The sequence below is a fragment of the Neolewinella litorea genome (genome assembly GCF_004803465.1).
Lineage (GTDB): Bacteria > Bacteroidota > Bacteroidia > Chitinophagales > Saprospiraceae > Neolewinella > Neolewinella litorea.
The window spans coordinates 1-57671 of sequence record NZ_SRSF01000012.1 but is presented as its reverse complement, the minus strand read 5'-3'; the positions used below and the strand labels follow the sequence as shown (position 1 = coordinate 57671).

General features: G+C 61.8%; 50 protein-coding genes, 1 other RNA gene and 1 riboswitch (1 of these 52 running past the window's edge). Of the genes, 23 read left to right on the top strand and 28 right to left on the bottom strand.

The window, feature by feature from the left end:
- The 3 genes in view from E4021_RS16465 to E4021_RS16455 are tightly spaced (at most 15 nt apart) and all read left to right on the top strand, a layout consistent with a single transcriptional unit that may run on beyond the window.
- Positions 1–1908 carry the 3' portion of an efflux RND transporter permease subunit gene (locus E4021_RS16465; protein ID WP_136460478.1) on the top strand. Its footprint begins 1281 nt before the window's first position, so the window shows 1908 of its 3189 coding nt (coding positions 1282–3189); the start codon falls outside the window, past its left edge; its stop codon occupies positions 1906–1908.
- Between the two features lie 15 nt (positions 1909–1923).
- Positions 1924–2472 (top strand): 5' nucleotidase, NT5C type, encoded by a 549-nt coding sequence (locus E4021_RS16460; RefSeq protein ID WP_136460477.1) that lies wholly within the window; start codon positions 1924–1926, stop codon positions 2470–2472.
- Positions 2469–2873 (top strand): GtrA family protein, encoded by a 405-nt coding sequence (locus E4021_RS16455; RefSeq protein WP_136460476.1) that lies wholly within the window; start codon positions 2469–2471, stop codon positions 2871–2873. The genes E4021_RS16460 and E4021_RS16455 overlap by 4 nt, the downstream gene beginning before the upstream one ends.
- A gap of 287 nt (positions 2874–3160) precedes the next feature.
- Here E4021_RS16455 and thrS read toward each other — a convergent pair whose 3' ends face one another.
- The gene (thrS, locus tag E4021_RS16450; protein ID WP_136460475.1) at positions 3161–5083 is read right to left on the bottom strand and encodes a threonine--tRNA ligase; all 1923 of its coding nucleotides are present in this window, start codon (positions 5081–5083) and stop codon (positions 3161–3163) included.
- A 105-nt stretch (positions 5084–5188) separates the two neighbouring features.
- Between thrS and E4021_RS16445 the strand changes: the two genes are divergently transcribed.
- Positions 5189–5623, top strand: coding sequence for a TonB-dependent receptor plug domain-containing protein (locus E4021_RS16445; protein ID WP_136460474.1), 435 nt, complete (start codon positions 5189–5191; stop codon positions 5621–5623).
- Positions 5624–5635: 12 nt separating this feature from the next.
- Here E4021_RS16445 and E4021_RS16440 read toward each other — a convergent pair whose 3' ends face one another.
- The 3 genes from E4021_RS16440 to E4021_RS16430 all read right to left on the bottom strand — a co-directional run bounded on the left by E4021_RS16440 (position 5636) and on the right by E4021_RS16430 (position 8271).
- Entirely contained in the window at positions 5636–6265 is a 630-nt protein-coding gene (locus E4021_RS16440) for a DUF4230 domain-containing protein (protein WP_136460473.1), read from the bottom strand.
- A 156-nt stretch (positions 6266–6421) separates the two neighbouring features.
- A complete protein-coding gene (locus tag E4021_RS16435; protein WP_136460472.1) occupies positions 6422–7297 on the bottom strand; it encodes a DUF3108 domain-containing protein in 876 nt (291 codons plus the stop codon).
- On the bottom strand, positions 7294–8271 hold the full coding sequence (locus tag E4021_RS16430; protein ID WP_136460471.1) for a lysylphosphatidylglycerol synthase domain-containing protein: 978 nt from the start codon (positions 8269–8271) through the stop codon (positions 7294–7296). The genes E4021_RS16435 and E4021_RS16430 overlap by 4 nt, the downstream gene beginning before the upstream one ends.
- Positions 8272–8470: 199 nt before the next feature.
- Here E4021_RS16430 and ruvC point away from each other — a divergent pair, with 199 nt between their 5' ends.
- The gene (gene ruvC, locus E4021_RS16425) at positions 8471–9049 is read left to right on the top strand and encodes a crossover junction endodeoxyribonuclease RuvC (RefSeq protein WP_136460470.1); all 579 of its coding nucleotides are present in this window, start codon (positions 8471–8473) and stop codon (positions 9047–9049) included.
- Here the strand turns inward: ruvC and E4021_RS16420 are convergent.
- Both E4021_RS16420 and bcp read right to left on the bottom strand, forming a co-directional pair.
- Positions 9046–9672: a LysE family translocator gene (locus E4021_RS16420; RefSeq protein WP_136460469.1), complete on the bottom strand. Its 627-nt coding sequence runs from the start codon at positions 9670–9672 to the stop codon at positions 9046–9048. The genes ruvC and E4021_RS16420 overlap by 4 nt on opposite strands.
- Positions 9673–10131 (bottom strand): thioredoxin-dependent thiol peroxidase, encoded by a 459-nt coding sequence (bcp, locus tag E4021_RS16415; RefSeq protein WP_136460468.1) that lies wholly within the window; start codon positions 10129–10131, stop codon positions 9673–9675.
- 54 nt (positions 10132–10185) lie between these two features.
- On the opposite strand from bcp, the gene E4021_RS16410 reads away from it, so the two are divergent.
- The 3 genes from E4021_RS16410 to E4021_RS16400 all read left to right on the top strand — a co-directional run bounded on the left by E4021_RS16410 (position 10186) and on the right by E4021_RS16400 (position 11986).
- Positions 10186–10470, top strand: a complete 285-nt coding sequence (locus tag E4021_RS16410; protein ID WP_136460467.1) for a hypothetical protein — start codon at positions 10186–10188, stop codon at positions 10468–10470.
- Positions 10467–11357 carry an ROK family protein gene (locus E4021_RS16405; protein WP_136460466.1) on the top strand — a complete coding sequence of 297 codons (891 nt, stop codon included), beginning with the start codon at positions 10467–10469 and terminating at the stop codon, positions 11355–11357. Before E4021_RS16410 ends, E4021_RS16405 begins: the two co-directional genes overlap by 4 nt.
- Positions 11358–11536: 179 nt before the next feature.
- Positions 11537–11986, top strand: coding sequence for a cupin domain-containing protein (locus tag E4021_RS16400; protein WP_136460465.1), 450 nt, complete (start codon positions 11537–11539; stop codon positions 11984–11986).
- Positions 11987–11995: 9 nt separating this feature from the next.
- Here E4021_RS16400 and E4021_RS16395 read toward each other — a convergent pair whose 3' ends face one another.
- Both E4021_RS16395 and rnpB read right to left on the bottom strand, forming a co-directional pair.
- On the bottom strand, positions 11996–13570 hold the full coding sequence (locus E4021_RS16395; protein WP_136460464.1) for a sulfatase: 1575 nt from the start codon (positions 13568–13570) through the stop codon (positions 11996–11998).
- Between the two features lie 199 nt (positions 13571–13769).
- An RNA gene (gene rnpB, locus E4021_RS16390) (RNase P RNA component class A) lies at positions 13770–14187 on the bottom strand.
- A 40-nt stretch (positions 14188–14227) separates the two neighbouring features.
- Here rnpB and crtD point away from each other — a divergent pair.
- The 3 genes from crtD (at position 14228) to E4021_RS16375 (ending at position 16897) form a co-directional block, all read left to right on the top strand.
- Positions 14228–15706, top strand: coding sequence for a 1-hydroxycarotenoid 3,4-desaturase CrtD (crtD, locus tag E4021_RS16385; RefSeq protein ID WP_136460463.1), 1479 nt, complete (start codon positions 14228–14230; stop codon positions 15704–15706).
- 69 nt (positions 15707–15775) lie between these two features.
- Positions 15776–16456: an OmpA family protein gene (locus E4021_RS16380; protein ID WP_136460462.1), complete on the top strand. Its 681-nt coding sequence runs from the start codon at positions 15776–15778 to the stop codon at positions 16454–16456.
- A 66-nt stretch (positions 16457–16522) separates the two neighbouring features.
- Positions 16523–16897: a VOC family protein gene (locus tag E4021_RS16375; protein WP_136460461.1), complete on the top strand. Its 375-nt coding sequence runs from the start codon at positions 16523–16525 to the stop codon at positions 16895–16897.
- On the opposite strand, the gene gatA is transcribed toward E4021_RS16375, so the two are convergent.
- Both gatA and E4021_RS16365 read right to left on the bottom strand, forming a co-directional pair.
- Positions 16848–18293 carry an Asp-tRNA(Asn)/Glu-tRNA(Gln) amidotransferase subunit GatA gene (gene gatA, locus E4021_RS16370; RefSeq protein ID WP_136460460.1) on the bottom strand — a complete coding sequence of 482 codons (1446 nt, stop codon included), beginning with the start codon at positions 18291–18293 and terminating at the stop codon, positions 16848–16850. The two genes, E4021_RS16375 and gatA, sit on opposite strands and share 50 nt — an antisense overlap.
- Positions 18294–18343: 50 nt before the next feature.
- Positions 18344–19723 (bottom strand): MATE family efflux transporter, encoded by a 1380-nt coding sequence (locus tag E4021_RS16365; RefSeq protein ID WP_246050318.1) that lies wholly within the window; start codon positions 19721–19723, stop codon positions 18344–18346.
- A 281-nt stretch (positions 19724–20004) separates the two neighbouring features.
- Between E4021_RS16365 and E4021_RS16360 the strand changes: the two genes are divergently transcribed.
- Both E4021_RS16360 and E4021_RS16355 read left to right on the top strand, forming a co-directional pair.
- Positions 20005–20574, top strand: coding sequence for a hypothetical protein (locus tag E4021_RS16360; RefSeq protein ID WP_136460459.1), 570 nt, complete (start codon positions 20005–20007; stop codon positions 20572–20574).
- A gap of 75 nt (positions 20575–20649) precedes the next feature.
- On the top strand, positions 20650–21414 hold the full coding sequence (locus tag E4021_RS16355; RefSeq protein ID WP_136460458.1) for a glycoside hydrolase family 25 protein: 765 nt from the start codon (positions 20650–20652) through the stop codon (positions 21412–21414).
- On the opposite strand, the gene E4021_RS16350 is transcribed toward E4021_RS16355, so the two are convergent.
- The 4 genes from E4021_RS16350 to E4021_RS16335 form a co-directional block, all read right to left on the bottom strand.
- Positions 21371–22471: a homoserine O-acetyltransferase family protein gene (locus E4021_RS16350; RefSeq protein ID WP_136460457.1), complete on the bottom strand. Its 1101-nt coding sequence runs from the start codon at positions 22469–22471 to the stop codon at positions 21371–21373. The two genes, E4021_RS16355 and E4021_RS16350, sit on opposite strands and share 44 nt — an antisense overlap.
- An 11-nt stretch (positions 22472–22482) precedes the next feature.
- Complete coding sequence (locus E4021_RS16345) at positions 22483–22962, bottom strand: DinB family protein (RefSeq protein WP_136460456.1); 480 nt, start codon at positions 22960–22962, stop codon at positions 22483–22485.
- Between the two features lie 69 nt (positions 22963–23031).
- A complete protein-coding gene (locus E4021_RS16340) occupies positions 23032–24318 on the bottom strand; it encodes an O-acetylhomoserine aminocarboxypropyltransferase/cysteine synthase family protein (RefSeq protein ID WP_136460455.1) in 1287 nt (428 codons plus the stop codon).
- 62 nt (positions 24319–24380) lie between these two features.
- On the bottom strand, positions 24381–25922 hold the full coding sequence (locus tag E4021_RS16335) for a pyridoxal phosphate-dependent decarboxylase family protein (RefSeq protein ID WP_136460454.1): 1542 nt from the start codon (positions 25920–25922) through the stop codon (positions 24381–24383).
- Positions 25923–25931: 9 nt separating this feature from the next.
- Positions 25932–26046: riboswitch (SAM riboswitch) on the bottom strand.
- 209 nt (positions 26047–26255) lie between these two features.
- Between E4021_RS16335 and E4021_RS16330 the strand changes: the two genes are divergently transcribed.
- Together E4021_RS16330 and E4021_RS16325 are read left to right on the top strand one after the other, a co-directional pair.
- On the top strand, positions 26256–28319 hold the full coding sequence (locus tag E4021_RS16330; protein ID WP_136460453.1) for an alkaline phosphatase D family protein: 2064 nt from the start codon (positions 26256–26258) through the stop codon (positions 28317–28319).
- Between the two features lie 177 nt (positions 28320–28496).
- On the top strand, positions 28497–30758 hold the full coding sequence (locus tag E4021_RS16325) for a sodium-translocating pyrophosphatase (RefSeq protein WP_136460452.1): 2262 nt from the start codon (positions 28497–28499) through the stop codon (positions 30756–30758).
- 1159 nt (positions 30759–31917) lie between these two features.
- Here E4021_RS16325 and E4021_RS16320 read toward each other — a convergent pair.
- A complete protein-coding gene (locus E4021_RS16320) occupies positions 31918–32514 on the bottom strand; it encodes a Uma2 family endonuclease (protein ID WP_136460451.1) in 597 nt (198 codons plus the stop codon).
- A gap of 754 nt (positions 32515–33268) precedes the next feature.
- Here E4021_RS16320 and E4021_RS16315 point away from each other — a divergent pair.
- Entirely contained in the window at positions 33269–34420 is a 1152-nt protein-coding gene (locus tag E4021_RS16315; protein WP_136460450.1) for a 5-(carboxyamino)imidazole ribonucleotide synthase, read from the top strand.
- On the opposite strand, the gene E4021_RS18200 is transcribed toward E4021_RS16315, so the two are convergent.
- A complete protein-coding gene (locus E4021_RS18200; protein ID WP_168797660.1) occupies positions 34421–34663 on the bottom strand; it encodes a YdeI/OmpD-associated family protein in 243 nt (80 codons plus the stop codon).
- Between the two features lie 1079 nt (positions 34664–35742).
- Between E4021_RS18200 and E4021_RS16305 the strand changes: the two genes are divergently transcribed.
- The 4 genes from E4021_RS16305 to E4021_RS16290 all read left to right on the top strand — a co-directional run bounded on the left by E4021_RS16305 (position 35743) and on the right by E4021_RS16290 (position 41783).
- A complete protein-coding gene (locus E4021_RS16305; RefSeq protein ID WP_136460448.1) occupies positions 35743–36276 on the top strand; it encodes a phage tail protein in 534 nt (177 codons plus the stop codon).
- Between the two features lie 9 nt (positions 36277–36285).
- On the top strand, positions 36286–36909 hold the full coding sequence (locus tag E4021_RS16300) for a leucine-rich repeat domain-containing protein (protein ID WP_136460447.1): 624 nt from the start codon (positions 36286–36288) through the stop codon (positions 36907–36909).
- Between the two features lie 58 nt (positions 36910–36967).
- On the top strand, positions 36968–37501 hold the full coding sequence (locus tag E4021_RS16295; protein WP_136460446.1) for a phage tail protein: 534 nt from the start codon (positions 36968–36970) through the stop codon (positions 37499–37501).
- 91 nt (positions 37502–37592) lie between these two features.
- On the top strand, positions 37593–41783 hold the full coding sequence (locus E4021_RS16290) for an HYR domain-containing protein (RefSeq protein ID WP_136460445.1): 4191 nt from the start codon (positions 37593–37595) through the stop codon (positions 41781–41783).
- A gap of 229 nt (positions 41784–42012) precedes the next feature.
- Here E4021_RS16290 and E4021_RS16285 read toward each other — a convergent pair whose 3' ends face one another.
- From E4021_RS16285 to E4021_RS16235, 11 genes are all read right to left on the bottom strand, one after another.
- Positions 42013–43185, bottom strand: coding sequence for a hypothetical protein (locus E4021_RS16285; protein ID WP_211097053.1), 1173 nt, complete (start codon positions 43183–43185; stop codon positions 42013–42015).
- Between the two features lie 34 nt (positions 43186–43219).
- A complete protein-coding gene (locus E4021_RS16280; RefSeq protein ID WP_136460444.1) occupies positions 43220–43828 on the bottom strand; it encodes a YceI family protein in 609 nt (202 codons plus the stop codon).
- 133 nt (positions 43829–43961) lie between these two features.
- A complete protein-coding gene (locus tag E4021_RS16275) occupies positions 43962–44981 on the bottom strand; it encodes an inorganic phosphate transporter (protein WP_136460443.1) in 1020 nt (339 codons plus the stop codon).
- Positions 44982–44991: 10 nt separating this feature from the next.
- The gene (locus E4021_RS16270; protein ID WP_136460442.1) at positions 44992–45717 is read right to left on the bottom strand and encodes a DUF2490 domain-containing protein; all 726 of its coding nucleotides are present in this window, start codon (positions 45715–45717) and stop codon (positions 44992–44994) included.
- A 54-nt stretch (positions 45718–45771) separates the two neighbouring features.
- A complete protein-coding gene (gene nhaD / locus E4021_RS16265) occupies positions 45772–47094 on the bottom strand; it encodes a sodium:proton antiporter NhaD (protein ID WP_136460441.1) in 1323 nt (440 codons plus the stop codon).
- Positions 47095–47377: 283 nt separating this feature from the next.
- Complete coding sequence (gene ahr, locus E4021_RS16260; protein ID WP_136460440.1) at positions 47378–48397, bottom strand: NADPH-dependent aldehyde reductase Ahr; 1020 nt, start codon at positions 48395–48397, stop codon at positions 47378–47380.
- 59 nt (positions 48398–48456) lie between these two features.
- Entirely contained in the window at positions 48457–48837 is a 381-nt protein-coding gene (locus tag E4021_RS16255; protein ID WP_136460439.1) for a DUF2200 domain-containing protein, read from the bottom strand.
- A gap of 393 nt (positions 48838–49230) precedes the next feature.
- Positions 49231–50511 (bottom strand): hypothetical protein, encoded by a 1281-nt coding sequence (locus E4021_RS16250; RefSeq protein WP_136460438.1) that lies wholly within the window; start codon positions 50509–50511, stop codon positions 49231–49233.
- A 36-nt stretch (positions 50512–50547) separates the two neighbouring features.
- Positions 50548–51135, bottom strand: a complete 588-nt coding sequence (locus E4021_RS16245) for a YceI family protein (RefSeq protein WP_168797659.1) — start codon at positions 51133–51135, stop codon at positions 50548–50550.
- Positions 51136–51396: 261 nt separating this feature from the next.
- On the bottom strand, positions 51397–52590 hold the full coding sequence (locus E4021_RS16240) for a DUF3500 domain-containing protein (protein ID WP_211097052.1): 1194 nt from the start codon (positions 52588–52590) through the stop codon (positions 51397–51399).
- Positions 52591–53163: 573 nt separating this feature from the next.
- Positions 53164–54036, bottom strand: a complete 873-nt coding sequence (locus E4021_RS16235) for an amidohydrolase family protein (protein ID WP_168797658.1) — start codon at positions 54034–54036, stop codon at positions 53164–53166.
- Positions 54037–54273: 237 nt separating this feature from the next.
- Here E4021_RS16235 and E4021_RS16230 point away from each other — a divergent pair, with 237 nt between their 5' ends.
- Both E4021_RS16230 and E4021_RS16225 read left to right on the top strand, forming a co-directional pair.
- The gene (locus E4021_RS16230; RefSeq protein ID WP_136460434.1) at positions 54274–55521 is read left to right on the top strand and encodes an NAD(P)/FAD-dependent oxidoreductase; all 1248 of its coding nucleotides are present in this window, start codon (positions 54274–54276) and stop codon (positions 55519–55521) included.
- Between the two features lie 155 nt (positions 55522–55676).
- On the top strand, positions 55677–55973 hold the full coding sequence (locus E4021_RS16225; RefSeq protein WP_136460433.1) for a rhodanese-like domain-containing protein: 297 nt from the start codon (positions 55677–55679) through the stop codon (positions 55971–55973).
- 59 nt (positions 55974–56032) lie between these two features.
- On the opposite strand, the gene E4021_RS16220 is transcribed toward E4021_RS16225, so the two are convergent.
- Positions 56033–56914 carry an NmrA/HSCARG family protein gene (locus tag E4021_RS16220; RefSeq protein ID WP_136460432.1) on the bottom strand — a complete coding sequence of 294 codons (882 nt, stop codon included), beginning with the start codon at positions 56912–56914 and terminating at the stop codon, positions 56033–56035.
- 545 nt (positions 56915–57459) lie between these two features.
- Here E4021_RS16220 and tnpA point away from each other — a divergent pair.
- The coding region (tnpA, locus tag E4021_RS18630) for an IS66 family insertion sequence element accessory protein TnpA (protein ID WP_406603364.1) at positions 57460–57671 on the top strand (212 nt) is incomplete at its 3' end.

Here is a 57671-nt window from a genome sequence, read left to right as displayed (position 1 = left end):
CTCGGCGCGGTATTCGCCGCCATCATCACCACCGTCATCGCCTTTTCCAGCTTCTTCTTCCTGGACGGCAGCCTGGGTGATTTCTTCCTGGAGATGGCAATAGTGGTCATTTTCTCTCTGATCTTCTCCCTGGTGGAGGGGGCCGTCATATTGCCTACCCACATCGCGCATTCCCGGGCACTCGACAAGGATAATAAGCCCAACTGGCTGCAGCGGCGGTTCGACGGGCTGATGAACCTGCTGCGCGACCGGATGTACGCGCCGGTCCTGAACTGGACCATGCGCTTCAAATTTCTTACGCTGGCGATCTGCGTGGCCGTGCTCTTTCTGAGCGTCGGTTTGGTTGGTGGCGGCTTCGTTAAGACCACCTTCTTTCCCATTATCGAGAGCGACGACGTAGCCGTGACCCTGCAGATGCCCGCCGGAACGCCCGAAGACAAGACGCGGGAGATACTCCAGCGCATACAGGCGGCGGCCCAGCGCGTCAACGAACGCATGAGCGCCGAGGTCTTTGACGACGGCCGCGAGGTCGTCGAACGAATTGAGATCCGCCTTGGCCCTACCACCTACCAGGGTTCGGCGACCATCGCCCTGCTGCCCGGCGAGGAGCGCGGCGACCTGGCCCTGCGGGACGTACAAAACGCCATCCGCGAGGAAGTCGGCCCCATCGAGGAGGCGGAGATTCTCAGTTACGGCGGGCGCTCGTTCTTCGGCAAGCCCGTTAGTGTGAGCCTGGTGGGCAACAACATCGAGGAACTGGAAAAGGCCACCGAAGACGTCAAGGCCGAACTGGAGCAGATGGCCGAACTTACCGACGTGGTCGACAACGATCAGGAAGGCCTGCGGGAGATCAACATATCCCTCAAGGACAAGGCCCGCTACCTGGGCCTGGACCTGCAGGACATCGTCGGGCAGGTGCGTGCCGCCTTCTTCGGGGCCGAGGCCCAGCGCCTGCAGCGCGGAGAAGACGAGGTGCGCGTGTGGCTGCGGTACGGCGAGGACAGCCGCCGCAGCCTGGCCGACCTGAACAACATGCGCATCCGGGTGGCCGGCGGCGGGGCCTATCCGGTCTCCGAGATTGTTAACCTGGAGCCGCAGCGGGGCGTCATCGCCATTAACCACACGGACGGCAAGCGCGAGGTGAAGGTGGAGGCGGACATCGCCGACAACTCCGTATCCGTAACCGACGTCAACGCGCTGGTGGCCGACGAGATCATTCCCCGGGTACTGCGTAACTACCCCGGCGTTTCCACGGTAGCCGACGGACAGGTACGCAACCAGCAAAAAACGGCGGCCTCCCTGCAGATCGTCCTGCCGGTGGTGCTGGGATTAATGTTCTTCGTAGTGGCGCTAACTTTCCGGTCGATCGGACAGGCGAGTCTGCTATTCTTCCTGCTGCCGTTCGGACTGATTGGCGTGATCCTCGGCCACTGGCTGATGGGCAAGCCCATTTCCCTTTTCTCCGGCCTGGGGATTATCGCCCTGGTGGGCATCATCGTCAACGATGGCCTGGTCTTCATTGCCACCTACAACGACAATATCCGCAGTGGAATGAATATGATGGAGGCCCTCAACGAAGCCGGCCGCAGCCGCTTCCGGCCCATCCTGCTTACTTCGGTGACTACCTTCGCCGGTCTGGCCCCCCTGCTGCTCGAAAAAAGCCGGCAGGCGCAGTTTCTCATTCCCATGGCCATTTCGGTGGCGTTCGGATTGCTGGCGGCCACCGTCGTACTGTTGTTGTTGCTGCCTTCGTTGATCGTTCTCCTCAACCGCGGAAGGGTGAGCGTCAAGCGTATGACCAGCGGGCAACGCCCCGAATACCACGAGGTGGAGCCGGCCTTCAAGGAACTCGAAGAAGGCGGGTACGACCCCGACAAGCCGATCGGAATCACCCGGGTAGAGCAATAGCAAAAGGAAATTTTAATGCGCATTTGCATCGACATGGACGAGGTGATGGTAGACAACTACCAGGAGTACCATCGTCTCTTTGAAAAACAGTACGGCCGCAAAGTCGATCCCCAGGAATACTACGGGAAGAAGATCTACGAGCTGCCCGGCATCGAAGCCATGCGGGATGAACTCCACAAACCGGGTTTCTTCCGGCATCTGCCCGTGATGAAAGACGCCCGGGAGGTGGTAAGCGAGCTATACGAAAATTACGAGGTGTACGTGGTCACGGCCGCCACGGAGTTCAAGAACTGTTTCACCGACAAGTGGGAATGGCTGGAGGAGCACATGCCCTTCATCCACTGGAAGCGGATCGTATTCTGCGGCAACAAGAGCATCGTGCACGGCGACTACATGATCGACGACAAGGTGAGTAACCTGGATACCTTCAACGGGCAGGGACTGCTCTTCACCGCCAGCCACAACGCCCTGGACGACGGGGGCTACCCCCGCTTCGACAACTGGATCGAAATCCGGGATTACTTCCGGAACCTGCGCCGCGCCGAGATCGCCCGGGAAGGATGAAACCGCACGTCCGCAAAATCTGGCGCTTCGGCTGGAAAAAGCTCCCCTTTGCGATCACCGGACTGGTGGCCACGGCCATCAATTACGGACTCTACCTGCTGCTCGTCGACCGGTACCTGCCCCCCGTCCCCGCCACTTTGATCGCCTACTCCAGCAGCGTGGTGCTCAACTTCTTTCTCCAGCGCTACTTCGTTTTTGAATTGCGGCGGTCGCTGCGCTCGGCTTTCGCCCTGAGCATGCTGGTGAGCGTGGGCGGACTGCTGCTCGATGCCGCCCTTGTATTCGGCCTGCACTACTTCCCGCTACTCGGCGACCGCGAGTGGCTTATCAAGGGCGTGGCCACCGGGGTGGTCTTCTTCTATAATTATTACGGCAAACGGCGCGTCTTTGAGGGGCGGTGATGGCTCGCGAGCTAAGCTTGCGAATCACCCACGCCCGGCCCTGGAAGGGACGGCTTTCATCTAGCGGGGTCAATTCCGAACGCAGTGAGGAATGGGCCTCGCGGAATATGCGCATTGGGCGCGAGCAGAGCTCACGAACCACCAAACCTCGCGAACAAACCACGCCCGGCCCTGGAAGGGACGGCTTCAAACAGCGGGGTCAATTCCGAACGCAGTGAGGAATGGGCCTCGCGGAATATGCGCATTGACCGCGAGCAGAGCTCACGAACCACCAAAGCTCGCGAACCCTAAAGCTGCGTCCGGAAAAACTCCACAAATTCCTCCACCGTCATAGCTCCCCGGTCGCCTTCGCCCTGCACGCGCACGGCTACCTGTCCGTTCTCCACTTCCTTTTCGCCCACGATGAGCATAAAGGGTATGCGTTTGAGTTCGGTATCGCGGATCTTGCGGCCGATGGTTTCGTTGCGGTCGTCGACCGAGCCGCGGATGTCGTGGCGCGCCAGTTCGGCGAGAACCTCCCGGCTGTAGTCGTTGAATTTCTCACTGATGGGCAGGATGGTCAGCTGCTCCGGCGTGAGCCAGAGGGGGAATTTGCCGCCGGTATGCTCGATCAGGATGGAGGTGAAGCGTTCCAGTGAGCCGAAGGGGGCCCGGTGGATCATCACCGGCCGGTGCGGCTGGTTGTCGGCACCGATGTACTCCAGTTCGAAGCGGTCGGGCAGGTTGTAGTCCACCTGTACGGTACCCAGCTGCCACTGCCGGCCGAGGGCGTCGCGCACCATGAAGTCGAGTTTCGGACCGTAGAAGGCCGCCTCGCCGTAGGCGGTGACGGTCTTCATATCGATCTCGGCGCAGGCGTCAATGATGGCCTGCTCGGCCGAGGCCCAGTTCTTTTCCGAGCCGATATACTTCTCGGGGGTGGCGGGGTCGCGCAGGGAGATCTGGGCGGTGACGTCGTCGAAGCCGATCATGCCGAGTACCTCCTTAACGATGTCCACGACGGCCAGGAACTCGCCCTTCACCTGGTCGGGCATGCAGAAGATGTGGGCGTCGTCTTGGGTGAAGCCGCGCACGCGGCTGAGCCCGTGCAGTTCGCCCGTCTGCTCGTAGCGGTAGACGGTCCCGAACTCCGCCAGGCGGAGGGGCAGTTCGCGGTAGCTGCGGGGGCGGAACTTGTACATCTCGCAGTGGTGCGGACAGTTCATGGGCTTGAGCATGAACTCCTCGCCCTCCCGCGGGGTCTTGATGGGCTGGAAGCTGTCGGCCCCGTACTTCTCCCAGTGGCCGCTGGTCACGTAGAGGTCTTTCTTGCCGATGTGGGGCGTGGTCACCTGCTGGTAGCCGGCGTTCTCCTGCCGGTCCTTGAGGTAATTGATCAGGCGCTCCCGCAGCTGGGTACCCTTGGGTAGCCACATGGGCAGGCCCGCGCCTACCTTTTCGCTGAACATGAAGAGCTCGAGCTCCTGGCCGAGCTTGCGGTGGTCGCGCTTCTTAGCTTCCTCGAGCAGGTCCAGGTATTCCTTGAGTTCCTTGGCCTTGGGGAAGGAGATGCCGTAGATGCGGGTGAGCTGCTTGCGCTTTTCGTCGCCGAGCCAGTAGGCGCCGGCCACCTTCATCAGCTTGACGGCCTTGATGGCGCCGGAGTTGCCGATGTGCGGCCCACGGCAGAGGTCGGTGAAGTTGCCCTGGGTGTAGAAGGTGATGCTGCCGTCTTCCAGTCGGTCGAGGAGCTCCAGCTTGTAGGGGTCTTCCTTCTCGGTGAAATAGGTCACGGCCTCAGATTTGCTGACGGGCCGGCGGATGTATTCCACCTTGCGCCGGGCCAGTTCGAGCATCTTTTCCTCGATGCGGGGCAGGTCTTCGGAGCTGATCGTGCGGTCGTCGCCGGTATCCACGTCGTAGTAGAAGCCGTTCTCAACGGCGGGCCCGATGCCCAGTTTCACGCCGGGATAAAGTTCTTCCAGGGCCTCGGCCATCAGGTGGGCCGTGGAGTGCCAGAAAGTCTCCTTGCCGCCCTGGTCGTTCCAGGTCAGAAGTTCCACGCTAGCGTCTTCCTCGATGGGTCGGTTGGCATCGATGATGATGCCGTTTACGCGTGCGCTGAGCACGTTGCGGGCCAGCCCGGCGCTGATGCTCTGGGCGATGTCCAGGGAGGTGACGCCGGCTTCGTACTGGCGCACGCTGCCGTCGGGGAGGGTGATGTCGATCATCGGGGTAGGATTTTGGCCTTCTTACGGACGAAGGGTGAACGGGGCCGCAAAGCTAATTAGTAAGTAGGTATCTTTAAGGTCTTTCGCCTCTGTAACTCTTTACCCATGCTTCGCCTGTCAGCTCTCCTGCTCGTTTTAGCCTTAGGTACCCTTTCCTGCGGCACTCCGCGGGGGGCTACCGATTCGGAGACCGCCCAACGCGCCATCGACAATTCACGGGGTAGCAATTCCGTCGAAGTGGATGCCGCCTCCACCGGCAACGACCTGTCGTCTTACCTGCGCAAAGTGGCCGGCGTGAGCGTCCGCGGCAGCGGTCCCGAGGCGACGGTACGCATCCGGGGCGACGTCAACTTCAATTCCGATTCCACCCCGCTCTTCGTCGTCAACGGCACCGTTCTCGGCAACAACTTCGCCTCGGTCTACAATGCCATCGATATCAACGAGATCGCCCGCGTGACAGTACTGAAGAACGTCAGCGATACCAACCGCTACGGCATGCAAGGCGCCAATGGGGTTATCGAGATTCGCCTGAAGAAGTAGTATCGATCACGGCTAATCCCGCACCACCGGAGCGGGCAGATCCGAGCCCTCCACCACCAATTCATACCCCGCGCTGCCGGCCAGGTACCCGATGCCGTCGATTACGGCGTTGCCCTGCTCCCGCGCACGCGCCATCAGTTCGCTCTCCAGGGCCGCATCGTGCAGTCGTTCCTTGGCCCGCCGGTTCAGGCGGCTGTAGTCTTCGGCGCTGAAGGTGTTGAACCAGCTCTCGTCGAGATTGCGGTAAATCATCTCGTGGTCGATGGCCAGAATTTCCGGCTCCGGCAGGTTGCGGATCGTCATGACCCGGCGGTCGGGGTCCAGGGAAATATCTAGCTGCTCCAGGTCGTAGCCCACCAGTACGGTGCCGCGCACCTCCACGGTGGCCTTCTTGTCAAACGAGAATTGCGAGGGCAGGGGCAGGTACAGCGTCACTGTGCGCGAGGAGGTCGCGTGAAAGATCTCACTGACGTCGCCCTCCACCGTGACCAGCTTCATCACGTTGCGCACCCGCTCCAACAAAATGGTGGCCTCCTCGTGCACGCGCTGCTCCTCGCGGTGGCTGTTCCACAGAGACAGGGCCGCCACGCCGAGCAGGAACGAGAGGACTACCACGAGCACGGTAAGGAGAATACGGTTCATCTGGGCGGGTTATGATTTTGCCGTTCCGGTTGAAAATGAGACAACTAAGTTGAGCAAGTCGCGGCGGGCCGGGCCCCACAGCGCCGTCGAGCTACTTTTACCAACACGGCTCAGGCCGAAAAGGCTGTTGGCCGGCCGAAAAGCACTTAAGAGTTGCTAGTCCCCGATCTTGGCTTCGAGGGGGTAGCGCAGCCCTTTGTAGGATTTGAGGACGGCCTTGACGCTGCCCACCGTGACGGGCGATTCGATCAATACGGGGATCTTGTTGCGGTCGTTACTCACGTAGATTTTCATCTCGTCTCCCTCCTTGAACAGTTCGCCGGTAATGAGTTGCGGACTGAAGCGCAGGGTGTTGAACCGGCCGCTGCCCTTCACTTTCACGTCCTCCTCCGGGCCCAGGTAGCGGATCTTGAGCGGATGCATCTCCTGGTCCATGAGGATCTTGATCGGGATCTCCTGTTTCGGGCGCAGGGAGGCGTAGTCGAGGTTGCGGGCGAAGTAGATGATGGAGATCAGGTCGTGCATGCAGGGGTCCACGTCCATGTACTTCGGCTTGGTGTCCTTTCGGGTCTTGCCGCGGTGGCTCACGATGCGCTGTTCGTCCTGGTAGAAGGTAGTGCGGTCGTAGCGCTGGTAGCCCCCTTCCTGGATGTCCTTGATGTGGATCTTGGGCAGCAGGGTTTCCTTGTCCAGGTAGCTGGTGTAGTTATCGGTGACCTTGTAGAACCACTCGTAGCTCGGGTAGGTACGGCCGCGCACGGTGATGCGGTACTGGTTTTCGAGGTCGTGCACGTTGAAGGTTACTTCCCCGGCGGGCAGCCACACGAAGTTCCAGTTGTAGTAGAGCTTGTACACGATCTGTTCCCCGGCGCGGAAGGTGGTGTTGTCGATCCCGCATACGTCCGTGTTTCCCCCGTTCTGGGCGCGGAGCGCGGGTGCCGGCGGGGTACCATCGGGCCAGGTCTTCTGGCTCCCGGTCACGGGCAGAGCCAGCAGCAGCAACAGCAGGTACTTGAGACCAAGGGGGTTCATGCAATTTTTGTTTTTCTGACGATAAGCCAGTACCCGGGCAGCGCGGGCAGCAATACATTAACGCCGAACAGGGCGGTATATGCTGCCAGTACCGCCACAGCCCCCTCCGCGTCCACCGACCACAGCAGCAGGCCGAGTTCGGTGCGCGTTACCAGGTTTAGCCCCGGGGGCAGGGGCAGTCCCGCCTGCACCAGATAAATGGCCGCGATCCCGGCCAGCCCCGAAATAAAGGGGAGAGGCAAGCCGAAAAACCACAGCAACAGGTACAGTTGCGTACAGTAAACAACAAAACGCACGCTGGCGTATACGCTGCTCCGCAACAGTAACGAAAGGGTAACGTTTGGGAGGGCCGCGCGCAGTACGTCCATGTCCCGACCAAACTGCCGTTCGACTACGTCCAGCAACCACCGAATTAGGGGTTTACCACCAACGTAGACGATCAACAGCAGCAACGGCCCCGCCGGCAACAGTATCCACAGCGGGATGCCGTCGAGCACCCCGGGCAGGGCCGCCAGGGTATACACCAGCGCGGGCCAGGCCAGCAGCAGGAAAGCCACCCACTGGCACAGGCTGCCGAGCAATGAGGCGGCCGTCACGGCGGTCCACTCCCCGCGCTCGGCCACGAGCAGGCGGCCCCCGATCTCACCGATGCGGTTGGGGGTGGCGGCGCTGAGGCTTACTCCCGCCAGGGTGGCCCGCCAGACCCGCCGGAAGGGCCAGCGCACGAAGGCATCGAGCAGCAAATGCCACTTCCTGGCCTCCAGCGCCCAGTTGAGTGGCATGAGCAGCAATACCAGTGCCAATTTCCACCCGTTACCCGGCCGCGCCAGGGAGGCGGCGAACTGCCGCCAGTCGATCCGTTGGCTCAGGCCCACGAACTGGTACACGAAGACCAGTACCACCCCGGCCGCCAGCACGCGCAGCAGCGTTTTGCGGTAGGGAGACAAGGCCGAAAAGAGGGCATGATAAGGCATGGGCGCCGCCAAAGTACGCCGTCGCGGGCCGTTTCCGGGCGGGCTCCGGGGGCGGTCCTCCAAAACGTTTCAGTCCGCCGGATAACAAAAAATTTGTTGGACTCAACCTTTTCCGCCTACCTTGCACTACCTTAATTGTTGCGCGGACCTCCCGCGGCAGGTTGCCCCTTTTCGTATTTACTCACTCAATTGTTAGCCCTTGCCCGCCTCAACCCCCACTGCTGAACCGGCCGTTTACCGCATCATCGGTATCGACCCCGGCACCGTGGTCCTGGGGTTTGCGGTGGTCGAGGTGCACCCGCGCAGCCGGCGCATCGTCGAACTCGGCGTACTGAAGCTGGCCCAGCTCAAGGATCACTCCCGCCGGCTGGAGTTGATCCATCGCCGCCTCACCCAGGTGATTCGCGAGCACCAGCCCACCATCATGGCCATCGAGGCCCCCTTCTTCGGCAAGAACCCGCAGTCGATGCTCAAGCTGGGCCGCGCCCAGGGTGTGTGCATGGCCGCCGCCATTGGGGAAGGGCTTACGGTGACCGAATACGCCCCGCGCAAGATCAAGCAGAGCATCACCGGCAACGGCAACGCAAGCAAGGAACAGGTGGCCGCCATGCTGGAAAACGAATTCGCCCTCGACGGCAGCCGCTACCTGGCCGATGCCACCGACGCCCTCGGCGCCGCCATGTGTCATTTCTACCAGAACCGCAGCGCCCTGCCGGGCAAGAAGAGTTTCTCGGGGTGGGAAGGCTTCCTCAAGGCCAACGCCGACCGCGTCCGCTAAAGCCAGACGCGGGCCGCCAACAACAGACCGAAGACCCCCAGGGCCACGGCACCCGCCCGCTGGGCCCGCAGCATGGTGGCCGGACGCAGCAGCTCGCGCAGCTTACGGGCCCCCAGCACCTTCGCCGAATCGGCCACGATCAGGGTACCCAGGATACCGCCGTATACAGCCAGGGCCTGATCCGGCAGAAGGTCGTGGTTGTGGACCTGCGTGACCACGAAGGTCGACCAGAAGAAGGCCGTGAAGGGATTGAACATATTGACGGCAAACCCCTGTGCCCAGGCGCTGAGCAGGCCGCGGCGGCTCGGCATGATTTTCTTCGCTTTCAGGTTCGGCGGATCGCGGAACCACATTACCACCCCTACGCCTACGAGCAGGATGGAGCCTACCGTACCCACGATCTCGTTCAGGTACTCATAGTCGAGCAGGCGCTCCAGCCCCTCCAGGCCGAAGTGGGAGGCGGAAATGTAGAGCACGTCGCTGGTCCAGATGCCGAGCGCGGCGGCAAAGCTCGCCAGGGTACCCCGGCGCAGGCTCAGCTGCACGAGCAGGACCACCAGGGGGCCCACCAGCAGGGAGAGCACCAGGCCCGCCCGAATTCCTTCCCAGATATAGCCCAGCATTTACGCCGTCTCCAGTAGCTGGGCGGCGTGGTTCTTGGTATTCACCTTGGTGATGACCCGCTCTATCTTGCCCGTGGCGTCGATCACGAAGGTGGTGCGGTGTACGCCGTCGTACTCCCGGCCCATGAATTTCTTGGGCCCCCATACCCCGTAGGCGTCCATCACGCGGTGGTCTTCGTCGGCGATCAGCGGCATGGGTAGGCCGTGCTTGTCGATGAATTTGCGGTGCTTCTCAGTGGGGTCGGGGCTTACGCCGAGCAGCTCATAGCCCGCGTCGCGCAGCTCGTCGAAGCCGTCGCGGAGGCTGCAGGCCGCGGCCGTGCATCCCGGGGTATCGTCCTTGGGGTAGAAGAACAGCACCAGCTTCTTGCCCCGGTAGTCGCTCAGGGAAACCTGGGATCCATCCTGTACGGTAGCGGTGAAGGGGGGGGCGTCGTCGCCTGCTTTGAGTGTAATCATGCCCATTGAAACAAGGACCCCCCCATGGGGTTCAGATAGGTAAACATCCCGCCCGTGTCCTCCAGCAGCCTGCTGTTCGGCCTCCTCGTTATCGTGGTGGTCGTCCTCGTTTACCGCCCCATCCTGAAGCTGGCCCGCAACGACATGGCCCGGCGCCGGGAGGCAGGCCTCGGCAGTGGTATCGTTTACGCCGTCCTGTTGCTGCCCATTTTCGGCCCCTGCTCTACCTGCTCGTGCGGCGCGCCATGCTGCCGAAATAGCGCGTTTTCGGGGGCGGCGGCGCGCGGGCGCCCGGAAAATCCCGAAAAGCAATACTTTACCGGAAATCCACCTACATGAAATTCGGCATTGACCTCGGCGGCACCAAAATCGAAGGCGTTGTCCTGGACGAACAGGGCAAGGTGATCGAACGACGCCGCATCCCCACGGAACGGGAAAAGGGCTACGAGCATATCCTGCAGGGAATCGCCCGCGTGGTCAGCGAGATGGAGGAGGTGACCGGACTGACCGCCGGCCACGTGGGCATCGGCACTCCCGGTACCATCGACCCGCCCACCGGGCTCATGAAGAACAGCAATACCGTGGTGCTCAACGGCAAGCCCCTCGGCCGGGACCTGGAACGCCTGATCGACAAGCCCCTCACGCTGGCCAACGACGCCAATTGTTTCGCGGTGGCCGAAGCCCTCATCGGCTGCGTTCCCGAGGAAGCCCCCGACGCCAAGGTGGTGTTCGGCGTCATTCTCGGTACCGGCACGGGGGGCGGCGTCATCATCGATGGCAAGATCATCGGCGGCGCCCAGGGCATCGGCGGGGAGTGGGGCCACACCTTTCTCGACCACTCCGGGGGGCACTGCTACTGCGGCCGCATCGGCTGTACCGAGCAGATCATCTCCGGTCCCGCCCTCGAACGCTATTACCTGCGCATGAGCGGCCGCTCCCTGACGATGCGCGAGATCGTGCCCCGCCACCGGGCCGGTACCGACGCCGCGGCTACGCGCACCATCGAACGCTTCCTGCACTACTTCGCCAAGGGCATCGCCAACATCATCAACGTCCTCGACCCCGACGTCGTCGTCCTCGGCGGCGGCCTCGGCAACATCGAGGAGGTGTACACCGGCGGCGTCCCCCAGGTCGTCGATCACCTCTTCAACCCCCGCATGGGCACCCGCTTCCTCAAACCCAAGCTGGGCGACTCAGCCGGCGTCTTCGGCGCCGCCCTCCTGTAAAACGCGGTCTCCGGCCGCGCCAGTACAAAGCTGCCTCAGGCAGCGCCAGCACAAAGCGACCTCAGGTCGCGCCAGCAAAATGCTGCCTCAGGCAGCGCTAGTACAAAGCTGCCTCAGGCAGCGAAGTATTCACCACAGCGGCCAGCGTATATGCTCCCAACCCGCTCAACAACCGCACCATGGCCAACCCCCAAAAACCCAGCATCCCCTACTGGCACGTCTACACCGACGCCGAAGGCACCAGTCGTCAAAAAAAGGAATACCTCACCGGCTTCGAAAAGGAAAGCATGGGCGGCAACTCCGGCGCGCAGTGGAACAACAAGCTCGCAAAGGGCAATACCCAGATCATCTTCAGCGAGCTTCCGGCCGACTTCGACGGCGACTGGCACGAAAACCCCGCCCCGCAGTGGATCATCCCCCTCAGCGGCGGCTGGTGGGTGGAAACCATGGACGGACAACGTGTGGAAATGCGGGAGGGCGAACTGAGCTTCGGGGCCGACCAGGGCACCACCGGCGAGAAGGGTCACCGATCCGGCGTACTAGACGGCAAGCCCTGCCGGATGATGATCGTGCAACTGACCGACCGCCCGGAGCTCCGCGGCGGCAAAAAAGCTCCCCACGAGCAATAGCGGCGTCGGCTACCGCTCGACCCTGCTGCCCCACCAGTCGGCATTGGGCGACCATTCCACGTGGAACATCTCGGTCCGCTGCGCTTCCAGCCGCCGCCGTAGGGTATCGCGGTAGAATACCGCTTTGCGCTGGTCCATTTCGGTATCGTAAAGGGGGTCGGGTCGGGGATAGCGGGCGCCCCGGTCTTGCAGAAAGGTGAGCAATTCCGTTCTCAGGCGCTCTACCACGGCCGGATGGCGCTTTGCCACGTCGGCTTGCTCCCGCGCGTCGCGCCCCAGGTCGTACAATTCATCGTGGCCGTCTTCCCAGTAGTGGATCAGTTTCCAGTCGCCGCGCCGGATCACGCTGCTCGGATCCCCGCCCTGGTTGCCGTAGTGAGGGTAGTGCCAGATCAGGGCGCGCTCGGGCCAGTCGTCGCCGCGCAGCAGGGGCGTGAGGTCCCTGCCGTCGATCACCTGCGGAGGGTCCACGTCGAGGCCCGCCAGCGATAGCAGGGTGGGGTAGAGGTCGGCCCCGATCACTGGCGCGTCCACGGTACGCTGACCCGGCAGGGAGGGGATGTACATCAGGAGTGGCTCGCGGGTGCCGCCTTCCCATTGGTACCCCTTGCCGCCGCGGAGGGGCAGGTTGCTGGTGGCGTAGTTGTCGCCGCTGGCCACTCCGCCGTTGTCAGAGGTGAAGACGATGAGGGTATTGTCGGTGAGTCCCAGGCTGTCCAGGGTGTTGAGCAGTTGTCCTATCGCCTCGTCCATCTGACGGACCAGCCCGGCGTACACGGGGTTGTCCTGCACCGTGCGGATGGGCAGGCGACGCTCCATGGCGAAACCGTGTTCGGCGATGCCGCCATTGACGGCCTTGTCGCGGAAGTGCCGCCAGTTGGCCTCGGTGGTTTGGATGGGAGCGTGTACCGCGTAAAAGCTGAGGAAGGCAAAGAATGGTGTAGCGTCGCCCCGCTGTTTAATAAAGTCTGCGGTTTCGTCGGCCAGGCGCATCGACAGGTTCTCCCCGGGGCGACGATTGGGCAGTTGGGGGTTGTCGTAGGGATCGAAAAAGCCACCCGCCGGGGAGCCCTTGTCGTTACCGCCGATATTTATGTCGAAGCCGTGATCGGTGGGCATGCTGCCCTCTCCGCCCAGGTGCCACTTACCGGCGAAAAAGGTGCGGTAGCCGGCCCCGCGAAAAGCCTCCGCCAGCGTGAGGGCGGAGTCGGGCAGTACCCGAACGTAATCGGGCGGCAAATGGGTGGTGTAGCGCTCATTGTCGCGCCAGTCTTCCCCGGCCCGGGCGCCGATCCAGTCGGTGATGCCGTGGGTGGCCGTGAACTGTCCGAGCATGATACTGGCACGCGACGGACTGCACACCCGGCTGCCGGCGTAGGCCCGGTTGAAGGTGACGCTTTGGGCGGCCAGGCGGTCGAGGTTCGGCGTTTCGTAGAAGGTAGATCCCGTGGCACCCAGATCGTGGTATCCCAGGTCGTCGGCCAGGATGAAGATGACGTTCAAGGGGCTTTCCGGCGCATCGGTGGCGGCTGTCGGGGGAGCGGCGCAACTCGCCAGGAGGCTCAGGAGCAGTAGTAATCTCATAATGGTCGGCTTTGGACGGGCAGTCGTTGCTAAGCTACGACGTATACGGGCCCTCTGGTGAAAGCCTGGTGTGTGGGGCTTGGCTCCAAGGTCCTGCCGATAGGCGGGTTGCCTTTACCTCCGTGGTTCCCCATCACTCGGCCCGCCGGCCCTCGACCTGAAAGGCGACGGCCCCATCTCCGAGGAGACGGGACCGTCAAAAGTGACCGTTCCGATAAGCCGGGTTCTGTCAGCCCCTCCGGGGAGGGGCGCTCCACCATTTATCTAGGCCGGCGGTTGCCCGACGGCTCTATCTACCTACCCGCGCTCTTTCCCGATAGCAATCGGGAGACCGGGCCGGCCATTGAGCGCTGTTTGGTATTTCAACCCACGGGGTTTACCTCCATCCCGTATTGCTACGGGAAGTCGTGGGCTCTTACCCCACGGTTTCACCCTTACCCTGCCCCGATCGCTCGGGAGCAGGGCGGTTTGCTTTCTGTTGCACTTTCCGTATCCCGCACCGATGGGAATCGATGCGGAACCCCGGCCGTTAGCCGGCGTGGTGCCCTGCGTTGCCCGGACTTTCCTCTTGCCGCCCCGATCGGAATCGGGACGACCAGCGGTGGAGTGGACGGTCAGTCAAATAAACCCTTTGCCCCGCCCAGGGTTGTTCCCCACATGAAAACCGCCGTTATCGGGGCCGGAATTGCCGGACTTGCCGCCGCCGTCCGCCTCGCCGCCGCCGGTCATTCCGTGGACGTCTACGAAGCCGCGGACGGACCCGGCGGCAAGCTCAGCCAGTTTTCCCTGCCGGGGGGCTACCGCTTCGACTTCGGGCCCTCCCTCTTCACCATGCCGCAGTACGTCGACGAGCTGTTCGAACTGGCCGGGGAGGATCCCCGCGACCACTTCAACTACGTGCGCCTGGATGAAGTCTGCCGCTACTGGTGGCCCGACGGCACCCGCTTCGTCGCCCCCGCCGCCACCGATGAGCTTGTCCGGGAGGCGGCCCGCACCTTCGACGTCAGCGAAGCGGCCCTACGCGCCTTCATGGAAACGGCGGCACGCAAATACGAACTCACCGGCCGCACCTTCCTGGAGAAAAGCCTCCATAAGCTCGGCACCTGGCTCGATCCGCAGGTGGCCTACGCCATGCTCAAAATTCCGGGGCTCGACTTGTTCCGCAGCATGCACGAAGTACACGAGGCGGCCCTCGGTGACCCCCGCCTGGTGCAACTCTTCGACCGCTTCGCCACCTACAACGGCAGCAACCCCTACAAGGCCCCCGGACTGCTATCCATGATCCCCCACTTCGAGCACCATTTCGGGGCCTACCTGCCCACGGGGGGCATGTACGACATCGCCGAGAGCGTGTACGAGGTCGGACGGCGACTGGGCGTACGCTATCACTTCAATCGGCGGGTGGACCGCATCAACCGGGCGGGAACGCAGGTGCAGGGCATCAGACTCGGAGCCGAGAACATCGGCTACGACACTGTAGTATGTAACATGGACGTGTGGCTCGCCTACGACCGATTGCTACCGGGTGCCCGGCGCCCGGAAAGGACCCTCCGGCAGCAAAAAAGCACCAGCGCGGTGATCTTCTACTGGGGGGTAGACCGCGCGTTCCCGGAGCTGGGACTGCACAACATCTTCTTCAGCCGCGACTATGCTTCCGAATTCAGCCACCTTGAATCGGGCGAGCTCAGCGACGACGTGACGATTTACGTCAACGTGAGCAGCAAGCAAGTCCCGGGCGATGCGCCCCCCGGTCAGGAAAACTGGTTCGTGATGGTGAATGCCCCGGCCCATACCGGACAGGACTGGCCCGCCATGACCCGGAAGCTGCGCCAGACGGTCATCGCGGTTCTCGGTCGACACCTGGCACCCGCGTCCGCGCCCAACACCCTGGAACGCCACATCCGCGCCGAACGGATCGTGCGCCCGCCCGACATCGAGACCCTTACCGGAAGCCACCAGGGGGCGCTCTACGGCAGCAGCAGCAACAACCGCATGGCCGCCTTCCTGCGGCACCCAAACTTCAGTAGGGAAATAGACGGTCTTTACTTCCTGGGGGGTAGCGTCCACCCGGGTGGGGGCGTGCCGCTTTGCCTGCTCTCGGCCCGCATTGTAGGGGAAATGGTACCAAATCCTTAACAGCACCTTAGCAAACATGGGGTGTACACATAGGGTTTTAACAGTTGCATTACCTACAATCAAAGCATTATGAAAACTATCGGAAAATCATTCACACTCCTGCTGCTGGCCTTTGCACTGGTCTTCGCTACGGGGTGTAATACCAGCAAAGCCGTGAAAGGCGGCGCCATCGGCGGTACCGTCGGCGGCGTAGTCGGTGGAGCCATCGGCAAGAACAACGGCAGCGGCACCAAGGGTGCCATCATCGGATCCGTCATCGGCGGTGCCGCGGGTGCCGTGATCGGCGATTATATGGACAAGCAGGCCGAAGAGATCGAGCAGATCGAGGGCGCCGAAGTGGAGCGCGTTGGTGAAGGCATCATGGTGACCTTCGACAGCGGTATCCTCTTCCCCACAGCCAAGTACGAACTCACGGAAGCCAGCAAGATCGAACTGCGCCGCATGGCCGACATCTTCAATAAGTACCCCGAAACCGACATCACCGTCGACGGACACACCGACAGCGTAGGCAGCGACGCCTCCAACCAGCGCCTGAGCGAGCAGCGTGCCGCCAGCGTTGCCGACTACCTTGCTGAGCTCGGCGTCAGCCGCGCCCGCATGGTCACCGTAGGCCACGGAGAAACCCAGCCCGTAGCTTCCAACGATACCCCGGAAGGCCGCCAGGCCAACCGCCGCGTGGAGGTAGCCATCACCGCCAACGAGCAACTGCAGCAGAAAGCTCAGGATGGTAGCCTTACCGTTCCGGAATAAGCCTCCTAACAACTCTTTTACACGATAGCGGCGTCCTCATATTGGGAGCGCCGCTATTTTTGTTTTATGACCGCACTGGAGCATACTTCGGGCCTGCGCACTTTCATTCCCGCCAAGGATTTTAGCCTTTCGCGGGCCTTTTACCGCGAACTGGGGGCTACCGAAGTGGAGATCGATCCCAAACTGTCCCTCTTCACCCTGGGGCAATCCCAGTTCTACCTACAGGATGCCTACCAAAAGGTGTGGGCGGAGAATACCATGCTGTTCCTTTTCGTCCCGGACCTCGACCTGCTGTGGAAGGAACTGCAGGAACTGAAGCTGGACCAGCGGTACCCGGGCGTGCGGCTTAAGGGGCCCACCGATTATCCATGGGGGCTCCGCGAGATTCACCTCATTGAGCCGGCGGGGGGGCTGTGGCACTTTGCCGTATCGCTTGGGTGAAGGCGAGCAGTTTCTCCTCTTCCCACAGGTCGGCCATGAGCTGGTAGCCTACCGGCAGGTGACCACCGGGTTCGGTGCCGGCGGGAACGGCGATGGCCGGCAGGCCGGCCAGATTGGCCAGTACAGTGTAGATGTCGGCCAGGTAGTTGGCCACGGGATCGTCGATCTGATCGCCCACCGGCCAGGGCTGACTCGGGGATACCGGCATCAGGATGAAGTCGTAATCGGCCAGGATCCCCCGCAGTTGCTCCTGGATGACCCGCCGCGCCCGCTGGGCCTTGCCGTAGAAGGCGTCGTAGTAGCCGCTGCTCAGTACGAAAGTGCCCAGTAGGATTCGTCGCTGCACCTCGGTACCAAAGCCTTCCGAGCGGCTGCGTTTGTAGGTCTCTTCGAGGGTTCCGGCATCCGGACTGCGGTAGCCGTACCGCATACCGTCGTAGCGACTCAGGTTGCTGCTCGCTTCGGCGGTGGTGAGGACGTAGTAAGTTGGCACCACGTAGTCGAAGTAATCAAAACTCACCGGTTCCACGGTATGTCCTTCGGCGCGCAGCCGGGCCAGGGCGTCGGTAGTCGTTTGGCGTATCGCCGCGTCCACGCTTTCGTTTTCCAGCACCTCCGGAAAGTAGGCGATGCGGTAGGGTCCCTCGCTGCGGGCGGCGGAGTAGGGGGGTACGGGCCGGTTGGGTGCCGTGGCGTCGTAGCGGTCGGCGCCGGCCATGAGCTCCAGTCCCAGGGCGATATCGGCCGGATCACGGCACAGCAGCCCGATCTGGTCGAAGCTGCTGCCGTAGGCGATCAGGCCGTGGCGACTGATGCGACCGTAAGTAGGCTTGAAGCCGTAAAGTCCACAAAAGGAAGCCGGCTGCCGCACCGAACCCCCGGTGCTGGAACCTACGGCCAGCAGACAGGTATTGGCCTGCACCGACACGGCCGCGCCTCCGCTGCTGCCCCCGGGCACCCGGGCGGGGTCGGCGGCGTTACGGGTGGGACCGTAGTGGCTGTTCTCGTTGCCGCTTCCCATGGCAAATTCATCGCAGTTGGTTCGCCCGATCACGATGGCGTCCTCGTCCAACAGCCGCTGCAGGGCGGTGGCGGTGTAGGGGGAGACGAAGTCTTCGAGCATCGCCGAGCCCGCGCTGACGGCGTGATCCCGGTAACAGATGACGTCCTTGATGCTGATGACTACTCCGGCCAGTCTGCCCAGTGCGGCCCCCGCACGGCGGCGGGCGTCCTGTTCCCGTGCCTGCTCCAGCGCCTCGTCGGCGAATACCTCCACGTAGATGTTCAGGTAACGCTGGTCGCCGATGCTGTCCAGGTAGCGTTCCACCAACTGCACGGTGGTGACTACCCCGGCGTTGAGGGCCTGCTGGGTCGCGGCGATGGAGGTGTAGAACATCCCGCAAAGGTAACCGGCCCTTCCGCTACTTCGGTAATCCGGCCACCCCTTCAACCCGCCTCGATGCTGCGTAACTCCGATACCCAACCGAGCCGCCACCAAGCCCACTGCATGCCCGCCCGCAGCACCATAAAGAAGAGCAGGCTGCCCCACAATCCGTAGTTGCCGAAGTACTGCCCCACCAGGTAATAGGCCCCCAGGTAGCCGGCCAGGGCCAGCAGCATCGTCTGCCGCATGGCGCGCGCTGCGGTGAGTCCCACAAAGACCCCGTCGAGCAAATAACAGGGCGTGGCCAGCAGACAGAACAGCACCAGCACCGGCAGGTACTGCAGCGTCACAGCCAGGGTGGCGGCCGCACTGGCCTCCGGTGCGAACAATTGCAGCAGCGACCTCCCGCCCATCCAGTAGGTCAGGGCGTACACGACCGCCAGTCCCATGCCCCAGGCCATGATCCGCCAGATGGCGCGGCGCAGTCGGACGGGGTCACCGGCACCGGCGTACTTACCTACCAGACTCTCGGCGGCGAAGGCGAACCCGTCCACCCCGTAGCTTAGCCAGTTCACCAGCTGCAGCAGGATGACATTGGCAGCAACGGTAGCGGTACCCACGTCGAGGGCGTTTGCGCGGTTGTAGAAGAACGCAAAACTCAGCGTCAGGCACACCGTGCGGATGAAGATGTCGCGGTTGATCCGGAAGAAGGCTCCCAGACTTACCTCTTCCGGGGCGGCGGCGCGCGGGTCCGCTGTCTTGCGGGTAAGCGGCCAATTTCGGCTGCGCAGTCCGCCGTACACCAGGAACCCGATCCCCAGCAAGAGTCCGAAATACTGCGCGGCCACCGTACCCCAGGCCACGCCGGCGATGCCCCATTCCGCCTGGGTCACCAAGTAGTAGCTCAGTCCGAGGTTCGCGACGTTGACGGCCAGGGTCAGGATCAGGGGCCACACGGCATTTTGCCGCCCGAAGAACCAGCCCAGCAGTACCATCTGCAGCAGGGCGGCCGGCGCGGCAAGGATGCGGATGAAGAAGTACTCCTCAACCAGGGCCAGTTGGTCGTTGCGGATGTTGAGCAGCCATTCCGTGAAACGGACCAGGGGTTGCTGCAGCAATACCAGGCAGAGGCCGATCCCGAGTGCGAGCACGGCCCCGCGGAGGAGGGATTGGGCCTGTCCGTTCAGGCTGCCCCGCCCGAACGCTTGGGCGGTGAGTCCGGTGGTACCCATGCGCAGGAAACCGAAATTCCAGTATACGAAGTTGAAGGCCATGCTGCCCAGTCCGACCGCCGCAATGTGGGTGCCGCCGAGATTGCCCATCAGGGCCGTATCGAAGCTGGAGATCAGCGGCACGGAGATGTTGCTCAGGATGTTGGGGATAGCCAGGCGCAGGATCTCGCGGTTCATGGGGGCGAAGGTAGCGCGGGGCTTGGCAGACATCGGACGTGTCAGTAGCGACAAGTTGGCAGACGTCCGACGTCTGCCAACTTGTCGGGCCTTGTAATTACTGGTTTTGCTTAATTATTAAGTGCCAAAAAGGAATATCAATTCAAATATGAATGAAATATCAGAAAATATTCACCTGGCACGTCCGACGTCTGCAAAAATGGCAGGACTGCCACGTCCGACGTCTGTCAGCCAACAATTACCAAAACCTTAAGCCACCTTCCCCCGCCACTTCAAGCCATTATCCCGAACTTATCTCCCCAAAGCGCCGCCCAATGAAACACCTACTGTTCCTCCTGCTGATCACAGCCGCTACCCTGGCAACCGGCTGTAAATCGGATGACCCCGCCACCATTACCACCCTGAATTACGACGGGCCAAACGCCTCCGCCCCCCAGCTGCCGCCGGGCCGCAACCTCTTCGCCGCGTACTTTCCGCCCTCGGAGACTCAACCCTATACCGGCCGCACCCTGGACCGGATCACCTTTTACCTGACGCAGGTGCCACTGGCAACCACCGTCGTTGTATTCGGGGAAGGACCCGATAACCGGACGCCCGGTCCGGAACTGTACCGCCGCGATATCACCAGCCGCATCAGCAATACCGAATGGATCGAAGACCGGCTCATACCCGGCATCGAAATAACCGGCGAAGGCCTGTGGCTCGCCGTCGAAGTAGAGCTGGCCGACGGACAACCCTTCTCGGTAGGCTGCGACGCGGGACGCACCTATGATCCCAACGGCGATCTGCTCCTGCTTTCCACCGCTACCCAGTGGGCCAGTTTCAACGACATAACCAGCGAAACCGTGAACTGGAATATTCGCGGCGTACTGGCCGAAGAATAAAATAATTGACGGAGCCATCCCGATTTCGCCGTATTTCGTAGATTAGATACCTGATTCGCTAATCCCCGCTCACTTGTGATCCGTACCCTATCGCTTCTTGGCTGCCTGTGCTGTCTGCTCCTGTCGTGCGACCGGGAAGACGTAAGTATGCGGTATGCCGTAGGCGGACTGGACGTGAGCCGGTACCAGGGTGTGGTAGACTGGGATAGTGTAGCCGAAGCCGGCCATCACTTCGTCTTTATCAAAGCCTCCGAAGGCTGGAACCACCGCGACCTGGCCTTCCGCGCCAACTGGGCCGAAGCCGGCCGGGCGGGTCTCCGCCGGGGTGCCTACCACTTTTTCCTGCCCCACACCAGTGTCGAACGGCAACTCAGCAACTTCATCGACTTGGTTAAGCTGGAACCAGGAGACCTTCCCCCCGTCCTGGACGTCGAAAAGCGTGGCAACCTCAGCAGCACGGAACTCGTAGCCCACATACGCGAATGGCTCACCCTAGCCGAGGATCACTACGGCGTGAAGCCGATCCTCTATACCGGCCTCAACTTCTACAACCGCCACCTGGCCGGGCAATTCGACGAGTACCCATTGTGGCTGGCCCGCTACGGGCACCGGGAGCCGGTCACTGTGTGCGGCCGTCCCTATCAGTTCTGGCAGTACACCGACAACGCCACCTCCCCCGGCATCGTCGGGGCGGTAGACCGCAACGTCTTTACGGGCACTGAAGCCCAACTGGACGCCCTTTGCATCCCCTACCCCGCCAACCACCACGACCCGCTGGCCGTCAGCCGATACCTGACTACACCTCCTCCGATCCCGGCACCGCAAACTTTCGCCCGGTAAGGGCGTCGGTAAAGGCACGCTTCGTTGAGGCATCGATGCGCAGCTGGTCGCTCAGGAAATCACTCAGAAATTCACCGATCTTGACCGCCTCGGTCAGGAAACCGTCGTGCCCGTAGTCGGAGTGCATCACCTCCAGTCGGCTGTTCTGAATGTGGCGGCTCAGTACCGCCTGCTCTTCAATGGGAAAGAGAATGTCGGTGTCAATGCTGATGACGAGCGTCGAGGCCCGGATGCGCTGCAGGGCCTTGGCCACCCCGCCGCGGCCGCGGCCCACGTCGTGGCTGTCCATGCCCCGCGAGAGGGCATAGTAACACAGGGGATCAAATCGCTTCCACAGTTTGTACCCCTGGTAACGCTGGTAGCTGCTGGCCCGGTAGTCGTCGTACTTTTCGCCTTCCTGTTCCGATTGGGTACCTACGTAGGTCCGGTAATGACGGTAGGAGAGCATGGCAATGGCCCGCGCAGCCTCCAACCCTGCCTTACCGGCGCCGGGGGAGTCGGTGCCAAGGGTGGTATCCGCCCGCAAAGCCATGCGCTGGCTCTCGTTGAAGGCGATACCCCAGGCCGAGTGGCGGGCATTGGTCGCGAGCACACACAGCAAATCGAACCGCTCGGGCTCCATACAGGCCCATTCCAGGGCGTGCTGGCCACCCATACTGCCGCCCATCAGGAGCCGGATGCCCCGGATTCCGAGGTGGCCGGCCACCAGGGAAAAGAAGCGGGCATTATCCTTGGTGGTGATGAGCGGAAAGTCCAGTCCGTAGGGGTGCCCCGTTTTCGGGTTGTGGCTCAGCGGACTGGTACTGCCGTAGCAGCTGCCAAGCATATTGACGCAGATAATGAAGTACTTCTCCGGATCGATCGTACACCCCCGTCCCACCAGTCCCGGCCACCAGTCTTCGCAGTCGCTGTTGGCGGTCAGGGCGTGGCAAATCCAGATGACGTTGTCCCGGGCCGCGTTGAGTTGCCCATAGGTATGGTAGGCCGCGGTCAGGGAAGGCAGGGTGGCTCCGGCTTCCAGCGTGAAAGGTTCGTTGATGTACAGGTACTTGGTCAAGGCGGACAAAATTATTGGGCCGGCTCCGCCGGCGTGGAACGCAAAATGCTGGCAATGAGGTTGATCTGCCCGAGGTGGTAGATGTCGTGCTGCACGGCCCCGTCCAGGGCGTGGCGTTGGCGGTAGTAGTAGTCGGGGTGAATCTGATCCTCGAGGGTGCCGTAGTCGAAGGCCTCCACCGCCTGCAGCATCAATTCTTTGGTTTCCGCCAGTTCGGCCAGCATCTCGTCCTTCGATTTGTGCGAGTAGTCGGGCCAGTCCTCCGGTGAATTCAACTCGATCTTCGGCCTGGGCAGGCGCTGGAAACGCAGGGCGCTGTTGCGCCGCCAGGCCACGATGTGCCCGATCAACTGTGCGATGGTGCGGTGGCCCACCGGGCGGTGGAAGTCCGCCTCCGGGATCGGCTCCAGGCTTTCTTCCACGCCCGATCCGAACATGGGCATTTTGCCATGCAATACGCGGTACTGATCCTGATAGTATTCCGGTGTCATGTCGTAGATGAAATGCGGTATTCGGCGGGAGGCACCCCACGGCACCCCCCGACGAACAACCGCCGGTGGTCAGATGAGGTCCAGGGCCTGTGCCAGGTCCGCCTTGATGTCGTCAATGTGCTCGATGCCTACGCTGATGCGCAGGGCGTTGGGCTCCACGCCGGCGGCGCGCTGCTCTTGCTCGTTGAGTTGCTGGTGCGTTGTGGCCGCGGGATGGATAATGAGGGTCTTGGCGTCGCCCACGTTGGCGAGGTGACTGATCAGCTTGAGGTTGTCGACCACCTTCGTGGCGTCTTCTTTACTGCCCTTAACGTTAAAATTCAGGACACCACCGAAGCCGTTTTGCAGGTACTTCCGGGCGTTGGCGTGACCGGGGTGATCGGGCAAACCCGCGTAGCTGACGCTTTCGACCTTGTCGTGATCGCGGAGCCACTCGGCCAGGGCCTGCGCGTTTTCGCAGTGGCGCTGCACGCGCAGACTGAGGGTCTCGAGGCCCTGCACGAACATCCAGGCGTTGAAGGGGGAAGCTGCCGGACCGAAGTCGCGCAGTCCCTCCACCCGTGCGCGGATGGCGAAGGCGATATTTCCGAAGGGGCCGTCCTTGCCGAATACGTCGTTGAAGACCAGGCCGTGGTAGCCGGGGCTGGGGTCGGTGAACTGCGGGTACTTGCCGTTGCCGAAGTCAAACTTTCCGCTGTCGACGATCACGCCGCCGATGCTGGTACCGTGGCCGCCGATCCATTTGGTGGCCGACTGCACCACGATGTGCGCGCCGTGGTCGATGGGCCGGCAGAGGTAGCCCGCCGCGCCGAAGGTGTTGTCGACCACCACGGGCAGGTCGTGCTGCTCGGCCAGGGCGCTCAGGCCTTCAAAGTCGGGCACCAGGAAGCTGGGGTTGGGCAGCGTCTCGGTGTAGATGGCCTTGGTGTTGTCGTCGATCAACTTCTCAAAATCGGCAGGGTCGGTGCCTTCTGCGAAGCGGACTTCGATGCCGATACGCTTGAAGGCCACCTTGAACTGGTTGTAGGTGCCGCCGTAGAGGTAGGGGCTGCTGACGATGTTGTCGCCGGCCGAGGCCAGGTTGTTGATGGCCAGGAACTGGGCGCTCTGTCCGGAGGCCGTAGCCAGGGCCATCGCACCGCCCTCGAGCGCCGCCAGGCGTTTCTCGAAGACGTCCGTGGTCGGGTTCATGATCCGGGTGTAGATGTTGCCGAATTCCTGCAGGCCGAAGAGCTTGGCACCGTGCTCGCTGTCGCGGAAGGTGAAGCTGGTGGTCTGGTACAGCGGCAGGGCGCGGCTGCGGCTGGTTTCGTCGACCTCCTGGCCGGCGTGTAGTTGTAATGTCTCGAAGCGCATGGAAAACAGGATTGATAAAATGAAGAGGGAAGTGAAATCAGTGGCTTACGTGGGCTTGGGGCTTAATTTTTGGGCGGGTTCGCGGGTGCCGGGGAAGTCACGGCGAGCAGGGTTTGCTGGAGCTCGGAAAAGAGCCAGCGCACCTCGCGGTCCGAGATCTGCCAGTTGACGAAGGCCGCGCGCAGCCCGGACCGGCCGTTCAGCGTGACCGGGGAAAGGAAGTAGCGGCCGTTGTCGTTCAGGCGTTGCAGGTACTGCCGCACGAGTTGTGCATCGCCCTGGCGCGGGGCGAAGGCCACGACGTTGAGGCGTACAGGCGCCAGAAGCTCGAAATCGTCGTGCGCGGACAGCTTTTCCCCCAGTTCGTGGGCGGCGGCCACGCAGCGGGTCACGATGTCGCGGTAACCGGCCGCACCGTAGGCCCGGAGGGTGAACCACACCGGCAGGGCCCGCAGGCGGCGGCTGTTCTCCGGACCCAGATTAAGGTAGTTGTAATCCGCCGACCCAACGCCGAGGTAAGCGGCATTGCCGTTGCGGAAGGCGGCGGTCTGCAGGGCCTCGTGGGACTTCCGCACGAACCAGGTGCCACTGTCGTAGGGTACGTTCAGCCATTTGTGGTTGTCTACGGTGATGCTGTCGGCTTCCTCCCACGCCTGCAGGCGACCGCCGGGGTACTGGTCGCGGGCCGGGTCATCCTGCGCGGGCAGCAGGGCGGCGAATCCACCGAAAGCCGCGTCGATGTGCAGCCAGAAGGGATGCTGCTCACGCAGCGCGGCAATGGCCCGGAAATCGTCGAAATCGGCGGTATTGACGGTGCCCCCGCTGGCGATCACGATGGAAGGCTCGTCGGGGTGGAGGGCGAGTAGCCGCGCCAGATCATCCACATCCATGGCTTCCCGCCCCGGCAGGGTAGCCACGGGGACCAGGGCCGCCGTTCCCATACCGAGCATGGCGAGGGCCTTGACGGCGGAGGAATGCGGGGTGGCGGCGTAGACGCGAATCTTCCGGTGCAGGCCGTCGCGGGCCACATCGTGCCCTTCCCGGTCGCCCACCCACTGCCGTGCGGTGGCCAGGCAGGTGAAGTTGCTCATGGTCGCGCCGGTCACGAAGCCGCCGTGGAACTCGACCGGCAGGCCCAGGAGTTCCCGCAGCAGACGGATCGTCTCGTACTCGATGCGTCCGGAGGCGTCGCCGAACCACTTTAGCCCCTGGGGATTTTGGTCGTAGACGCTCGCCAGCCAGTCGCCCGCCAGGGCGGCCGGGGTTACGCCGCCGGTGACGTAGCCGAGGTAGCGGGGGGAGGAGGAAGCGACAACGACCTCGTCGAAGCGGCGGATGCAGTGCCGCAGGGTAGCGATCGCGCCCCGGCCCTCGCCGAATTCCTGATCGTAGATCAGCTGGGTTCCCCGGATGAATCCGCCCCGAAATTGGGTGGGCGGGAGCTGCTCCGCAAAGGGCACACGGGCGCCGGCGCGGCGCTGGGGGAGGGTAGTGAGGAAATGAGTGGACTCTTCGAGGACGGCGGCCAATAGATCGGGCAGGCTGTCGCGGTCGGAAAAGAGGGGAGAAGTGCCGGGAACGCTCCCGGAGGTGGCATGTGGCATAATACAATGGTTTTATAGTCTCCCGCACGGCGGGACAGGCTTTGGCACCTTTTTTCCCGAGCCATCGGGAAAGTGGTTGCCAGGGTTTCACAGAGCCTGATCTCTCCACCCTTCGTTATAAAGTGACCCCCGCACGGCTGCGGGGATAGGGCGGCAAAGATAAGAGTCGATATGCAGAGTTGCAAGAGGTCCGGCGTCGTGTGCGCCGGAGCCAGGGGGCACGGCCTGCCCGGGTGATACGCGGCACCCGCGGCCCCGCCCCCGAAGAAAAGCTACCGTTTCGAAGGGAGTAGGGGAGCGTACCTTTAGGGCAGGTTGCTTTATGCCTCGCCTATGAAAACCATCACCCTTGCCCTTTCTTTCCTCCTGCTGGTGACCACCGCGGCACACGCCCAGGAGGAAAGCCTGAATTTTGAATACGGGAGTACGCTGTACCGTAACAGTCGTCCTTCCGATCCGCCCGGAGGCGAGGTGCTGCAGGAACGCCTCAAGCCCTTTTACCACGGCGTGGCCTCGGGCGATCCGCTGGCCGACCGGGTAATCATCTGGACGCGCGTCACCCCGGAAACCTACGACGGTGAGCCCATTGAAGTGACGTGGGTGGTCGCCCGCGATACCGAACTCAAACAGTCCGTCAAGACCGGCTCCTTCACCACTACCGCCGAGCGCGACTATACGGTCAAAATCGACGTAACGGGCCTGGCGGCGGGCACCACCTACTACTACGGATTTACGGCGCTGGGGGCCAACTCCCTGACCGGCCGTACGAAGACGACGCCGACCGCAGCCAACGTGGACCAGCTTAAATTCGGGGTGGTCAGCTGCAGCAACTACCAGGCCGGCTACTTCAACGCCTACGGGCACCTGGCGGCCCGCAACGACCTCGACGCCGTACTGCACCTCGGCGATTACATCTACGAAACGGCCAACCCCGGCGTAGCCACTGATTCGATCATCAACGAGCGGCCCGTGGATCCGGCCATCGAGGTCGTGAACCTCTTTGAATACCGCGCCCGCTACAGTACCTACCGACTGGATACCCAATTGATGCACGTCCACCAGCAGCACCCCCTGATTGCGGTCTGGGACGACCACGAATACGCCAACAACAGCTACACCGACGGCGCCGCCGGCCACCAGCCGAACCGGGAGGGCGACTGGCAGGCCCGCAAGGCCGCGGCCCGGCAGGCCTACATCGAATGGCTCCCGATCCGCGATCCCCAGGGCGGCAGCATCTACCGGCGGCTGAGCTACGGCAACCTCGTGGACCTGTTCATGCTCGACACCCGCATCGAAGCCCGGGAAATGCAGATCGAAAACGTGCTCGACCCGGCCCTGCAGGCAGCCGACCGTACCCTGCTCGGGGCCCCGCAAAAAACGTGGCTGAAAGACCAGCTGCGGCAGTCGACCGCCCGCTGGAAGCTGATCGGACAGCAGGTCATGTTCTCGCCCTTCAACATCGGATGGGCGGGGGTGGCCATCGACCGCACGTATTCCCAGACCGAAAGTATGTTCCTCGACACCTGGGCCGGCTATCCGGCGGAGCGGAACGAGATGATCGATTTCCTGGAAGACAACGACATCGAGGATGTGGTAATCCTTACCGGCAGTTTCCATTCCAGTGTAGCCTACGAGGTAACGAAGACGCCGACGCTGATCTCCTTCATCAGTTTGCCGGGATTCGACAGCATCCCCCGGTACCGGGCCAGCCCCAGCTACGATCCGGCGACTGCCGCGGGTGCCGTGGCGGTGGAATTCCTGACCCCGAGCATCACCTCGGCCAACTTCGACGAAACGGTGGGCAAGGGCCCCGCCGAGCAGCTGTCGGCCCAGATCAACCAGCCGCTCATCCCCACGCCGGGGGTGAATCTGGGCAACCCCAACCCCCACATGAAGTACGTCGACCTGCTGAGCCACGGCTACTTTCTGCTCGACGTGGGGCCACAGCGGGTGCAGGCGGACTACTACTACAGCAACATCCTGGAAGCGGGGGCCCCGGAGCGATTCGACGTGGGGCTTACCAATCAGCACGGCACGCACCAACTGGGCCGGGCCGCGGCCCCGGCCGCTCCGAAGCGGGTGCAGGACAGGCCCGCCCCGGCCGATCCGCCCCGGATGTCGACGGAGGTACGGTCACCGTCGGGCCTGCGGTTATTGTCGGTGTATCCTAACCCGGTCACCGATCGGCTCTACGTGCAGTACGGGCTGCAAAGCGCGGGGGACACCCGGCTGCGGGTGCTCGACGCCGCGGGTCGGCAGATCGGAACGCCCCGTACCGAACGGCAGTCTGCGGGACTATACACATACGACCTGTATGTGCGTGCGCTACCGGCCGGCGTGTACTTTCTCGAAATTACCGGTGCCGGTGGTCGGGTGGTGCAGGCATTTGTACGGTAAAGTGGCCCGGTAGGAAATGTCTGCCAAGAATCATTACTTTTGGCGTCACATTTCGATCATCGAACTTTTGAAGCGTAGGGCGTTGCCTTTTGTTTTGCCCCCTGCGGCCATCTAGATCGCTTGTCATCGAAGACGGAACCCTTCTTTCTTCAACAACAAGTTAATCTCCTCACTTTTATGGTTTCAACTATACTTACGGCAGTACCCGCTTTGGGTATTCTGGCCCTCATTTTTATGGCCATCCGGTACAACTGGGTGGGCAAACAGGACCCCGGTAACGAGCGCATGGTGCGCATCGGGAACAACATCGCCGACGGCGCCATGGCCTTCCTGCGGGCTGAGTACCGCGTACTGGCCATCTTCGTGGTCGTGGTAGCCGCCATCCTGATGTTCACCGCGGATGCGGCCACTTCGAGCTACATGATCGGGGTGAGCTTCATTTTGGGTGCCATCTGTTCCGCCCTGGCCGGCTTCATCGGCATGCGGGTAGCTACCAAGGCCAACGTCAGAACTACCAACGCCGCCCGGGAAAGCCTCGGTAAAGCCCTCGGGGTCGCCTTCGCGGGTGGTTCCGTGATGGGACTTGGGGTCGTTGGACTCGGACTGCTAGGTCTCGGCGCGCTCTTCCTGCTGTTCCAGGGCATGTTCGTGCCCGATGGTACGGTGGCCGGTACGGCCGAGGCGCAGTTTGCGATCGTCCGGGTGATCACGGTACTCACCGGCTTCAGCTTCGGTGCTTCCTCGATTGCCCTCTTCGCCCGCGTGGGCGGTGGTATCTACACCAAGGCGGCCGACGTCGGCGCCGACCTCGTGGGCAAGGTGGAAGCCGGTATCCCCGAAGATCACCCCCTCAACCCCGCCACCATCGCCGATAACGTAGGCGACAACGTAGGTGACGTAGCCGGTATGGGTGCCGACCTTTTCGAATCCTACGTAGGTTCCATCATCGGTACCATGGTGATCGGTGCGGCCTTCATCGTGCTGCCCGAGTTCGCCGGCAGTGAGATCGGCGGCCTCAACGCCGTGTTGCTGCCCCTGGTAGTGGCGGGTATCGGCATCGTGGCTTCCATCATCGGCACCTTTTTCGTTCGCGTGAGCGAAGGTGGCGACCCCCAGAAGGCCCTGAATACCGGCGAACTCATCGCCGCGGCCATCATGCTGGTGCTTACCTACTTTGCGGTTACCACCATGCTGCCGGCCGAATGGACGATCACCTTCGACGGACTCGGACGGCCCCTCACGGATGCTCAGGGCAATGAAGTGATCTTCAATTATACCTCTACCGGGGTATTCGTTGCCATCATCCTTGGCCTCGTAGCGGGCCTTGGCATCGGCTACATCACCGAGTACTACACGGGTACGGGCACGAAGCCCGTGCAGGGTATCGTGGACCAGTCGGCCACCGGTGCCGCCACCAACATCATCGCCGGCCTTGCCGTCGGGATGCGCTCTACCGCCCTGCCGATTCTCGTGCTGTGCGCCGCCATCATTGGGGCGTACTACTTCGCCGGACTCTACGGTATCGCCATCGCCGCCGTCGGTATGCTCTCGAATACGGGCATTCAGCTGGCCGTTGATGCTTACGGACCCATTTCCGACAACGCCGGCGGTATCGCCGAAATGGCCAAACTGCCCAAGGAAGTGCGGGAACGCACCGACAAACTCGACGCCGTAGGCAACACCACGGCCGCCATCGGTAAGGGCTTCGCCATCGGCTCCGCCGCCCTGACCGCCCTGGCCCTCTTCGCCGCATTCATGCAGACGGCCGGTATCACGACCATCGACATCTCGAACCCCTACGTCATGGCCGGCCTCTTCCTGGGGGCCATGCTGCCCTTCCTCTTCAGTGCTTTCTCCATGGAAGCCGTGGGCCGGGCCGCCAACGACATGATCCAGGAAGTACGCCGCCAGTTCCTCGAGATCCCCGAGCTCAAAGCCGCCCTTGAGGTGATGCGGCGCGCCGGTCACGACGAATCGAAGTGGTCGCCCGCCGACAAGGCAACCTTCGACGCCGCCGACGGCAAGGCCGACTACGCCAAGTGCGTGGAAATCTCTACCGAAGCCTCCATCCGCGAGATGGTGATGCCCGGACTCATCGCCGTATTGGCCCCCGTGGTGGTCGGATTTGCGCCCCGCCTATTCGGTGCCGACGTAGGTGCCGAGATGCTGGGCGGACTCCTGGCCGGAGTAACCTCCGCCGGTGTCATGATGGCCATCTTCCAATCGAACGCCGGTGGTGCCTGGGACAACGCCAAGAAAATGTTCGAGGAAGGTGCTTCGGTACAGGGTACCCTTTACTACAAAGGTTCCGACCCTCACAAGGCGGCCGTCGTGGGTGATACGGTAGGTGACCCCTTCAAGGATACTTCCGGTCCCTCGCTCAACATCCTCCTCAAACTGATGAGCGTGGTTGCCCTGGTGATCGCGCCCCTGCTGTAGCGACGGCTCCAGCCGTTCCGCTGCTCCAGATACTGCCCGACCACGAAAGTTGCCGGTCAGCGTAGCCCCCCGACAATTTGATTGTCGGGGGGCTTTTTGTTGGTGGAGATGACGAATCACCGTAGCGACGGCTTGAGCCGTCTAGCTGCATGGGAGGCTGGCAGCAAGGCGGAGGAATCGGGCTGGAAAGCCCTCAGCCCGTTATGTAGCGACGGCTTGAGCCGTCTAGCTGCTTGGGAAGACTGGCGGTGGGGCGGAGGAATCGGGATTAAAAGCCCTCAGCCCGTGTAGCGACGGCTTGAGCTGTCAAGCTGTTTGGGAGATTGGCAGTGGGGCGGGGGAATCGGGCTTGAAAGCCTTCAGCCCGTGTAGCGACGGCTTGAGCCGTCAAGCTGTTTGGGAGATTGGCAGTGGGGCGGGGGAATCGGGCTTGAAAGCCCTCAACCCGTGTAGCGACGGCTTGAGCCGTCAAGCTGCTTGGGAGGCTGGCGGTGGGGCGGAGGAATCGGGCTTGAAAGCCCTCAACCCGTTATGTAGCGACGGCTTGAGCCGTCAAGCTGCTTGGGAGGCTGGCGGTGGGGCGGAGGAATCGGGCTGGGAAGCCCTCAGCCCGTGTAGCGACGGCTTGAGCCGGCAAGTTGCTTCGGAGACTGGCAGTGGGGCGGGGGAATCGGGCTTGAAAGCCCTCAGCCCGTTATGTAGCGACGGCTTGAGCCGTCAAGCTGTTTGGGAGATTGGCAGTGGGGCGGGGGAATCGGGCTTGAAAGCCCTCAACCCGTGTAGCGACGGCTTGAGCCGTCAAGCTGCTTGGGAGATTGGCAGTGGGGCGGGGGAATCGGGCTTGAAAGCCCTCAACCCGTGTAGCGACGGCTTGAGCCGTCAAGCTGCTTGGGAGGCTGGCGGTGGGGCGGAGGAATCGGGCTTGAAAGCCCTCAACCCGTTATGTAGCGACGGCTTGAGCCGTCAAGCTGCTTGGGAGGCTGGCGGTGGGGCGGAGGAATCGGGCTGGAAAGCCCTCAGCCCGTGTAGCGACGGCTTGAGCCGGCAAGTTGCTTCGGAGACTGGCAGTGGGGCGGGGGAATCGGGCTTGAAAGCCCTCAACCCGTGTAGCGACGGCTTGAGCCGTCTAGCTGCTTGGAAAGACTGGCAGCAAGGCGGCTCAAGCCGCGGCTACGAGCAGATCGTCCACGGCAAAATCACCCAGTTGCAGACTGGAAAAGGTGCTTCCTGCTTTAAATATTTCCTGCTTTGCGTAGGTGCCCTCCGCCGGGAGGGGGTCGGTGAATCGCTCGATCTGCTTCTCGTAGATATTGACGATCCAGTATTCTTCTATGGCGGCCACGGCGTAGGCTATCTTTTTGGCCGTGCGGTCATGGTTAAGCGTGCTGTCGGAAACCTCCACGACCAGATAAAGATCCTCGGGAAAGGGATGGCGGTCATACGATTTAAGTGGACCTTTTGCTACGTAAAGGTCGGGTTCGGGTTCCGAATCGTCGATCAACGTTACGGGGTTCTGAATGCCGACCGTGTAGTTTTCCTCGGGCAAAATGCGCGTGAAGTGACGCAAAAGGTTGTTGACGGTCTTTCCGTGTAAAATTCCTACAGGAGACATTTGCACCAGTTTTCCAAACAACAGTTCCACCCGATCGTATTCGTCCAACAACCCCGCCTCCACCATCTTGTGGTAGCGGTCGAGGGTCCAACGCATGGTGGGCAGCTGGGCGATAGTTTCCGCGGCGGTAAGTAACTGTGACATGGCAGGCAACTTGGTACTAAGTTAACGCAACCGGAGTTGCTTAAGGTTTTTCAGTTAGCCGTGGGGTGCATTCTGGATACAGGCGGCGTTGCGGTACGATCGGGCTTGAAAGCCCTCAGCCCGTTCCTGTAGCGCCGGCTTGAGCCGTCACGCTGCTCGAAAAACTGCAGCAAGGCGGCTCAAGCCGCCGCTACGAGTAAATCATCGACAGCTTGAGCCGTCAAGCTGCTCGAAAGGCCGGCGGCGCGGCGGTGATATCGGGCTTGAAAGCCCTCAGCCCGTTCCTGTAGCGCCGGCTTGAGCCGTCACGCTGCTCGGAAGACTGGCGGTGGGACATTGAAATCGGGCTTGAAAGCCTTCAGCCCATGTAGCGCCGGCTTGAGCCGTCAAGCTGCTCGAAAAACTGCAGCAAGGCGGCTCAAGCCGCCGCTACGAGTAAATCATCGACAGCTTGAGCCGTCACGCTGCTCGAAAGGCCGGCGGCGCGGCGGTGATATCGGGCTTGAAAGCCTTCAGCCCGTCTAGCAACGGCCTGAGCCGTCAAGTTGCTCGAAAGACTGGCAGTGGGGAGGTACGATCGGGCTTGAAAGCCCTCAGCCCGTGTAGCGACGGCTTGAGCCGGCAAGTTGCCTGGGAGGCTGGCAGAGTGGGGAGGTACCATCGGGCTTGAAAGCCCTCAGCCCGTGTTGACCAACCACGCAAAGAAAACGGATTCCCGATATCGTGTTTCCGGTACGACAGCTACCTTAGCTCCATGTCCAACTTTCCCAAACTAGGCATCCTCGGCGGCGGCCAACTCGGTAAAATGCTCTGTCAGGCGGCCAGCGAGTGGCACCTGCCCATCTACGTGCTCGACCGCGACGAGAATTTCCCCGCTGCGCCCTACGCCACGGTATTCCAACACGGCGATTTCCGCGATTATGAGGACGTGATGGCCTTTGCCCACGGCCTGGACGTGCTCACCATCGAGATCGAGCACATCGATACCCGCGCGCTGCACGAATTGGAAAAAACCGGGGTGAAGGTCTACCCCCAGCCCGCCGTGATTGACCTGATCAAGGACAAGGGTCTGCAGAAACAATTCTACGCCGACCACGGCATCGCCACCACCGATTTTCAGCTGTTCGGTAGCAAGGAGGAGATCATACGGGCGGTGAACGCGGGTGCCGTGCAACTGCCCTTCGTACAGAAGACTCGTACGGGAGGCTACGACGGGCAGGGGGTGTCCGTCATTCGTACGCGGCAAGACCTGGAGCAGCGGCTGCTGGAAGGGCCGAGCCTGATCGAAGACCTGGCCGATATCGAGAAGGAGTTGGCCGTGATCGTGGCCCGCTCCGCCACGGGCGAGGTCAAGGTATTCACTACCGTGGAAATGGAATTCCACCCCACCGCCAACCTGGTAGAGTTCCTGATCTGTCCGGCCGCCCTCGACGGCGATACCGACGGTCGCGCCAGCAAACTGGCCGTCGACGTAGCCCAGAAGATGGAGATCGTAGGACTGCTCGCCGTCGAACTCTTCCTGACCCGCGACGGTGAACTGCTGGTCAACGAGGTAGCGCCCCGCCCCCACAATAGCGGACACCCCACCATTGAGGCCTGTGCCACCAGCCAGTACGAACAGCACCTGCGTGCCATACTCGGCTTGCCCCTGGGCGATCCCCAGCTCCTGCGCCCCGCCGCCATGATCAACCTGCTCGGAGAGGAAGGCAGTCGGGGCCCGACCCGCTACCAGGGCTGGATGGACGTGCTCGCCATCCCCGAAGTACACCCCCACCTCTACGGCAAGGCGGAAACGCGGCCTTTCAGGAAAATGGGTCACCTGACGGCCCTCGGCGATACGGTGGCGATGGCCCGCCAACGGGCGGCCCAGGCCAAAAGTCTGCTCCGGATCGTCGCGGCAGAGTAGCTAGCGGTCGTCGATGCCCTTCCCGTCGAGAATGTGCGGGATGTACCGCTCGACCCGCGCCACCCGGGTCTTCGCCTGCTTGGCGGAGGCAAAGTGCATCAAATAAGCCCGTTGCCGGCCCGGCGTGAGGCTCTCGAAGGCGGTCTTCAGCTTGGGGGAGGCATCCAGTTGCACCTGGAACTCTTCCGGCACCTCCAGTTCCGAAGGATTCAGTTTCCTGACCTTCAGACCGGCCCTTTCCACCTCCCGGGCTGCCCCGGAGACAGGATTCCAGGGTAGCCTGGTATTGCAGGATCTCGTCCAGGCTTGGTGAATCGCATTTGCCGCATCGCCTGCCGATGCTCGCGAGGCTGGATTAAGCAGGCCGCGCGGGTTCATCAGCAAGGCCGTTTTGAAGAAGATGAGGGCGCAGTAATTCTTCAAGCCGGCAATTACCACCGCGTTTACCCACCCACAAGATGCCGTATGCAGCGGTGAACCCCCATGGTGGAAAATAAATAATCAAAGATGTGAGGGAGGTTATTGACTGGTGTAGTTTAAACACCTAATTTTAAAGTGGTATTCCATAGGGATTGAACCTCATCCTGGACATTTGGGATTAGGTGGTAGACGCGTACTACTGCCCCGTTAGATTCCTGTAATTAATATTTTGATCCAGGATCCCTTTCCGCCGCCCCCGCCTTAGTCTCAATTTCAGGCATGCACTGTCTATCCGAGCCTTCACGCCGGGAAATTTTCTTCACGAAGCATTGATCCTGTAGTACACCCGCTGCCGTCCGCTGCAAGCCGGAGGATAAGCCAGCGTGCGTCGAGTCGAGACTACAGCCGATCGCACATCATCAACCTGGGCCGCCCCCGGTGGGACCGTTTACGGTAACGGTACCCCGACCGTTCTGGTCAAACCCACGCCTCTGCTCTACGGCCTCCGTAGGCTTGCTGCTCCTGTTGGTGGACCGTTGCAGGAATTGAATTGACCGAAAGCATCACCATAATCATGTATTATGAATAGAAGAACATTAGTCTCTTGTCTGGCACTTACGGCGGGATCCCTGGTCACCGGGGGGCTTGCCGCAATGAACCGGGGTGCCGGTACGCAAGAAGCGGATTTACTCAAAGCGTTTCGTGCCCAACTGCTGGAGTACCCGGCTATGACGCCGGATATCCTGGACCGGCTGGCGCATCCGGTGCAGGTACTGAATCGCCGACCAGGGGGTCTCACTTTCCTCAATGCGGACGGAAAAACAATTGCTCTGTCACTCCATAAGGGACGGTTGCGCGCGGCTACCTACTGAGCTTACTTCACTTCCTTAAACCATTATTTCATGGAACCCTTTATTGGCCAGGTACAGATCTTCGGCTTCAACTTCGCGCCCCGCAACTGGGCCAGCTGCGATGGACAGCTCTTGTCCATTCATGCTTACTCCGCAGTATTCGCGCTGCTGGGTACCACCTTTGGTGGCAACGGCAGTACCACCTTTGGCCTGCCCGACCTGCGGGGTCGGTCTGCTGTACATTACGGCTCGGGCCCCGGACTGAGCCCGGTCAGTTGGGGGGAAAAATCGGGTCGGGAGTCGGTAATTCTGATCACCTCCAATCTACCCAGCCACAGCCACGATGGCACGCTTAAACTGGGTGCCGGACCGGGACTGCTGGCCACCGGCGACGGAGCTTACCTGGCGGCCAACTCCGCCGGTGAAACCATTTTCACTTCAGTAGCCCCCGCTGCCGGCCAGCTGGCGGCCAACCAATTGGCTGTTAGCAACACCGGGTCGAATCAGTCCTTCGACATCCGCAACCCGTACCTCGGCATCCTCCACGCGATCGCGCTGGTAGGCATTTTCCCCTCTCGCACTTAACTCCCCGGCATGAATTTCATCATCAAAACCACGTCTTCGGAACTGCAGCGCGCCCGCGGCTGGTGGCGGGAGCTGGAACTGCAATGGAAGATGGCCTACAACGAGGTGGTGTTTGAGTCAGGGCCCACCGCGGAGCCTCCCCACGACGATCAGCTGATGCTTTTGTTGCTGAACATCGATACCCTCCGGTTCGCCGGGCCGCTGGCGATGCACCCCAACGTCACCACACCGCTGACCAACCTTTCCGGACTGATACCCCTGTATCACCTGCGTTTCCTTTCGGTATCCGATATGGCCCTGAGCGGTGTGACGGAGCTCGTCCGCCACACCGAACTGCGCCACTTGTTTCTGCATAATAACCGGATCACCTCCCTGAAGGGTATCGAGGGAGCTACCCACCTGGAATCGCTGTTCGTGCAGCATAACCGACTGACTTCCCTGGCACCCGTAGCCGGCCTGACCCGGTTGCACACCCTCTATGCTACCCATAACCACCTGACAAGTCTCGCCGGACTGACGGAAGGTCACGCGGACCGCCTGCGACATTTCCACATACTACCCAACGACCATCTGCCTCACCGGGAAATTATTCGGTTGCAGAACGGTGCGGGCATCCTCTGCCGAACGGGCTGATCGACCAACGCTCTGCTGGTTTACCGACCTTATTTCACTCACTTCACCCTTTTTCAACATGGAACCATTTCTCGGACAGGTGCAGGTATTCGGATTCAACTTTCCGCCGCGCGGGTGGGTCCTCTGCGAAGGGCAAATTTTACCCATTAGCCAAAATCAGTCGTTGTATTCCTTGCTGGGTACGCAATTCGGCGGCAATGGAACGACCACCTTCGCCCTTCCGGACCTGCGCGGCAGACTGGCGGTGCACAATGGGCAGGGACCAGGGCTCGCCAGTATACAAATAGGAGGACGCGGCGGACGCAGCGATGTATTGCTCACGGTGAACAATCTGCCCGCGCATAATCACCAGGGAACCCTTCGTATGGGGGCGGGTCCCGGTCTGGAGGGAGCAGGTGAAAACAAACACCTGGCGGTCAACTCCGCCGGAGAAACCATATATACCAGCGTTCCCCCCGGCGCCGGACAGTCGGGAGCTGGAACGCTTTCTATTGCCAATACCGGCGCTAACGTACCCTTCAATATCAGGAACCCCTTGCTGGGGATTGGCTATTCCATGGCCGTTGTCGGCCTTTTTCCAAGCAGGAACTGATACCTGAACAGCTTATCCCTTTACCATAGGCCAGTACGCGCCCGCGGCACCCCACACACTATCTGAGTGAACAAACATAAAGTTTCAAGCCATGAAATGCTTTACTACCCTGTTCCTGCTGCTGATTTCTCTGGCCCTGTCCGCACAAGCGGGAACCATAAGGGTAGTGGCACCCTGTTTCGGGCCCGATACCGTTAATTTCTCCTACGACGCTACGGTAGACGGCCGTAACCAGTATATCGACGACGATGGGGACCCAACGACCAATTCCAGCCTTCGTATTGCCTATAACCCGCTATTGATGCGCTGGGAGATCCGCGTCATCAATGATGCCCAGTTCGTCTTCTACGCAACGGGAACGAATTCCTTTGCCCCCGATCCCCCCAGCAGCCTCGCAGCCACTTACCATGGGACCAACCTCTGCCCGCCGCCGCTGGACGCACCCGTTTCGGTTACCGGCACCGGCACGCAGGATACGGCCGGACCGGACCCCTGCAGCGCCGCCGGCGGTGATGACGACAACGATGGCGTTTGCAACGATGTCGATGCCTGTCCGGGTTTTGACGACAAGTTGGACCGTGACGGTGACGGGGCCCCCGACGGCTGTGACCCTACCTTTGACGGCGTCGCGGTGACCAGTTATTGTTTCGGAGGTATAACCCTGGATTTCGTTCAGACGGGTACTGATCATACCGGTCGAAATATTTATACCAATGCCCTGCAAGGGATGGAGGTGGCCTTCAATCCAACTGCGGTGCGGTGGGAAGTGCGCGTGGTTTCCGACCCCGCCACGGTTTTTTATTCCAATAGTGTAGCCAGCCTCCCCGACCCGCCCTCCAGCACTTTTGAGAGCTATACCGGCGAGGGCTTATGCTCCCAGACCGCCACCGTCACCGGCGGGGGGACACAGGATACCCGCTGCCTGGTCGATGAGGCCAGTTGCGATGACGGCAATGACTGTACGACAGACTTTCTGGACGTCGATTGTGTATGTCAGAACGTGGACGATACACCTCCGGAGGCTCTTTGTCAGGACGTGACGGTATACCTCGACGAATTCGGAACCGCCACCCTTACCCCGGAAGCCGTGGATATGGGCAGCAGCGACGATTGTGGCGCCGTGACGCTGTCGCTCGACCGCACCCTGTTTACCTGCACCGACCTGGGGGATGTAAACCTCATGGTTACCCTTACGGTCACCGACGGGGCTTCCCTTACCGATGAATGTATGGCCCGGGTAACCGTGTTGGATAACCTGCCCCCAGCAGCCTCCGACCCGGCGACCTCCACCTACGCCTGTGATTCGGACGTCCCCGCTCCCGACCCGGCAGTGGTGATCGGCGAAGCAGACAATTGCGGCCCGGTTCAGGTCAGCTACGTAGATGAAACGGACAACGGCGCCATCGGCAACGCCGCCAATTCGCGGATCATCGTGCGGAGATACCAGGTCGCTGATGGTTCCGGCAACGCTGTTGAAGTATTCCATACCATCAAGGTTATTGACGATGAGCCGCCGGTCATTACCTGTCAGGATGTGACCCTAGAGCTGGGTGCGGATGGCACCGTACAATTTAATCCTCTGGTGGATGGCCCGGGTGTGGTGTCACAGACCGACAACTGTGGTTTACCGGGAGGCGTAGGTTTCACGGGACCTACAGTTTATACCTGTGCGAACCTTGGTCCTAATCCCATTACCATCTTCAAAAATGATATTAATGGCAATCAGACCACATGCACTATTACCCTTACAATTGTTGATACCAATTTCCCCTGCAACCAGCCGCCGGTCGCCAGCTGCCAAAACATCACCGTCCCGGCCGACGCTGACTGTCAGGGAACTGCGTTAGCCCAAGCCTTTGACTTCGACTCCACGGATCCCGATGGAGATCCCCTGACGTTCAGCGTATCGCCCGCCGGACCCTATGGCCTGGGCGTGACGAATGTCACCCTGACGGTAACCGACGATAAAGGCGCCGAATCGACTTGTACGGCGACGGTGACGGTGGTCGATGAAGTACCCCCGGCCGTTACCTGCGTAGCTACGCCCCAGAACCGAAATAACGATCCCGGGGAATGCTTCTACACGGCGCAGGGTACGGAATTCGATGCAACGGCTACGGACAACTGCGGGAACTTGACCATCACCAATGACTACAACCACGGAAGTACCCTGGCAGGGGAACGATTCCCGGTTGGGACGACAATGGTAACCTTTAGTGCCAGCGATCCTTCCGGTAACCATAGCGAGCCCTGCAGTATTGAGGTAACGGTGACGGATATTGAATTCCCCACTGCCAGTTGTCAAAACGTGATCGTGCAGCTTAATGCAGCGGGCGTAGGCACGACGACGGCCGAGGCGGTAAACAACAGTTCAAGCGACGCCTGCGGCATCGCCGAAATGAGCCTGAGCCAGACAACCTTCGGTTGCGACGACCTCGGCCAGAACCCGGTCACACTGACGGTGACCGATGTCAACGGCAATTCCTCCGTATGCAATGCTATCGTTACGGTACAGGACAACATACCCCCCACAGTGCTCTGCCAGCCCATCGACGTCTTCATGGGGCTCGGTGGCAACTATACGCTAACCAACGATGACATAGACGCCATCGACGCAGGCAGCACCGACAACTGCGCCGTGAGCAGCCTCTGGGTCATTCCCAATAACTTTAGTGCATTGGGCACTTTCAACGTTACGCTAACTGCTCAGGATGCAAGTGGCAACTCGGATGACTGCCAGACGACGGTAAGGGTACTCAAACGCCCGACCACGCTGGTCTACCAGGGGGAGGAGTCGGTGCAGTACTCCGATACCGTGGCCCTGCAGGCACTGTTGACCGATGACCTCTCCGGAGGTGGAATTGCCGGCCAGACCGTGGTCTTCACGATTGGCGACCAAACGGTGTCGGCCACTACCGAGACGAGCGGCGTGGCTACGGCCAGCCTGCTGATCGACCAGGAGCCCTCGGCGGGCTGTGATTCCGATCCGGTCAATGGGTATGACGTGGATGTCACCTACGCCGGAACGGCTACCATGTACCAGCCCAGCTCGGACGAGGACATCCCCTTCACCATCGAGCCCGAAGATGCGCGCATTACCTACACCGGCGCGTTGTTTGTGGCTACGTCCAGCAAGAACAGCAGTACGGCTGACGTATTGCTCAGCGCCACGATCCGGGACATCAGCCTTACGCCGGATGCCAGCGGGGATACGGCACCGGGAGATATCGGCTACGCCACGGTCGATTTCATCGATCGGGATGGTGGCGTGATCAACGCCACACCGATTCCGGTCGTGCCGATCGACCCCGGCGACCCCACAGTCGGCATAGCGGTCTATACCTGGGCCGGCGTGGATATCGGCAACGCCGATTCCGAGAGTTTCGCCATCGGTATACGGGTCTGCGGCTACTACAGCCGGGACGCGGTGGAAGACGACGAGGTCATCACCATCTCCAAACCGCTGGATAACTTCGTGACCGGCGGCGGGTACCTCATCCTCGAAAGTTCGGCCGGGCCGCTGGCCGGCGATGCGGGCTCGAAGAACAACTTCGGCTTCAACATCCGCTACAACAAGGCCGGTACCAGGCTGCAGGGTAACATACGGACGCTCATCCGGCGTACGGAAGCCGACGGGGTGCGCCACACCTATCAGGTGAAGGGCAACAGGATGACTTCGCTGGCATTTGATCCAAACTCCGGACAAGCGATATTCTACGGCAAGGCCAACGTCCAGGACGTCACCGATCCCAACAACCCGGTCTTCGTATTTGGCAACGGCGATTTCCAGGTCGTGATGACCGACAACGGCGAGCCCGGCGATATGGACCTGATCGGACTGACCCTGTACGACAACGACGGCGGCCTGCGCTACGCCAGTCACTGGGACGGCACCCAAACCGTCCAGCAGCTGCTCGGCGGAGGCAACCTGCAGGTGCACGCCGGCAAAGGCGGCGGTGGCGGCAACCGGAAGGCGAATAACAAATCCGCGAATGACGGGGACGATAGGCCGGCGAGTGCGGTGGAGGTAAGCCCGCAGCTGGAGGTGTACCCGAACCCGGCGACAGGCTCGGTCAAGGTTTCTCTCACGGCACTTCCCTCCGAGACCCGGATTATCCTGTTTGATCTGCGCGGCCGGAAGGTGTGGGAACGTGAAGTGGAGGCGGGCGAATCGAGCCTGATTATCGATTTATCCAGTGCCCATTTTGTGCCGGGTGTATACACCCTGAGCGCAATAGGGGAGTGGGGCCTCCAGACCCGCCGCTTGCTGATTCAGCGCTAACCAAAGCAGCTAAAGGCGATCATCCAAACCCGACTCCGGGCTTCCCGTTTCGGGGAGCCCGGAGTTTTAAATTTTGCCGGTTGCCAGCAAAACAGGCGTTGGCACCCGCGCCCCGCCGCCCCTCAGAAGCTGATGCCTGCCTCCAGGTTGATGCCGCTGAACTCGGCACCGGCGAACCTTCCCGTCCAGGCCGGGCCGGTGTACCGCTGGCTGACGTACTCCACCTTGGTCACGATGTGGGGGGTGAGGAGCCAGCCCCCCCGTGGTTCAGGCGGTTGATGGTGAGGTCTTCCGGGTCGCTCTCGGTGCGCTTGCCGCGGACAGTATTGTAGCGGCCGGCCAGGTAGAACCGCTCGCCCCGACCAAAGCGGTACACGACTTCACCGGCCAGCTGGGTAAACGCACCTTCCCGGTTGCCTTCCGGCGTGGGAATGTTGTTGTTGCCCGCGGCGCGTTCGAGGATCCCGAAAAACTCGAGGCCCCGGTACTGGATGAAGGGGTTGAGCTGTACGGCGACCAGCTTGGTGAAGCGGGCGTTGAAACGGCCTTCAAAGTCGCCGCCCTGGGTTTGCCCCAGGCTGTCGGCCACCGTGTGGAGCACCCCGTAGTACCGGCTGCCGGAGCGGTCGCCCCCGTAGAGCCAGGTGCCGGTGGTCTGTCCCGGATTGGTGTATACGGATACCGTAAGCCGCATCCGGAGCTCATCGTTTACCCGCTGGTCGATGCCCGCCTTGGCGTAGAAGGAGGGGTGGTTGTCGCTGCGGTCGTTGACTAACACATTCTGATTGAGCTTGCCGTTGGTGATGCCGATGACGGCCAGCAGTCCGTGGTGCTGCAGGGTAACCTCGCCGAAGGCTTCGGTGGAGAAGGCATCCATGAGGTAGTTGCCCACGAAGGGGTTGTAGATGACCCGGGCGTTGTCCGTCCGGCGGAAGTGGGCGTCGCCGTAGTTGAATTCATCCATCCCCACCCGGAGGGTGGCCACCTCCATGAGGCCCGCCAGGAAACCGGGGGCGATGAAATCGAGCTTGTCGACCTGCAGGTAGCCGCCCCTCACCCAGGCCTCCGCGTGGTGGCGGGAGGAGAGGTAGGTGGTCAGGTGCATCCGCAGGCCGTCGGACAGCTGCACGTCGAGGTTGAGGTTGGCGGTGGGCAGGTTGAAATTGGTGCCGAGCTCTACCAGGTTGCCGGCGTCGTTGCTTTGGCCGAGGCCCTGGAACTGCATGGCGAAGTCTCCGCCGACGCGCACCGCCACCCGGTCGAAGGGCAGGGTATCCGCCTTGGCGGCTTCGAAGGTGGTCAGCCCGTACTGGTCGTTCGGACGGAAAAACTGCAGTTGGCCCGGCTGGGCGGCCAGGGTGGCGGCCAGCGTGCAGGAGAGGAACAGGAGTATGGTTTTCATCACGTCGGATTTATGGCACTACAATAGCGGGCGGCTAGGCGCCCGGTGATTTTTTGAATACGACGGTAAATTCCAGGGTCATATCGTCCCCCGTTTTCATCGCCCCGAGCATGAAGCTGGGCGGCGTGACCCCGTAGTCGGTCATTTTCAGTTCGTGGGTGCCGCGGGAGGTGATGGTGCCGTTGTCCCCGACGACCAGGCGGACTTCCATCTTGATGTCGCGGGCGGTGCCGGCAATGGTGAGCCGGCCGCGGGTCTGCAGCCGGTAGCCGTCTTGTACCCGGGACAGGGTAGAGGAAGCCAGGACGTAGGTGATCGAGGAGTGGGCTTCGGCATTCAGGGCGCGGTGGGCGTTTTTGTCCAGCCCGCGGTTGCCGCTGCACAGGTCTTGCACCTTGAGGGAGAAGGCCATTGATTCCAGGGCGGACAGGTCGCCTGTACCATCCGGGGTAAAGGCGAATTCCACCGCTCCGGTCACCGTAGTGGCCACCATCTGCCAGTCGTGAAGGGTGGAGGTGCCCCGGAGTTGGAGTTCCGTCCCCTGGCTGCTGTCGATGAGGTAGCGCGTCTGCGCATGGACTTGGCTGCCCGTCAGCAGCAGGTAAAGGAACAGGAGGCAAAGGGGGGCGGTCGGTACATTCATCGTTGGTCAACTTACTCCGGGGCCCAGGCGCTGGGAATCCGGATAAGCAGACCAAAGGGATCGGGGCACCCGGGGCGGGAAGCTGACATGGGTCAGCCCGCGCGCTGATCTTGCGCAAGCCGGTAACCAGGTGCTAGACGAGGGCGAGGACCAACAGGTAAGTCAGGATGTAAGCCATCACCGGCGCCACCCCCCAGACCGAGAAGAACAACCTCACGGTGCGGTTGGAGAAGGTCTGTTGCCAGCCCTTCTTGCTGATGCTCAGGGCGATGAAGGCCGCCCCGTTCAGCTGCACCAGGGAGGTGGGGATGCCCTGCTGCACTGAGGCGTAGAGCAAGAGGGTGGCCACGATGAGGGCAATGACGGTGGCCGTGAAGGGGCTCACCTGCACGATCTCCTTGCCGGTGGTCTCCGTCACCTGGTGGCCCAGCAGCGAACTGCCGATGGCGAAGCAGGGGGCCACGATGAGGACCGAAAGGATGATGATGGGCAGGAAGTTGCCGGCGGCCTGGGGCCCCAGTTCGTTGGCGGTGAGGGAGGCAATGGGCGCCGCGGCATTGGCCACGTTGTTGGCGCCTATAGAGAAGGCTACGTAGAGGGAGCTGAAGATGAGCAGGGCCTTCAGGAAGGGGTGGTGCCGCAGGTGGGCGTAGTCGGTGTTGAAGATCGTCCGCCGTAACAGGGGGAGGATGAACAGCGAAAAGAAGAGCATGATCACGAAGGCCACGATGGGCAGGATGACCCAGGTGGGGATGATCTCGTAGAACAGTTTCCGCGTATTGAGCCCCTCCAGCGCCGTGGCCGCCCCTGCGATGGAGAGTACCGTGGATTGGCTGGTCGACTGGGGTACGCCGATCAGGTTGGAAACCAGCAGGGTGATGCCGATGGAAAACAGGATAAGGGAGGTAATCAGGGGGGTGAAGTAAGACTGGTCCAGCAGCCCCTTGCCCAGCGTCAGGGAAACCTCCTGCCCGGCCAGCAGGGCCCCGGCAAGCACCATCACCCCGAAGAGCCCCGGAATGAGCGACCGGCGGATCACGCTGGCCCCGTAGGCCGCCGAGAAGGCCGGGGCCGTGCCGCTGCCCCCCATATTCACGGCGAGGAACATGGCCAGGAGGAAGGGAATCGTCAGGGAATTGAATAACTCGGACATAGGCTAGGCGTTAGTCGCGCCGCGGCGCCGGCAACTGATGGTGAAGGGTGAGGCGGACGATGTGGCGGTCGTAGAATTCATCGCCACTGCTCCGTTGCTGGAACCAGCGGAGGTAGCCTAGCTCGGCGCCCACCTGCTTGCTGAACTGGTACTGCAGGCTGCCGCCGTAGCGGTTCTGGTCAAAGGTGTTGGCCACCACCTGCCGACCGGCGTTCACCATGATCTCGTCGAAGGCGCGCAACTGCCACTCGGGGTGGGGGCGGTAGCGCAGCTCCAGGCGGTAGCGGAAGCGGTAGTTGGCGAAGGACAGTCCGCCATCGGTCCCGCCGAAGTACCGCAGCTCAGCCCAGTAGCGGTGGTGGAGGGCCAGCTTATCGTTCAGGGGTTGCAGGCCGGCCAGCTCCAGCATGGGGCGGACTTCGGTGCGGGTCTGGGTGATCACGGCGTGGGGATCGTGGGGCAGCGACTGCCGGAAAACGGTGAGGCCGAGACCGGCGTTCCAGTCCCGGCCTAAGCGGCGCTCGATTACACTACGGGAAACCAGCTGGTGCTGCCGCCACGGGAACCAGTAGGCGCGTTCCTCCAGTTCCTGCCGCAGGGCGTACGGCCCCTGGAGCGGGAGGCGGAGGTGGTACCTCACCCACCCGAGTTGCTGGGTGTCGACGGTTTTCTGGGCGCAGGCGGCGGAGGTGAGCAGCAACAGCAGCAACAGCAGCGCGGGCCGGGGGTGGGGCATAGACGGGGTCGTAGTAGTAGGGGGGGCGCCGGAGCGCGGGTGCCGTATAAAACCCTAGAGGCCGTGCTGGAGATAGTACACCACCGCACCGGCGAAGTAGCCCACCAGGGCCAGCCAGGTGATGCGCTTCAGATACCAGATGAAGTCGATCTTCAGCAGGCCCATGATGGCCACGCCGGCGGCCGAACCGATGATCAGGCTGCTGCCACCGGTGCCGGCGCAGTAGGCCAGGAAGGTCCAGAAATTGGAGTCCTGGGGGTAGTCGGCCAGGGAGTACATACCCATGGCACCGGCCACCAGGGGCACGTTGTCGACGATGGCGGACACCAGGCCGATGATGAGGTTGATTACGTAGATGTTGCCGAAGGTATCGTTCAGGATGACCGCCATCTGGCTCAGGTGGCCGGCGGTCTGCAGGCTGGCCACCGCCAGCAGGATGCCCAGGAAGAACAGGATGCTGGGGGTGTCCACCCGCCGGATCACCCCGGCCACCGACAGGGAGTGGCGCTCGTCTTCGGGCTTGCGCTTGTGGAGGAGCTCGGTGACCACCCACAGCACGCCCAGACTGAGCAGCATGCCCATGAAGGGGGGCAGGTGGGTCACGGTCTTGAAGACGGGCACGAAGAGGAGGGCGATGATGCCCAGCCAGAGCACCAGCGAAGCCTCGCCGGGGCTGACGGCCACCGGCTGGTGGTGGAGGCCGCCGCCGCCGCCGTTCTCAAGGTCGAAGCGGCTGGGGGGCGATACGCTGCCCCGCTTGGTGAATGAGAGGACGGCCAGGGGCGCCAGCAGACAGACCAGGCTCGGCAGGAGCAGTCCGGCCACGATGCTGGGGGCGGTGACCTGCCCGCCGATCCAGAGCATGATGGTGGTGACGTCGCCGATGGGCGACCAGGCGCCGCCGGCGTTGGCGGCGATGACCACCATGCCGCCGAAAAACCAGAGGTCTTCCTTGTCGCGGATCAGCTTCTTGAGCAGGGTGGCCATGACGATGGTGGTGGTGAGGTTGTCCAGCACCGCGGAGAGAAAAAAGGTGACGAAGCCCAGAATCCAGAGCAGCTTCACCCGGTCGGTGGTTCGGATGCGCTCCGTAATCACCTGGAAGCCGCCGTGGGTGTCGATCAGCTCCACGATCGTCATCGCGCCGAGCAGGAAGAAGAGGATCTCGGCGATCTCGCCGACGTGGAGCAGAATGGTCTCCTCGAGAAGACCGGGCGCTACCCCGCCGGGAAAAAGGGCTTCCTGCCCCATGACCAGCACCGTCCAGCAAAGGACCCCCGTGAGCAGGGCCGACGCCGTCTTGTCAATCTTGAGGGGGTGTTCCAGGGCGATGCAGAAGTAGCCCACCACGAAGGTGAGCAGCAGGAGGGTATACATCTATTGAGCGGCGTTTTTCCCTTGTAAGGGGCGGTAATGTAGCGCGGTTTCAGCTTCCGTCTGACGGCTTTTTTCGGGAAGGGTCACACGGACAATTGCAGAAATTTCGGGGAGGAAAAATCGATGGTAGGGGATTGATCCACCGACCACGGATCCCGCGCTCCGCCGCCAACAGGGGGGGCGCTGCATCTCCACGGACCACGATGCCTGCCACCTTGTATTACGCATAAAAAAGGGCCTCCCGTACGGAAGGCCCTAGCTGATCTGGCGTAGCTTATGCTGACTAATAATCCGCCTCCAAAACGATGCGGTAGCTGGCCTTGCCCGCCCGCAGGTGGTCCATGGCCTCGTTCACCTTGCTCATGGGGAAGTGCTCCACCTGGGGGGCCACCTGGTGGTGGGCGGCGAACTGCATCATCTTGTCCATCTGGCTCCGGTTGCCGGTGGGCGAACTGGAGATGGACCGCTTGCTCAGCATGAGCGACATGACGTGCACCGGGATGGGCTCGAGTACGGCTCCTACGATGTGCAGCTTGCCCCCGGGCTTCAGCATGGCGATGATGGCGTCCCAGTCGAGGGAGGCGTTGGCGGAAATGACGATGAAGTCGAACTTGCCCGCCAGTGCCCCCATTTCCTCGGAGTCGACACTGGAAGCGATGTGGGTGGCGCCGAACGCGCGGGCCTCGTCGTGTTTCGAGGGGGAGGAGGTGAAAGCCGTGGTTTCACAGCCCCAGGCCTTGAGGAATTTCAGGGCCATATGCCCCAGGCCTCCGATGCCGAAGACGCCCACCTTGTCGGTGGGTGAAATGGCGTTGTCCAGCAGGGGAGCGAAGACGGTGATGCCGCCGCAGAGCAGGGGGCCGGCCGAGTCGGGGGACACACCCTCGGGAATGGGCACCGCCCACACCCAGTGGGTGCGGATCGACTGGGCAAAGGCACCGTGGTGGCCGACGATGGTGGGCTGTACCGAAGTACACATCTGCTGGTCGCCCTGCAGGCAGTATTCGCAGTGGAGACAGCTCTTCACCGTCCAGCCCACGCCTACGCGCTGGCCGACCTTCAGTCCTTTCTCCTTGGCGATATCTCCCAGGGCGACCACCTTGCCGATGGCTTCGTGGCCGGGTACGAAGGGGTAGGTGGTGATGCCCCACTCGTTGTCGAGCATGGAGAGGTCGGAGTGGCAGACCCCGCAGTATTCGATTTCAACTTCTACGTCCTCCAGACCGAGCGGGCCAGCCTCGTACTCGAAGGGTTGCAGTTTTCCTTTGGGCTCCTGGGCGGCCCATGCTTTCACTTTTGACATTGGATTGTTTATTGGGGAACAGCGAGGGGTGGTGGATGTTCCTGATAACCGGCGGCTGCCTATTTCGGAGCGGGCGGGTCGGGGCGCAGGATCTTTTCCAGTTTGCGCCCGCGGGCGAGTTCGTCCACCAGCTTGTCGAGGTAGCGTACCTGGCGGGTCAGGGTGTTGTCCAGTTCCTCGATGCGGTAGCCGCAGATCGTGCCCGTGATCAGGTGCGCGTTCGGGTGTAGGGTGGCTCGCTTAAAGAATGTCTCGAAGGTTTGCCGTTCGGCGATGATTTGCTGCAGGTCTTTTTCATTGTAGCCGGTCAGCCATTCGATCACCGTGTGCAGTTCCGCCCGGCTGCGGCCCTTCTTTTCCACTTTCGTCACGTAATGGGGATACACGGAGGCAAAGGTCATGCGGGCGATGCGCGCGTGGTGTTCCGGAGTGGCTTGCATAAATAATTGTTTAGCGGGGTGAGGGACTGGATGGCTCTAAATTAGGCCGTGCGGGTGGAAGCTGGCGCCCCCCGGCCTGCCCGGCACCCCCAGGCCCGGCCCTGGAAGGGACGGCCACTCCCTAGCGAGGTCAATTCCGACGGGACGGAGGAATGGGCCTCGCGATGTTGCGTGTATGGTAGCGGTCCTCGCGTAGAGACCCCCCCGGCCTGACCGGCACCCCCAGGCCCGGCCCTGAAAGGGACGGCCACTCCCTAGCGGGGTCAATTCCGACGCCACGGAGGAATGGGCCTCGCGATAAATCGTCCGGATGAATGGGCCTCGCGGCGATGCGTGTATAGGAATGGGTCTCCCGATGATGCGTGTACGGGAATGGGTCTGGCGTGCCCCCCCTCAAAAACTAATACCCGCCTCCAGGTTAACCCCGCTGAACTCCGCCCCGGCGAACCGACCGGTCCAGGCATCGCCGGTGTAGCGCTGCTGGACGTATTCGATTTTGGTGACGACGTTGTTGGAAAGGAACCAGCCGCCGCCGACATTCAGGCGATTGATCTGCAGATCCTCGGTGGCGTTTTCGGTGGCTTTGCCCCGCACGGTGTTGTAGCGACCGCCCAGGTAAAACCGCTCGTCGGCGCCGAAGCGGTACAATACTTCCGCGGCCAGTTGAGTGAAGGCTCCTTCCCGGCCCGATTCCGGACGGTTGCCCTCGTTGCTGCCCGAGGCCACTTCAACTACGCCGAAGAACTCCAGGCCCCGGTACTTGATGAAGGGATTGACCTGCACGGCCGTGACTTTCAGGAAGCGGGCGTTGAACCGTCCCTCAAAGTCGCCGCCCTGCGTATTGCCCAGGGAATCGGGTAGGGTCTGCAGGACCTTGTAGTAGCGGCTGCCGGCGCGGTCGCCACCGTAAAGCCAGGTACCCGTGGTGGTGCCGTGGTTGGCGTAGATCGAAGCGGTAAGCCGGAGACGCAGATCCTCGTTCAGCTGGTTGTCCACGCCTACCTTCCCGTAGTAGGACAACTGGTTGTCGGTATTTGGATTGACAATGACGTTCTGGTTCAGTTTGCCGTTGGTGACCCCCACGACGGCCAGCAGGCCATGGTGCCGCAACGTCAGCTCCCCGAATGCCTCGGTCGAAAAGGCGTCCATGATGAAGTTACCCACAAAGGGGTTGAAGATGACCCGCGCATTGTCGCTCCGGCGCAGGTGGGGATCCCCGTAGTTGAACTCATCCAGTCCGACGCGGATCGTAGCCACCTTCATGAATCCTTCCAGGAAGCCGGGCCGGATGAAATCCAGCTTGTCCACCTGCAGGTGTCCGCCCTTCACCCAGGCCTCCTGGTGGTGCTGGGCCGAGAGGTAGGTGGTCAGGTGCATCCGGACGCCTTCCATCAACTGCACGTCGAGGTTCAGGTTGGCGGTGGGCAGGTTGAAGTTGGTACCGAGTTCCACCAGGTTACGGGCGTCGTTTTGCTGGTTCAACGACTGGAACTGCATCGCGAAGTCGCCGCCTACGCGGACCTTTACGCCGTCGAAGGGCACGGTGTCCAGCTTGGGAGTTTCGAATACGTGGAGACCGCGGAGGTCATTCGGGCGGAAAAACTGCAGCTCCGGCTGCTGGGCGTAGAGGCTTGATGCAAGTAGGCAGGCAATGAGGAGGGGTAGATATTTCATGGTGGCAAACGTTGTTCGTGGTTGGATAAGAGGCTATTAGACGCCCGCCGACTTCGCGTAGGTGACCACGAAATCCAGGGTGATCAGCTCCCCCGTTTTCATCACGCCGAGCATGAAGGAGGGGGGTGTCACGCCGTATTCGGTCATGTTCAGGGTGTAAGCGCCCGTGCAGGTGACGGAGGCGTCCGCGTTGACGACGGCCCGGACGTCCATTTGAATGTCGCGGGTCGTACCGGCAACGGTGAGGCGGCCACGTGTACGGAGCAGGAAGCCCTCCCCCGCGGGGGCCACCGTGGCGGACGACAAGAAATATCGGATGCAGGGGTGCCGGTCGGACATCAGCGCGGCGTAGGCGTTCTTGTCCAGCCCCTTGTTGTCGCTTTTCAGATCCTCCACCTCCAGGGCGAAGGTGAGCGCTTGCAGGGCCGTCAGCGTGCGCTTGCCTTTGGGGGCAAACACGAATTCCGCGGTTCCGGTCATTTCGTGCGTGACCATTTCCCAATCGTGGAGGGTGGAGGTGCCTGACACCCGCATGGTACCCTGGCCATTGTCGGGTATTTCGTAATGCACTTGCGCGGTGCCGCCGGCAGGGAGCCACAGGAGGCAGGTCAGCAAGAAGGCCATAGGGGCACTGTTGAATTTCATAGGGGATGGGCGGTTGATGGCCCAAAATTATCCCCGCCCCCCGGCCGGCCGGCTGACCTGTATCAGTGCCGGCGATGATGTTGCGCACTGTGGACGGTAGGGGTGCCGCAGGGGGCGGGTGCAACCACTTTACCCGGCACCCGCGCTCCGGCGCCTACGGTGACATTCGGTGCCAGTGACGGAAAAACTACGTAATCGGATGGGACGGAATCGGATCGCTTTCAAAAGGCGCTACACCGCTCAGTGCGGATGCCGCTCGAGGTGCTGGCCAAGCAGGTCCTTGCCGTAATCGTTGCCGTTGGGGGTACGGACCACCGTGTGAACGTGCGCGCGGGTGGGCCGGTCACCCTCCAGGAAGACGGGCCGCTGGTGGTCGAACTCGATCAGGATCACGGGGCTCTGGATGCGGTAGTAGAACGGGCCGCCGCCCCCGGTATCGCCCACCCAGGCAAACCAGGTATCGGGCAGGTGCTTTTCCACCTCGGCCATCTTTACCCGGGCGTGACCCTCGGCCATATTGTTGACGTACTCCCCGAGCAATTCGCTCAGGAGGCTCACCTGGCGCGGGGTGAAGTTGGAGGCGCGTACCCCGGCGTAGGGTACCTCGGCGTTGTCGTGAAAGGCGCCGGCCAGGGTGTAGTTCTCTTCCTTGCGGTCGTAAAGGGTGGCGGCCTGGCGTTGGCGGTCGGTGAGGGATTGGTACAGACTGATGCCAAGGGCTTCCTCCCGTTCAAAGGTGCGGGTGCCGGCATCTTCTCCGTATGCGATGTAGCTTGGTTCCGAGCCCATGAAGGTGGGCGTCATCACTACCTGGTTGCCCAGGACGAAGTAGTTGATGACCAGGTGGTGGCCGTCGAACTGCCATCCCCAGGGCTCCGTGGTGGATGGCTCGCCCAAGAAGGTGAACCAGTACAGATCGGGGCCGACGACCTCGAAAGCCCCCGATAGGCGGGCGAGGTAGCCTTCCATCTTGCGGATGTCCTTGGTCTTTTGGTAGCCCTGCGGACTCAGTCCGGCACGCAGGATGTTCAGGCCCAGTTCCCGCTGCTCCGGCGTGAGTTCGTTGAGGCCGACGCCTTGTCGCTTGTAGTACTTGATGTCGATGTTGGTCCACCGGCGCCACTCCTCGTCGTCGATCGGGAAACTGCTGGCGGCCCTTTGCTCGTCGGTGAGGGAGGCGCGGAAGGCCTTCACCGCTTCCCGCAGCGGCGCGGTACTGACCCCGGTGGCCTGCAGGGTGTACAGCCCGGGGACCACCGACCCTTCGGTGGTGACGCCCACGAAGGGCTCGTCGAGGGCCGCCCGTTCCTGCTCCGAGCCGTCGTGCAGGACGCGCAGCGGCGGGGCCGGGGTGGCGCGATTGCCGTCGGCCAGGGGCGCAGGGGAGGATTGGGGGGAGCAGCCTGCCACGAGCAGCGCGAGCAGTACTGACAAGGACAGTAGATAAATATTCATGGCGGGCAGGGAGTGTAGTGGAATGATCAGGAATGCATCCAGTATAATAGGGGATTTTATGGTGAATAATGCTGGCGAGAGCTGCCCGGCCGGACCCTCCACCCGCCGGCTGGAGGTTTCCGGTTGATGGGCGGGCCGGCGCTTCCCCGCAAGTATTGTCTTCTCACCGTAGATGTCCGCTGATTTGGTTTCGCGGATTCACGCAGATGTTGCCCACGCGGCGCGTAGGAGGGCGCTTCCACTCGCCGAGTGGAAGGCAGTGATTGAGATGAGGATACTACCGAAAGCAATCTGCGACGAATCCGTGTAATCTGCGGTGATCTGAACGCTTCTCACGCTTCGCTTTTTTAACCGCAGATGTCCGCTGATTTGGTTTCGCGGATTCACGCAGATGTTGCCCCCGCGGCGCATAGGCGGGCGCTTCCACTCGCCGAGTGGAGGACGTTAACTGAGAGGTAGGACAGTACGCCTGCGAAAATCTGCGACTAATCTGCGAAATCTGCGGTTCCCTGAACGCCTGCCCAAGCGGCGCGTGGGCGCCCCTCCCGGCACCTACTCCAGCTTAAGGAACCGCCTCGCATTATCGTAAAGGATCATCCGTTTTTCCTCCTCCGTCAGGAAGTCGAGGGAATGCAGGAACTCCACGGACTTCGTGATTCCTCCCGGCCACACCATCTGGTCGGAACCGAACATCACCCGGTCGAGGACGCCGTGCTGCTTGGCCAGCTTCAGCAGGCGGACGGCGTAGTCCTGCACCGGCGGTGCGGCCCAGAGCAGTACGCCCAGGTCGACATAGAGGTGGAGGTACATGGTCATCATCCGTACGGCGTGTTCGAAGAAGACCTCCCCGCCGTGCATCAGGGAGAGCTGGAGCCTGGGGTACCGCACGAGCACGTCCTCGATGAGGAAGGGGTCGCCCAGGGAGATCCGGAACTCCGGACAGCACCGATAGGGCGTCATGGGCGGGCCACCGCCGGTATGGTAGGCCACGGGGATGCCGTACTCCTCGCAAAGGGCGAGGTAGGGTTGATAGATGGAATCGTTCAGGGTAGCACCCCGGTACACCCCGCTGACCTCCCCGAATACCTTGATCCTGCCCTCCTTGATGAGCTGCTCAAATTCGGAGACGGGAATTAGTGACCCGTCATCCATATACCCCGGAATGAAGCGGGGATCCGCCGCGACGTATTGGGCGGTAGCCTCGGGGGAGCCGCTCACCACCGCATACTCAATGTCGTGCTGGTCCATCAGGGCGATCGTCTGCCGCATATGCTCCCCGGCCGTCGGGGGCGACTCCGCGCCGGACGGGTGCGGTCGCCCGCCCCAGTAATCCTGGTCGGTATAACCGTGGAGGTGTACGTCAATGATCTGTGCCGGCAGCCAACAGGCTTGCAGCAACAGGAAAAGGCAAAGGGTGTATCGCATGGCGGGGTTACTTGGGCTACCGGTCAAACGACGGATGCGGATATGGCAAATGGGGTGCTCACTAATGCCAATTAATTTAGGCGTTCTGCGGTATCCAGGCAAGCGCGGGCGACTGTGCCCCGGCATTCCCGCGGGTAATGTGGGGTGCGTGAAGTGATGCATTCGGTCGACCGCAGTGATGGATATCAGCAACCGGCCGGCACCCCCCGGATAATTTTGGAGAAACCTCAACGCTCCATGCCCAACCATTATCAAATTCTCATCATCGGCGGCGGTACCGGTGGCATCATGACGGCCGCCCAGCTCATCAGGCAAAAGGGACTGACCGACATTGCCATCATCGAACCCGCGGATACCCATTACTACCAGCCCGCCTGGACCCTCGTCGGGGCCGGCACCTACAACTACGCCAGGACGGCCCGCCCCATGGGCTCCGTCATCCCCGGCAAGACCGCCTGGATCCAGGACCGCGCCACCGGCTTCGACCCGGAAAACAATACGGTACACACGGGCAGCAGCGGAGACATCACCTACGACTATCTCGTCGTGGCGCCCGGCCTGGCCTACGACTTCAGCCTGGTACCCGGCCTGGGGGACGCCATCGACCAGGGCGTCGTCTGCAGCGTCTACACCGACCCCGAGCATACCTGGCGGGTCATCAAGAATTTCCAGGGCGGTACGGCGCTCTTCACCCAGCCCACCACCCCCATCAAGTGCGGCGGCGCGCCCCAGAAGATCATGTACCTCGCCGAGAGCCACTGGGCCAACGAGGGCATGCGCGACCGGGTGGAAGTGGTCTTCGCTACCTCCGGCACCATCATCTTCGGCATCAAGCAGATCGCCAAAACGCTCATGGAGGTGGTGGACCGCAAAGACATCAACCTCCGCTTTGGCTACCAGCTCACCAGGGTCGACGGGCCCAACCGCATCGCCTGGTACCGCTTCGCCGACCACATGAAGGAGTATAACCACAAGGACGTGCGTACCGAAACCGACGGCGACCTCACCGGTATCCACTACGACATGCTCCACACGGCCCCGCCCTCGGTGGCTCCCGCCTTCGTACGTTCCTCCTCCCTGGCCAACGCCAAGGGCTGGGTCGACGTCGACAAACACACCCTGCAGCACACCCGCTACGCGAACGTCTTCAGCCTCGGCGACGTGGCCGGTGTTCCCACCGCCAAAACCGGAGCCGCCATCCGCAAGCAGGTGCCCGTAATCGTGGATAACCTCCACCGCCTGATCCAGCACGAGCGGATGGGCAACCTGTCCTACAACGGCTACTCCTCCTGCCCCCTCGTCACCGACTACGGGCAGATGGTGCTGGCCGAATTCGACTACGACAACAACTTCACCCCCGATCCCAAGCTGAAGCAGATGCTCATCAAGGACAGCTCCAAGGAACACTTCCGCCTCTGGCTGCTGAAGAAGTACATGCTACCCTATATGTACTGGAACCAGATGCTGAAGGGGCAGGAGGTGTAGCGCGCCGATCCGGATTGAAAAATCGCGCTACTGTGACCTGCATCACCGACTGCGGCCGGCCCACCCCCGACCTTTGTAGGGTAGCGAAACAGCACCTCGCTCATCACATAGCGCGCGATCCCAGCGGATCGATGCCTTTACCCAACCATGATTTCATGCTAGACTTCCTAACCAAACTCTTCGGAGGATCAAACGAAAAGATCTCCCCCGACACCCTGGCCCAGGGAACGATTGTCGACGTGCGCACCCGCCAGGAATTCCAGCAGGGCCACCGCGAAGACAGCGTCAATATTCCCCTGCAGGAACTGGAGCAGTCCCTGCCGAAAATGCGGCAGCTGAATCAGCACATCATCACCTGCTGCCGCTCCGGTAACCGCAGCGGTATCGCGGCCCGCCAACTGCAGGCCAACGGCATCGAGGCGATTAATGGCGGGCGCTGGGATGGGTTGTAATTGACACACGCTCGCCGCATCACTGGGGTCGGAATCGTGGGCCACCTATTTCTCAGACCTCAACCTACATTTTGCTTGACCCATTCACTCAGGCTTTTGAATTTTCCCGTTGCCACCTCCCTGGCCGATTGGAGGCTATGCTCCGAATCCGGCCCCAGGTAGGTGTACGCCTCGAAGTAGGCCAGCATCTGCGCGATTTCCCCCGCCCCTTCAAAGAAGGTTGGGAATTGCTCTCCGGGTACCCGATTGAAGGTATATTCCTTCCCGTTGGCCTGGTAAGCCTCCAGCACATCGTTGAAACTGTAGGCCCCGGCCGCCATCGACAGGTAGCTGCCCTTTCCCACCTTGTCGGGGTGCAGGAAGGCCCCCGCCACCACCTTGCCCAGGTCGTTGACGTCGCCCATGTGGATAACCCTTTTGGCGGGGTCGATGGGTAGCGTCCATCCCGTAGAGCCGTCGGGTTGGGCTTGCGGACCGAGCATACCGGACAGGTTCTGAAAATAGAAGGGTGCCTGCACGAAGGTGAAGTATTCAAATCCGGCCCGCTTGACGTACTCATCCACCTTGGCCTTCCCGGTGAAGTGCGGCACCTCGAACTTCCCCGAGCTTATCTCTTCCACGTTCGGCAGGGTGGACCATACGAAGTGCTTTACCCCTGCCTCCCGGGCCGCCTCAACGGCCTGCTTGCCCTGGGCCAGCTCGTCGGCCCCCTCCCAGAAATTGGTGACGACGAACGCCCCGTAAGCATCCTGGAAGGCGTGGGTTAACGAATCCGGGTCCGTCAGATCGCCGTGTACTACCGCATCGGCTTTGCCCCCGTAGTCATCCGGCTTACGGGTGATGGCCCGCACCGTAAAGGAGCCTTCCCGGACCAGGGCATTGACTACTCCCTTGCCCTGGGCGCCCGTGGCTCCGATCACCGCTATTGTCCTGGTTTCCATTGTTGTGCTTTGTTTTGAGTGTTACATGACCGGTAGGGTCCCCCGTGCGAAAGGAGTACCTGTAGGCCATTTATAAGATAGGGGTTTATGGGCAGTCCTGCGTGGTGGGGGTGGAGCTTGGTTTGCCCCCTTATTAATCGGACTTTCGTACAGTTCGGGTTACCGATAGCTGCGGTTGTGTATTGGTGACGGGCCCGTTCACCTTATTTTCTACCCGCTCATCGGCTTCGAGCCGAGCAGCGGCTAAGCGAGATGCAGCCTCCTGCTTCAGGTTCCCCGATAGCAGGTAGCGTGGTTGTTTGAGCTTAAAGATATTGCGACCGCGCTTATCCCTGCTCCTTACGACCTGATTTTGCTGCCACGCCTCCCAAAATAGCGCTGGTGGCAGCATAGCGATTGCTGTATGCACCCGGCTATTGTTGTACTTCTCGTAGAAGATCGTCAAGCGCTGCTCCAGTGTAAGCGTCCGAGCAACCCCGTCTTGTTTAGGGGTATAGTGAGCAAGAGTTTTGCGGGCAAAAGCAATCGTGGATAAAGCAAAGAGAATGCAGGCCCTGGTGGAGCGCCAGGCCAGTTCGGGCCAGTCGATTAAGGATTTCTGCGCCGAGGCGGGGATCAGCTACGCTACCTTTCATTATTGGCGTCGCAAGTCCCGGACTCTCAGGCAGGCGCCTTCGGCCGACGTGGGCTTCATTAGTCTAAAATGTTCGCCGCCGCCCCCAGAGCCAGCAGCGGCGGCCGCCGCTACCCTGGAAGT

Excerpts from the sequence above, each read along its gene's own strand:
- E4021_RS16235 (WP_168797658.1), bottom strand. The coding sequence starts at position 54,036 with ATGCGATACACCCTTTGCCTTTTCCTGTTGCTGCAAGCCTGTTGGCTG.
- thrS (WP_136460475.1), bottom strand. The coding sequence starts at position 5,083 with ATGATCGACATCACCCTCCCCGACGGCAGCGTGCGCCAGTACGAAGCC.
- crtD (WP_136460463.1), top strand. The coding sequence starts at position 14,228 with ATGAAAACCGCCGTTATCGGGGCCGGAATTGCCGGACTTGCCGCCGCC.
- E4021_RS16365 (WP_246050318.1), bottom strand. The coding sequence starts at position 19,723 with ATGTCTGCCAAGCCCCGCGCTACCTTCGCCCCCATGAACCGCGAGATC.
- E4021_RS16225 (WP_136460433.1), top strand. The coding sequence starts at position 55,677 with ATGCTAGACTTCCTAACCAAACTCTTCGGAGGATCAAACGAAAAGATC.
- E4021_RS16340 (WP_136460455.1), bottom strand. The coding sequence starts at position 24,318 with ATGCGCTTCGAGACATTACAACTACACGCCGGCCAGGAGGTCGACGAA.
- E4021_RS16460 (WP_136460477.1), top strand. The coding sequence starts at position 1,924 with ATGCGCATTTGCATCGACATGGACGAGGTGATGGTAGACAACTACCAG.
- E4021_RS16250 (WP_136460438.1), bottom strand. The coding sequence starts at position 50,511 with ATGAAATATCTACCCCTCCTCATTGCCTGCCTACTTGCATCAAGCCTC.
- E4021_RS16255 (WP_136460439.1), bottom strand. The coding sequence starts at position 48,837 with ATGCAAGCCACTCCGGAACACCACGCGCGCATCGCCCGCATGACCTTT.
- E4021_RS16220 (WP_136460432.1), bottom strand. The coding sequence starts at position 56,914 with ATGGAAACCAGGACAATAGCGGTGATCGGAGCCACGGGCGCCCAGGGC.
- E4021_RS16360 (WP_136460459.1), top strand. The coding sequence starts at position 20,005 with ATGAAACACCTACTGTTCCTCCTGCTGATCACAGCCGCTACCCTGGCA.
- E4021_RS16400 (WP_136460465.1), top strand. The coding sequence starts at position 11,537 with ATGGCCAACCCCCAAAAACCCAGCATCCCCTACTGGCACGTCTACACC.
- E4021_RS16445 (WP_136460474.1), top strand. The coding sequence starts at position 5,189 with ATGCTTCGCCTGTCAGCTCTCCTGCTCGTTTTAGCCTTAGGTACCCTT.
- E4021_RS16440 (WP_136460473.1), bottom strand. The coding sequence starts at position 6,265 with ATGAACCGTATTCTCCTTACCGTGCTCGTGGTAGTCCTCTCGTTCCTG.
- E4021_RS16295 (WP_136460446.1), top strand. The coding sequence starts at position 36,968 with ATGGAACCATTTCTCGGACAGGTGCAGGTATTCGGATTCAACTTTCCG.
- E4021_RS16270 (WP_136460442.1), bottom strand. The coding sequence starts at position 45,717 with ATGCCCCACCCCCGGCCCGCGCTGCTGTTGCTGCTGTTGCTGCTCACC.
- gatA (WP_136460460.1), bottom strand. The coding sequence starts at position 18,293 with ATGTTCTACACCTCCATCGCCGCGACCCAGCAGGCCCTCAACGCCGGG.
- E4021_RS16325 (WP_136460452.1), top strand. The coding sequence starts at position 28,497 with ATGGTTTCAACTATACTTACGGCAGTACCCGCTTTGGGTATTCTGGCC.
- E4021_RS16380 (WP_136460462.1), top strand. The coding sequence starts at position 15,776 with ATGAAAACTATCGGAAAATCATTCACACTCCTGCTGCTGGCCTTTGCA.
- E4021_RS16330 (WP_136460453.1), top strand. The coding sequence starts at position 26,256 with ATGAAAACCATCACCCTTGCCCTTTCTTTCCTCCTGCTGGTGACCACC.
- E4021_RS16230 (WP_136460434.1), top strand. The coding sequence starts at position 54,274 with ATGCCCAACCATTATCAAATTCTCATCATCGGCGGCGGTACCGGTGGC.
- E4021_RS16275 (WP_136460443.1), bottom strand. The coding sequence starts at position 44,981 with ATGTCCGAGTTATTCAATTCCCTGACGATTCCCTTCCTCCTGGCCATG.
- E4021_RS16280 (WP_136460444.1), bottom strand. The coding sequence starts at position 43,828 with ATGAATGTACCGACCGCCCCCCTTTGCCTCCTGTTCCTTTACCTGCTG.
- bcp (WP_136460468.1), bottom strand. The coding sequence starts at position 10,131 with ATGATTACACTCAAAGCAGGCGACGACGCCCCCCCCTTCACCGCTACC.
- E4021_RS16345 (WP_136460456.1), bottom strand. The coding sequence starts at position 22,962 with ATGACACCGGAATACTATCAGGATCAGTACCGCGTATTGCATGGCAAA.
- E4021_RS16430 (WP_136460471.1), bottom strand. The coding sequence starts at position 8,271 with ATGCCTTATCATGCCCTCTTTTCGGCCTTGTCTCCCTACCGCAAAACG.
- E4021_RS16435 (WP_136460472.1), bottom strand. The coding sequence starts at position 7,297 with ATGAACCCCCTTGGTCTCAAGTACCTGCTGTTGCTGCTGCTGGCTCTG.
- E4021_RS16405 (WP_136460466.1), top strand. The coding sequence starts at position 10,467 with ATGAAATTCGGCATTGACCTCGGCGGCACCAAAATCGAAGGCGTTGTC.
- E4021_RS16300 (WP_136460447.1), top strand. The coding sequence starts at position 36,286 with ATGAATTTCATCATCAAAACCACGTCTTCGGAACTGCAGCGCGCCCGC.
- E4021_RS16395 (WP_136460464.1), bottom strand. The coding sequence starts at position 13,570 with ATGAGATTACTACTGCTCCTGAGCCTCCTGGCGAGTTGCGCCGCTCCC.
- E4021_RS16290 (WP_136460445.1), top strand. The coding sequence starts at position 37,593 with ATGAAATGCTTTACTACCCTGTTCCTGCTGCTGATTTCTCTGGCCCTG.
- ahr (WP_136460440.1), bottom strand. The coding sequence starts at position 48,397 with ATGTCAAAAGTGAAAGCATGGGCCGCCCAGGAGCCCAAAGGAAAACTG.
- E4021_RS16245 (WP_168797659.1), bottom strand. The coding sequence starts at position 51,135 with ATGGCCTTCTTGCTGACCTGCCTCCTGTGGCTCCCTGCCGGCGGCACC.
- E4021_RS16305 (WP_136460448.1), top strand. The coding sequence starts at position 35,743 with ATGGAACCCTTTATTGGCCAGGTACAGATCTTCGGCTTCAACTTCGCG.
- E4021_RS16285 (WP_211097053.1), bottom strand. The coding sequence starts at position 43,185 with ATGAAAACCATACTCCTGTTCCTCTCCTGCACGCTGGCCGCCACCCTG.
- nhaD (WP_136460441.1), bottom strand. The coding sequence starts at position 47,094 with ATGTATACCCTCCTGCTGCTCACCTTCGTGGTGGGCTACTTCTGCATC.
- E4021_RS16335 (WP_136460454.1), bottom strand. The coding sequence starts at position 25,922 with ATGCCACATGCCACCTCCGGGAGCGTTCCCGGCACTTCTCCCCTCTTT.
- E4021_RS16420 (WP_136460469.1), bottom strand. The coding sequence starts at position 9,672 with ATGCTGGGCTATATCTGGGAAGGAATTCGGGCGGGCCTGGTGCTCTCC.
- E4021_RS16375 (WP_136460461.1), top strand. The coding sequence starts at position 16,523 with ATGACCGCACTGGAGCATACTTCGGGCCTGCGCACTTTCATTCCCGCC.
- E4021_RS16320 (WP_136460451.1), bottom strand. The coding sequence starts at position 32,514 with ATGTCACAGTTACTTACCGCCGCGGAAACTATCGCCCAGCTGCCCACC.
- E4021_RS16455 (WP_136460476.1), top strand. The coding sequence starts at position 2,469 with ATGAAACCGCACGTCCGCAAAATCTGGCGCTTCGGCTGGAAAAAGCTC.
- E4021_RS16315 (WP_136460450.1), top strand. The coding sequence starts at position 33,269 with ATGTCCAACTTTCCCAAACTAGGCATCCTCGGCGGCGGCCAACTCGGT.